This is a genomic window from Colwellia aquaemaris (assembly GCF_057548755.1).
In genome coordinates, this window is sequence record NZ_BAAJLV010000009.1 from 1 (window position 1) to 57,671 (window position 57,671).

At 38.5% G+C, this 57,671-nt stretch carries 50 protein-coding genes and 4 tRNA genes (1 of these 54 running past the window's edge); 12 read left to right on the forward strand and 42 right to left on the reverse strand.

Annotation, left to right across the window (positions count from 1 at the left end; genetic code table 11):
• Positions 1–74 precede the first annotated feature (74 nt).
• From AC27HL_RS17635 to argC, 16 genes are all read right to left on the reverse strand, one after another.
• Positions 75–150, reverse strand: a tRNA-Thr gene (locus tag AC27HL_RS17635).
• A 15-nt stretch (positions 151–165) separates the two neighbouring features.
• A tRNA-Gly gene (locus AC27HL_RS17640) sits at positions 166–239 on the reverse strand.
• Positions 240–267: 28 nt separating this feature from the next.
• Positions 268–352 (reverse strand) — tRNA-Tyr (locus AC27HL_RS17645).
• 44 nt (positions 353–396) lie between these two features.
• Positions 397–472, reverse strand: a tRNA-Thr gene (locus tag AC27HL_RS17650).
• 132 nt (positions 473–604) lie between these two features.
• Positions 605–1,339: a type III pantothenate kinase gene (locus AC27HL_RS17655; RefSeq protein ID WP_487082372.1), complete on the reverse strand. Its 735-nt coding sequence runs from the start codon at positions 1,337–1,339 to the stop codon at positions 605–607.
• The gene (gene birA, locus AC27HL_RS17660; RefSeq protein WP_487082373.1) at positions 1,336–2,310 is read right to left on the reverse strand and encodes a bifunctional biotin--[acetyl-CoA-carboxylase] ligase/biotin operon repressor BirA; all 975 of its coding nucleotides are present in this window, start codon (positions 2,308–2,310) and stop codon (positions 1,336–1,338) included. Before birA ends, AC27HL_RS17655 begins: the two co-directional genes overlap by 4 nt.
• Positions 2,310–3,341, reverse strand: a complete 1,032-nt coding sequence (gene murB / locus AC27HL_RS17665) for a UDP-N-acetylmuramate dehydrogenase (RefSeq protein ID WP_487082374.1) — start codon at positions 3,339–3,341, stop codon at positions 2,310–2,312. The genes birA and murB overlap by 1 nt, the downstream gene beginning before the upstream one ends.
• Before the next feature lie 72 nt (positions 3,342–3,413).
• Positions 3,414–5,573 carry a GumC family protein gene (locus AC27HL_RS17670; protein ID WP_487082375.1) on the reverse strand — a complete coding sequence of 720 codons (2,160 nt, stop codon included), beginning with the start codon at positions 5,571–5,573 and terminating at the stop codon, positions 3,414–3,416.
• Positions 5,570–6,079 (reverse strand): polysaccharide biosynthesis/export family protein, encoded by a 510-nt coding sequence (locus tag AC27HL_RS17675; RefSeq protein ID WP_487082376.1) that lies wholly within the window; start codon positions 6,077–6,079, stop codon positions 5,570–5,572. Before AC27HL_RS17675 ends, AC27HL_RS17670 begins: the two co-directional genes overlap by 4 nt.
• A 192-nt stretch (positions 6,080–6,271) precedes the next feature.
• The gene (locus AC27HL_RS17680) at positions 6,272–7,459 is read right to left on the reverse strand and encodes an outer membrane beta-barrel protein (RefSeq protein ID WP_487082377.1); all 1,188 of its coding nucleotides are present in this window, start codon (positions 7,457–7,459) and stop codon (positions 6,272–6,274) included.
• Positions 7,460–7,623: 164 nt separating this feature from the next.
• On the reverse strand, positions 7,624–8,931 hold the full coding sequence (gene argA, locus AC27HL_RS17685; RefSeq protein WP_487082378.1) for an amino-acid N-acetyltransferase: 1,308 nt from the start codon (positions 8,929–8,931) through the stop codon (positions 7,624–7,626).
• Positions 8,932–8,959: 28 nt separating this feature from the next.
• Complete coding sequence (gene argH / locus AC27HL_RS17690; protein ID WP_487082379.1) at positions 8,960–10,921, reverse strand: argininosuccinate lyase; 1,962 nt, start codon at positions 10,919–10,921, stop codon at positions 8,960–8,962.
• 17 nt (positions 10,922–10,938) lie between these two features.
• Positions 10,939–12,183, reverse strand: coding sequence for an argininosuccinate synthase (locus AC27HL_RS17695; protein ID WP_487082380.1), 1,245 nt, complete (start codon positions 12,181–12,183; stop codon positions 10,939–10,941).
• 106 nt (positions 12,184–12,289) lie between these two features.
• The gene (locus tag AC27HL_RS17700; RefSeq protein WP_487082381.1) at positions 12,290–13,216 is read right to left on the reverse strand and encodes an ornithine carbamoyltransferase; all 927 of its coding nucleotides are present in this window, start codon (positions 13,214–13,216) and stop codon (positions 12,290–12,292) included.
• Positions 13,217–13,264: 48 nt separating this feature from the next.
• Positions 13,265–14,056 (reverse strand): acetylglutamate kinase, encoded by a 792-nt coding sequence (argB, locus tag AC27HL_RS17705; RefSeq protein WP_487082382.1) that lies wholly within the window; start codon positions 14,054–14,056, stop codon positions 13,265–13,267.
• Positions 14,053–15,093 (reverse strand): N-acetyl-gamma-glutamyl-phosphate reductase, encoded by a 1,041-nt coding sequence (argC, locus tag AC27HL_RS17710; RefSeq protein WP_487082383.1) that lies wholly within the window; start codon positions 15,091–15,093, stop codon positions 14,053–14,055. Before argC ends, argB begins: the two co-directional genes overlap by 4 nt.
• A gap of 314 nt (positions 15,094–15,407) precedes the next feature.
• Between argC and argE the strand changes: the two genes are divergently transcribed.
• Positions 15,408–16,568: an acetylornithine deacetylase gene (gene argE, locus AC27HL_RS17715; RefSeq protein WP_487082384.1), complete on the forward strand. Its 1,161-nt coding sequence runs from the start codon at positions 15,408–15,410 to the stop codon at positions 16,566–16,568.
• 91 nt (positions 16,569–16,659) lie between these two features.
• Here argE and AC27HL_RS17720 read toward each other — a convergent pair whose 3' ends face one another.
• Positions 16,660–18,108: a hypothetical protein gene (locus AC27HL_RS17720; protein WP_487082385.1), complete on the reverse strand. Its 1,449-nt coding sequence runs from the start codon at positions 18,106–18,108 to the stop codon at positions 16,660–16,662.
• A gap of 284 nt (positions 18,109–18,392) precedes the next feature.
• Here AC27HL_RS17720 and AC27HL_RS17725 point away from each other — a divergent pair, with 284 nt between their 5' ends.
• On the forward strand, positions 18,393–18,584 hold the full coding sequence (locus AC27HL_RS17725) for a DUF2970 domain-containing protein (protein WP_487082386.1): 192 nt from the start codon (positions 18,393–18,395) through the stop codon (positions 18,582–18,584).
• Between the two features lie 2 nt (positions 18,585–18,586).
• Here the strand turns inward: AC27HL_RS17725 and AC27HL_RS17730 are convergent, their stop codons facing one another.
• The 9 genes from AC27HL_RS17730 to AC27HL_RS17770 form a co-directional block, all read right to left on the reverse strand.
• On the reverse strand, positions 18,587–19,402 hold the full coding sequence (locus tag AC27HL_RS17730) for a Dam family site-specific DNA-(adenine-N6)-methyltransferase (RefSeq protein WP_487082387.1): 816 nt from the start codon (positions 19,400–19,402) through the stop codon (positions 18,587–18,589).
• 78 nt (positions 19,403–19,480) lie between these two features.
• A complete protein-coding gene (locus AC27HL_RS17735; RefSeq protein WP_487082388.1) occupies positions 19,481–20,809 on the reverse strand; it encodes a hypothetical protein in 1,329 nt (442 codons plus the stop codon).
• Between the two features lie 19 nt (positions 20,810–20,828).
• Entirely contained in the window at positions 20,829–21,893 is a 1,065-nt protein-coding gene (aroB, locus tag AC27HL_RS17740) for a 3-dehydroquinate synthase (protein ID WP_487082389.1), read from the reverse strand.
• 11 nt (positions 21,894–21,904) lie between these two features.
• Positions 21,905–22,423 (reverse strand): shikimate kinase AroK, encoded by a 519-nt coding sequence (gene aroK, locus AC27HL_RS17745; protein ID WP_487082390.1) that lies wholly within the window; start codon positions 22,421–22,423, stop codon positions 21,905–21,907.
• A 145-nt stretch (positions 22,424–22,568) separates the two neighbouring features.
• Positions 22,569–24,626, reverse strand: a complete 2,058-nt coding sequence (locus AC27HL_RS17750; RefSeq protein ID WP_487082391.1) for a type IV pilus secretin PilQ — start codon at positions 24,624–24,626, stop codon at positions 22,569–22,571.
• The gene (locus AC27HL_RS17755; RefSeq protein WP_487082392.1) at positions 24,626–25,159 is read right to left on the reverse strand and encodes a pilus assembly protein PilP; all 534 of its coding nucleotides are present in this window, start codon (positions 25,157–25,159) and stop codon (positions 24,626–24,628) included. The genes AC27HL_RS17750 and AC27HL_RS17755 overlap by 1 nt, the downstream gene beginning before the upstream one ends.
• Entirely contained in the window at positions 25,156–25,764 is a 609-nt protein-coding gene (locus AC27HL_RS17760; protein ID WP_487082393.1) for a type IV pilus inner membrane component PilO, read from the reverse strand. The genes AC27HL_RS17755 and AC27HL_RS17760 overlap by 4 nt, the downstream gene beginning before the upstream one ends.
• On the reverse strand, positions 25,764–26,342 hold the full coding sequence (locus AC27HL_RS17765) for a PilN domain-containing protein (protein ID WP_487082394.1): 579 nt from the start codon (positions 26,340–26,342) through the stop codon (positions 25,764–25,766). Before AC27HL_RS17765 ends, AC27HL_RS17760 begins: the two co-directional genes overlap by 1 nt.
• Positions 26,330–27,409: a pilus assembly protein PilM gene (locus AC27HL_RS17770; protein ID WP_487082395.1), complete on the reverse strand. Its 1,080-nt coding sequence runs from the start codon at positions 27,407–27,409 to the stop codon at positions 26,330–26,332. The genes AC27HL_RS17765 and AC27HL_RS17770 overlap by 13 nt, the downstream gene beginning before the upstream one ends.
• 131 nt (positions 27,410–27,540) lie before the next feature.
• Between AC27HL_RS17770 and AC27HL_RS17775 the strand changes: the two genes are divergently transcribed.
• Together AC27HL_RS17775 and pckA are read left to right on the forward strand one after the other, a co-directional pair.
• Positions 27,541–30,108, forward strand: a complete 2,568-nt coding sequence (locus tag AC27HL_RS17775) for a penicillin-binding protein 1A (protein WP_487082396.1) — start codon at positions 27,541–27,543, stop codon at positions 30,106–30,108.
• Between the two features lie 390 nt (positions 30,109–30,498).
• A complete protein-coding gene (gene pckA / locus AC27HL_RS17780) occupies positions 30,499–32,109 on the forward strand; it encodes a phosphoenolpyruvate carboxykinase (ATP) (protein WP_487082397.1) in 1,611 nt (536 codons plus the stop codon).
• A gap of 86 nt (positions 32,110–32,195) precedes the next feature.
• On the opposite strand, the gene envZ is transcribed toward pckA, so the two are convergent.
• The gene (gene envZ / locus AC27HL_RS17785; RefSeq protein ID WP_487082398.1) at positions 32,196–33,494 is read right to left on the reverse strand and encodes a two-component system sensor histidine kinase EnvZ; all 1,299 of its coding nucleotides are present in this window, start codon (positions 33,492–33,494) and stop codon (positions 32,196–32,198) included.
• 45 nt (positions 33,495–33,539) lie between these two features.
• Complete coding sequence (ompR, locus tag AC27HL_RS17790; RefSeq protein ID WP_487082399.1) at positions 33,540–34,265, reverse strand: osmolarity response regulator transcription factor OmpR; 726 nt, start codon at positions 34,263–34,265, stop codon at positions 33,540–33,542.
• A gap of 304 nt (positions 34,266–34,569) precedes the next feature.
• Between ompR and AC27HL_RS17795 the strand changes: the two genes are divergently transcribed.
• Positions 34,570–34,935: a hypothetical protein gene (locus AC27HL_RS17795; RefSeq protein WP_487082400.1), complete on the forward strand. Its 366-nt coding sequence runs from the start codon at positions 34,570–34,572 to the stop codon at positions 34,933–34,935.
• A gap of 3 nt (positions 34,936–34,938) precedes the next feature.
• On the opposite strand, the gene AC27HL_RS17800 is transcribed toward AC27HL_RS17795, so the two are convergent.
• Positions 34,939–35,442: a hypothetical protein gene (locus tag AC27HL_RS17800; protein ID WP_487082401.1), complete on the reverse strand. Its 504-nt coding sequence runs from the start codon at positions 35,440–35,442 to the stop codon at positions 34,939–34,941.
• A gap of 143 nt (positions 35,443–35,585) precedes the next feature.
• Here AC27HL_RS17800 and AC27HL_RS17805 point away from each other — a divergent pair, with 143 nt between their 5' ends.
• A complete protein-coding gene (locus tag AC27HL_RS17805) occupies positions 35,586–36,107 on the forward strand; it encodes a TlpA disulfide reductase family protein (RefSeq protein ID WP_487082402.1) in 522 nt (173 codons plus the stop codon).
• On the opposite strand, the gene AC27HL_RS17810 is transcribed toward AC27HL_RS17805, so the two are convergent.
• The 9 genes from AC27HL_RS17810 to AC27HL_RS17850 form a co-directional block, all read right to left on the reverse strand.
• Positions 36,104–36,424, reverse strand: a complete 321-nt coding sequence (locus AC27HL_RS17810) for an antibiotic biosynthesis monooxygenase family protein (RefSeq protein ID WP_487082403.1) — start codon at positions 36,422–36,424, stop codon at positions 36,104–36,106. The genes AC27HL_RS17805 and AC27HL_RS17810 overlap by 4 nt on opposite strands.
• A 26-nt stretch (positions 36,425–36,450) precedes the next feature.
• A complete protein-coding gene (locus AC27HL_RS17815) occupies positions 36,451–37,281 on the reverse strand; it encodes a mechanosensitive ion channel family protein (protein WP_487082404.1) in 831 nt (276 codons plus the stop codon).
• A gap of 127 nt (positions 37,282–37,408) precedes the next feature.
• A complete protein-coding gene (locus tag AC27HL_RS17820; protein WP_487082405.1) occupies positions 37,409–39,583 on the reverse strand; it encodes a TonB-dependent receptor family protein in 2,175 nt (724 codons plus the stop codon).
• A 148-nt stretch (positions 39,584–39,731) separates the two neighbouring features.
• On the reverse strand, positions 39,732–40,841 hold the full coding sequence (locus AC27HL_RS17825) for a glycosyltransferase family 4 protein (protein WP_487082406.1): 1,110 nt from the start codon (positions 40,839–40,841) through the stop codon (positions 39,732–39,734).
• 73 nt (positions 40,842–40,914) lie between these two features.
• Positions 40,915–42,426 carry an oligosaccharide flippase family protein gene (locus AC27HL_RS17830; RefSeq protein ID WP_487082407.1) on the reverse strand — a complete coding sequence of 504 codons (1,512 nt, stop codon included), beginning with the start codon at positions 42,424–42,426 and terminating at the stop codon, positions 40,915–40,917.
• Positions 42,427–43,590: an O-antigen ligase family protein gene (locus AC27HL_RS17835; RefSeq protein WP_487082408.1), complete on the reverse strand. Its 1,164-nt coding sequence runs from the start codon at positions 43,588–43,590 to the stop codon at positions 42,427–42,429.
• A 143-nt stretch (positions 43,591–43,733) separates the two neighbouring features.
• Positions 43,734–44,843 (reverse strand): glycosyltransferase, encoded by a 1,110-nt coding sequence (locus AC27HL_RS17840; RefSeq protein ID WP_487082409.1) that lies wholly within the window; start codon positions 44,841–44,843, stop codon positions 43,734–43,736.
• Positions 44,830–45,969, reverse strand: coding sequence for a glycosyltransferase (locus AC27HL_RS17845; RefSeq protein WP_487082410.1), 1,140 nt, complete (start codon positions 45,967–45,969; stop codon positions 44,830–44,832). Before AC27HL_RS17845 ends, AC27HL_RS17840 begins: the two co-directional genes overlap by 14 nt.
• 9 nt (positions 45,970–45,978) lie before the next feature.
• Complete coding sequence (locus tag AC27HL_RS17850) at positions 45,979–46,410, reverse strand: serine O-acetyltransferase (RefSeq protein ID WP_487082411.1); 432 nt, start codon at positions 46,408–46,410, stop codon at positions 45,979–45,981.
• 137 nt (positions 46,411–46,547) lie between these two features.
• Between AC27HL_RS17850 and AC27HL_RS17855 the strand changes: the two genes are divergently transcribed.
• The 4 genes from AC27HL_RS17855 to AC27HL_RS17870 all read left to right on the forward strand — a co-directional run bounded on the left by AC27HL_RS17855 (position 46,548) and on the right by AC27HL_RS17870 (position 50,995).
• Positions 46,548–47,153: a sugar transferase gene (locus AC27HL_RS17855; RefSeq protein ID WP_487082412.1), complete on the forward strand. Its 606-nt coding sequence runs from the start codon at positions 46,548–46,550 to the stop codon at positions 47,151–47,153.
• Positions 47,146–47,784, forward strand: coding sequence for an acetyltransferase (locus tag AC27HL_RS17860; protein WP_487082413.1), 639 nt, complete (start codon positions 47,146–47,148; stop codon positions 47,782–47,784). Before AC27HL_RS17855 ends, AC27HL_RS17860 begins: the two co-directional genes overlap by 8 nt.
• A 16-nt stretch (positions 47,785–47,800) precedes the next feature.
• Positions 47,801–48,985, forward strand: coding sequence for a DegT/DnrJ/EryC1/StrS family aminotransferase (locus tag AC27HL_RS17865; RefSeq protein ID WP_487082414.1), 1,185 nt, complete (start codon positions 47,801–47,803; stop codon positions 48,983–48,985).
• A gap of 120 nt (positions 48,986–49,105) precedes the next feature.
• Positions 49,106–50,995: a polysaccharide biosynthesis protein gene (locus tag AC27HL_RS17870; RefSeq protein ID WP_487082415.1), complete on the forward strand. Its 1,890-nt coding sequence runs from the start codon at positions 49,106–49,108 to the stop codon at positions 50,993–50,995.
• A gap of 14 nt (positions 50,996–51,009) precedes the next feature.
• On the opposite strand, the gene AC27HL_RS17875 is transcribed toward AC27HL_RS17870, so the two are convergent.
• Complete coding sequence (locus AC27HL_RS17875) at positions 51,010–52,080, reverse strand: MltA domain-containing protein (protein WP_487082416.1); 1,071 nt, start codon at positions 52,078–52,080, stop codon at positions 51,010–51,012.
• Positions 52,081–52,290: 210 nt separating this feature from the next.
• Between AC27HL_RS17875 and AC27HL_RS17880 the strand changes: the two genes are divergently transcribed.
• Together AC27HL_RS17880 and AC27HL_RS17885 are read left to right on the forward strand one after the other, a co-directional pair.
• Positions 52,291–53,370 (forward strand): metalloprotease, encoded by a 1,080-nt coding sequence (locus AC27HL_RS17880; protein ID WP_487082417.1) that lies wholly within the window; start codon positions 52,291–52,293, stop codon positions 53,368–53,370.
• 23 nt (positions 53,371–53,393) lie between these two features.
• A complete protein-coding gene (locus AC27HL_RS17885) occupies positions 53,394–53,798 on the forward strand; it encodes a hypothetical protein (RefSeq protein WP_487082418.1) in 405 nt (134 codons plus the stop codon).
• A gap of 70 nt (positions 53,799–53,868) precedes the next feature.
• On the opposite strand, the gene AC27HL_RS17890 is transcribed toward AC27HL_RS17885, so the two are convergent.
• The 3 genes from AC27HL_RS17890 to AC27HL_RS17900 form a co-directional block, all read right to left on the reverse strand.
• Complete coding sequence (locus AC27HL_RS17890) at positions 53,869–54,549, reverse strand: YceH family protein (RefSeq protein ID WP_487082419.1); 681 nt, start codon at positions 54,547–54,549, stop codon at positions 53,869–53,871.
• Between the two features lie 315 nt (positions 54,550–54,864).
• A complete protein-coding gene (locus AC27HL_RS17895; protein WP_487082420.1) occupies positions 54,865–55,596 on the reverse strand; it encodes a M48 family metallopeptidase in 732 nt (243 codons plus the stop codon).
• Positions 55,596–57,671, reverse strand: partial view of a type I restriction endonuclease subunit R gene (locus tag AC27HL_RS17900; protein ID WP_487082421.1) — the 3' portion only. It continues 1,065 nt past the right edge of the window; only the last 2,076 of its 3,141 coding nucleotides appear in the window; the start codon falls outside the window, past its right edge; its stop codon occupies positions 55,596–55,598. Before AC27HL_RS17900 ends, AC27HL_RS17895 begins: the two co-directional genes overlap by 1 nt.

Genomic DNA, 57,671 nt, shown 5'->3' on the forward strand with positions numbered 1-57,671 from the left:
CTTAAAATACCTCAGGGTAGATTAACAAAAATTAAATAATAAGTTTTTTGAGATAACGAAGAATGTCTTTAGGATGGTGCTGATAGGCAGATTCGAACTGCCGACCTCACCCTTACCAAGGGTGCGCTCTACCAACTGAGCCATATCAGCATTCATTTTTAAAGATGGAGCGGACGGCGGGAATCGAACCCGCAGCTTTAGCTTGGAAGGCTAAGGTATTACCACTATACGACGTCCGCGCATTCTTTTCAAAAATCTCAATAAAAATGGTGGAGGGAGGTGGATTCGAACCACCGAAGGCGGAGCCGTCAGATTTACAGTCTGATCCCTTTGGCCACTCGGGAACCCCTCCAATTTTTTATCACTTTTAGTTGTTCTAACAACTAAAAGTATTAATGGTGCCGACTGCCGGAATCGAACTGGCGACCTACTGATTACAAGTCAGTTGCTCTACCAACTGAGCTAAGTCGGCACTACATTAAGTGGTGCGAATTCTAGAGTAATGTTTTCTTGCATGCAACAGGAAAATGCAAAAAAAACCATGTTTTTATGCGTTTGATGTTTTTTTATCCGCATTCGTAAATAGAAATTCAATTAAAATCGCTTAAGTCGCCTTAAAACAGTTCAATCCATGAAATAAAAGCTCAGGAATTAATTCAAATTGATTTGGCATGTGTTCAGCAATTTGCTCACTATTACCACCAGTTATAATCACTTTATCGAGCGATAATATGGTTTCTGCTTGTGTGATGGCATTATTTATCGCGCCCACTACCATAGCCCAACAGCCAAAATTAACACATTCTGAGCTATTAGTTCCGAATGATAACTGGGGCAAATTTTCTTTTTCAGCAAAAATTTTTTGAGTGTTACCAAGTAAGCTATCAAACATGGTTTGTAAACCAGGCATTATCCAACCACCAAGGTGAAGACCATTATCAGCAAGTAAGTCAACAGTTATCGCCGTACCTGCATCAATAATAAGAGTATTGTATTTTGGGTATAATTGCTGCGTGGCAATTAACGCTAGCCACCTATCAACCCCAAGTTTTTCCGGTTGCTGGTAACTAGAGGTAACACCATAGGCATAGGACTCGCTGTGAACTTGTAGAAAATTAATTTCACGCTTGGCGGCCCATAATTCTAATTCAATGACTAGCTCATTACATTGTACATTCGCCACAATCACTTCAGTGACCTCTACAAGCGCCCCACTCACTAGTAGCTCTGATAATAGCTGATGCTCAGCATATCTCATCTGCATCGCTTGAATTGACTGGCTATTTTCAACGACAATATATTTAATGCGCGTATTGCCAATATCAACTAATAACTTCATCCATCGCCTCGCAAACTTACTTCACCACCATAAATAGGACTAACTTTGCCATTGACTTCTAACATTAAAGCGCCTTGAGCATTAATGCCACGACAAATACCACGTGTTGATCTATCCCCTGTGATCAAATTAACCGGCTTATTGATATAAAAATCTTGGCTTTGCCACTCACTAACCATGGTATTAATACCAGTTTGGCTATGTATTTTTAAACGTTTGGTTAGCGCAATAACAATTTCTGCCGCTAAGACATTACGGTCAACTTTACCACCAACAGCATTTGCTAAATCAATCCATGGTTGGTCAACTAACTTTGCACTTTTTTCTGGCATATTAATATTTAAACCTATGCCAATAACACAATGGCAAGGCTCCATAGCTTGGCCTTCGAGATCTATTAAAATTCCCGCTAGTTTGACCCCCTGGTAATAAATATCATTTGGCCATTTTAATTCGACCTCAGTATCATGAAGGATTTTAATTGCGTCACTAACAGCTAAGGCAGCAACCACACTTAACCCCATAGCCGCCGACATCCCTTGCTCTAAATGCCAATACATAGACATATAAATATGAGAGCCAAAAGGTGACACCCATTGCCGCCCTCTTCTACCTCGCCCAGCACTTTGGTATTCCGCAATACATACTTGCCCTAAGGAGTTTTGGTGAGGTAAACGGCGCATTAAATAACTATTGGTTGAATCAATAACACTGTGTACTTCAATTTTTGTTTCTATTTGCTGCTTAGCAACGTGTGCTGAGATCTTTTCTTCACTTAACAATTCTATCGGCTCTGCTAAGCGATAGCCTTTGCCTGTAACACTAAAAATATCAAAACCCATCTCTTGCAGAGCAGCAATATGTTTAGAAATGGCTGCACGGCTAACGCCAAGTTCTTCACCTAATGCTTGGCCAGAGAGAAAGTCTCCTTTTACTAATTGCTGAATTAACTTTTCTCTAATCGCTTTCATTACTGGCACCCTATTTCTGCACTGTTAACTTCACCTTCAGCGCCAATAAAACGCACTTCGGTGTCTAAAGCAATGTTAAACTTGGCCAGAACTTTTTGCCGTACATATTGTGCAAGTATTGCAATATCTTGTCCCGAAGCGTTGTTATAATTCACCAATACTAATGCTTGGCGGCTATGCACACCAACATCGTCTACTCGGTAACCTTTTAGTCCTGACTTTTCAATTAACCAACCTGCAGCTAATTTAACACGGCCATCATCTTGTGTGTAATGCGGTATGTCAGGGTACTGTTGTTGCAATAAGGAACAACAAGACTTCGATACTATCGGGTTTTTAAAAAAGCTACCGGCATTGGCTAATATTTTAGGGTCAGGTAATTTACTTTCACGTAATTCGATAACTTTAGTCATTATGCCTTTGGCTGAAACTGACGGTTCAAGTTCATTCAAGCCTTGATAATTAAGAACCGGTTGCCAGCGTTTAGGAATTTTAAAATGCACATGCGTGATCACACCTTTTGCATTTAGTTGCCGTTTGAAGATACTTTCACGGTAACCAAACTGGCATTCAACTTGGCTATATTCAACTAGTTTGCGTGTAGAAAAGTCAAACCATGAAACACGGTTAATAAAACGCTCGACTTCTATACCGTAAGCACCAATATTTTGTACTGGCGCGGCACCAACACTACCTGGTATCAAGGCTAAGTTTTCTAAGCCATATATTTCATTGTCAACGCAATATTTAACAAAATTGTGCCAGTTTTCTGCACAGCCAACAGTTATGAGAAAGTTGTCATCATTTTCTTCAACTGCTATTCCCTTAATATTGGGGTTTACTATAACTGGGGCAACTTGCTCACAAAATAAGGTATTACTTCCTTCACCTAGAACGTAACTTTGAGCTAAATCTTGTGGGCTAATTGCTGTGAGTTCAGCAATACTGGTGGGAAAAAATATTTTAGGCGTAACAGCTTTAATGTTAAAGCTGTTCAAGGCTTGCAGCGAAAATTGATGGTAAACTATCATAACAACAAATTTGGAGTGTTTTCGCTATTGTACGCAATAATAAGTAATGCATAAACTCTAGTTAGCGTTTTATCAACCTCGTTTTCTCGCCGCTAGCTTTATAATGTTATTACGCTCGTTATAATATTTATTTTGATATTTATCGGTATCTATATTTTCACTGTGATTTATCACTACACCTTCAATTGGTGCATTGACTTGTTTTAACATGCGCAAACCTGAAGAAATCTGGTCACGCTTAGTTTTATTGCCATGAACGACATACAACACGCTTTCCACTAACTTAGAAATAATCACGGCATCACTTACCGCATTAACTGGCGGTGTTTCAATTATGATACGGTCATAAAAATTACCAAAAACTTTAATCAGCATATTGAAACGCTTCATCGATAAAAACGCCAATGGGTTAGCAGGAGAAATGCCTGAGGTTAGAATATCTAATTTGACATTTTTATCACGAATTATACATTCATTAATTTGATGGGTTTTCGCCAGCAAATTGGACAATCCAGGACGATGCTGATTTAAGTTCATATTCTTAGCAATGGTTGGATGTCGCATATCCGCCTCTATCAACAGCACCTTCTCCATTTCACTAAAGGAACGTGCCAAGTGCAATGCTACGGTAGACTTACCTTCGTTGGGAACAGAGGATGTAACCGCGATAATTTTTGGCGGTGTTTTTTCGTTGTTAAATAGTAGTGCCGTTCGCAATGTTCTAATCGCTTCCGTAAAGCGATTATCAGAAATATAAGCATCTTCTTTTTTATCGCTGGAACTAGCTTTAATTTTAGGCAAAACCGCTAATATTGGCGCTTCATTAAAATTATCAAGTTTACGGCGAGAGTTTAGGGTATCAACCAATAATTCGCGCATAATAATAACAACAGAAATAAAGGCTAATGCCAAAATAAAACTGATCATCACCGCCAAGGTTTTATTTGGCGCAAAGGGTGATTTAGGCATAATTGCTTTATCAATAAAGCGCACATAAAAATTTGCTTTATAATTGCCCATTGCATCTGCTTCTTTTAGACGCACAAGATAATTATTATAAAGCTCTTTATTAGTTTCTACTTCACGGCTAAGTTGTGAGAATTTATTTTGCAAACGACTTAACCTAATAAAATCAGCTTTCGCTTCCGCCAATCGCTCCTCTGTGGCATTTACTTTCTCAACCGCATTATAATAGTCTTTCTCGACAGAAGAAACGATAGCTAATATTTGTGATTTTATGCGTTTCTCTAGCGATTCTAACTCTGCTTGTACCGCGATTCTTTTCGGGTGTTTTGGACCATAGCGTTGCGACAGTTCATACAGCTTACGCTCAACTTTTTCTTCATCACGTTTTAAGAGTAAAAAAGCTGACTTGCTATTCACTTCTTGCATTTGTATAAGCTTGGTAAAATCAGAGCGATGCTTTTTTATTTCTTGATAAGTAACATTCAAATCATCTCTTACTTTTTTTGCTTTTAACGCTTCAGATGTTAATTCTGATAATTGCCCACCGACGAGGCCAACAATCCCTTTAATATCAACAATACCTTCATTTTCCCGATAGTCTTGTAGAGACTGCTCTGAAATTTCAAGTTTTTTACCTAGCTCTTCCAGTTGATCAACTAGCCACTGAGAGGTCGTTTCTTTTGAGGCACTATGAATTTCATCTTGATACTGCAAGTAAGTTATACCAACTTGGTTGGCCACCTTTTGTGACAGTTCAGGAGAATATGAAGAGAATGAAATTTTCACTAATTCAGTATTTGCAATTGGCGCAATATTAAGCCGCGCCTGAAATGCAGTGACAATATCTCTTACTGTTGGTGTACGTTTAGGCCGGCCAATTTCTGAAAAGAATGCGACTTTGTCATTGTATTTACCGCTATTGAACTCACTATGGGCAACTAAATTTAATTGCGAAATAACTCGTTCGGCAAATTTGCGAGAGCGCAACAGTTCATATTGGGTTTGAATTTGCTCTTTGCTGGCATTTGACTCATTAAAAGCATCATTGATTGATAAGGTATTAGCCGGTTTATTACTACCAATTTGTAAAATCGCAGTCGCTTTATAAGATGGTTTGAGTAACGACACGTAAAATGCCACCATAAACGTAACAACTAAGGTGAAAAAAATCACTTTCCACCGGCGCGCCCAAAGAGGCGTTAAAATTTCATTTAACGCTACTTCGTCGTTGACCAGTGCTATTTGTTCATTTTCTGGAGTATTCAAAAAAAGCTTTGCTCTATTTCTATAATATCATCTGGCAAAATTGAACTGGCTACATTCGCAGTAAATGTGCGCTTTACTCCATCAACAACCCGAGTAATTTTCCAGTCCGATTTCGACGCTCTTGCCGCTAAACCACCAGCAATGGCGATAGCCTTATCTAATGTTAAATCTTCCTGAAATGGATAACCGCCTGGGCGCTTAACTTGTCCGTGAATAAAAAATGGTCGGTAGCTTATAATGGAAACACTGACTTGAGGATCAATTAAATAATCTCCTCGCAAGCCATCAGCAATTTTTTTTTCTAATGCTTTATTTGATAACCCCAATACTGAAATATCAGATAAGAATGGAAATGAGATCATACCTGATTTATCTATTTTCACCTGAATAGTTAAATCAGGCTCACCATAAACCGCTATTTGGATCTGGTCTCCAGCCCCTAAACTATAATCACTTGCCAGTGTCTGACTACACACACAAAGCAAACAAAACATTAAAAATCGCATAAATTTCACCCAACCGAGTTACAAATAGTAACACTTTCCATTAGCCAAATGCTAATTAAATTATACTTGCAGAATTGTTAACTAAGCATTTATTGCCTAGGGCTAGTAAAACAACATGCTAATACACTGATTATATTTACAAAAACACATCGAGCAAAAAACAAACAGCACTCTAGTTGTACATAACAACAATTAAAGCGAAATAGTTATACCTAATGAAAGGCTGTTGTGTTGATAATCAATATCAGCGTAGTTGGCATCTAAAGATTTATATTGATACCTCAGATGAAAGTTGAAATTTTCACTACGTTGATAATGCAACGCTATGCTCGAAGATAAATAATCTTCTTTGCGATGATTTTCAGGTGTAATAAATTGATCATTATTTAACGCCAAAGCAATTGTAGCATTAAACTGCTCGGTAAAAGCGTGAGCTATATCGACTTGGTAAATCTCTGCTAATCGATAGCTATTATTTAAACGATTGCTTTCATCAAACTTTCGATGGGACAAAGCACGTACAGTAGTATAATCCGACGGGCGCCAAGTATAATCAAACCGCCATTTAAATGCATTATCATCAGCTAAACTGTTATTTTCAAATTTCAAGTTTTGATAGCCGACCAGAAAACTGAGCTCACTAATCACCGTTGTTTGCCACTTCACACCTAGTAAACCTGTTAGACTATCGCGATTACTAAGTGCCGCATTGGGAAAATCTGTCAATCGATAACCGATATCAAAAGCCAAATAGGTTTTACCTGAAAGTAAATAATCAAAACCTACTTGATAGTTTATTACTTCATTATCAAGCTGCTTTGTAGTTGAGCGGCGCGTTGTGTATTCACCTTGGTTATAATCTACTAAAAAGTTAAGCCGACCTTGTGAGTCTTCATTGCCGTATTCAAACCCGACACTTGCACCAATATCTTCTTTCTCATCACCTTGCGTTAAACTTTTAGCATCACCAAGCGATAAGCCCGTACCTCGATAGTTATAGCTATTAAGCCAATGTGCCGACAAGTAAAATCGTTGGTTTAGTGCAAACTTGTATTGATAAGTAGGTTGCAAGGTAAAATCAGTATGATCATCATCTTCAAAGTCAGCAAAAAGATATGAATTAACTGTCGCATCGAGGTTAAAAGCCGATTGTTTACTTTTTGACGATAACCCTAATGCTGAGGATAATGTGTAAAAAGCTGTACTTTGCTCTTCATGCGCTTGATACAAAAAATTATCTATATAACCAGCTTCTGCAGCAACATTTAAATCTAAATGTTGCTGCGACTCTGCAAAAACTAGTGGGCTAATGCCACAATTGACAGCAACTAATGATGTTAAAAAGACATAACTTTTTATTGGGAGCGACACGCGATTCATAACTGACTTTAGCCTATTATTATTTTACTTGTGATAATAGCTGTCAGTATGCACAAAAACAGATTTCTTGAAAATGCTTTGTTATACATTTGTTAGCAACATTGATGAAATAACATAAAAAAGCAACCAAAATGGCTGCTTTTAAAAGTACAAATAAGCTTAGACTAGATATTTTTGGTAAATGCTTTTGATTTACGCTGAATGTTATACATTTTCTGCTTACCTTCAGGTAGGTTTTCAATGGCTTGTTCTACGTAACCTTGTTCTATAAACCAATGGGCACTAACCGTTGTCAGCACAAATATTGAGGATAGTTTTTGCCTTTTTGCTGCCTGTTCTAAAGCAAGAATCAAGCGAATACCTCGGTTACCGCCGCGATAATCAGGATGAATAACTAAACAGGCTATTTCACCGGTATTGGCTTCTGCATAGGGGTATAAAGCTGCACATGCAATTATAACCTCTTCTTTTTTAATGACAGTAAAACGGTCAATTTCAACTTCCAATAATTCTCGTGAACGTTTTACTAACACCCCTTCTTCTTCAAGCGGCGCAATTAGCTCTAAAATACCACCAACATCATCAATACTTGCAGCGGATAATTGTTCGTGGTGGTCTTTGGCAATTAAGGTGCCTGCGCCATCACGAGTAAATAGCTCTTGCAATAAAGCGCTATCACTTACATAACTGACACAATGACAACGTTCTACGCCTTGCTTGCCACTTTGTACAATCGCTTGCAACAGTAACTGACCTACATAATCATCTTGCTCATTAATTAAGCTTGCAACGGTTGCTACACCACAACTGCGGATCAACTCTCCTTTTTGGTCAAGCAGCCCTTGCTGTTTTGTTAATGCAATTAATTTGTCTGCTTTTAAAGCTATGGCAGTTTTGGCAGCGACATCTTCCAGAGCTAAATTAAATACTTCACCTGTAGATGAATAACCTACTGGCGACAGCAACACAATCGAGCCAAAGTCTAATTGTGTTTTAATACCTTGCTCATCAATTCTTCGCACGGCGCCGGTATATTTAAAGTCAACACCATCACGGACACCAATCGGCTTGGCAATGACAAAATTCCCTGTACTCACTCGTATTTGCGAACCATGCATTGGCGAATTAACCAACCCCATAGTTAACAAAGCTTCGATATGTATGCGTAAAGAGCCAGTAGCATCCTTCACTGACAACAAGGTTTCAGCGTCAGTAATCCGCATATTCTGTTCAATCTGCGGTGTAAGCGCTTGTGCTTGCAGTCTTTTTTCAATTTGAGGTCGAGCGCCGTGTACTAGCACTAATTTAACCCCCAAACTACGCAATAATGCAATATCATGAATGATATTAGCAAAATTAACATGTTCAACGGCATCACCACCAAACATCAGCACGAAGGTTTTACCTCGGTGAGCATTAATATAGGGCGCGGCATTGCGGAACCATTTAACGTTATTCTCATTGCTATTCATAGAAATTACACGACTTTACTAGCTAAACTTAGGCTGTCACAGAGCAGCGCTGTACAATATATTCCATGGCTACTTCATCCGCAGGATCTTTATGTGGGCTCTGCTCACTATCTTCAATAATGTTGTCAGCTAACGTACATTTATCAATTAAGTTAAAGCCCAATTGGGTGAAATAATCTGGAATATAAGTTAATACAATAATTTTCTGCAATTCAATTTGATGTGCAAATTCAAGCAAGTACTGCACTAACGCCTGTCCTTGTCCTTGTTTATGCGCTTGCTTAGCGATAACCACTGAGCGGATTTCTGCTAAGCCCGTTTGATAAATATAAAGTGAGGCACAACCGACAACTTCACCGTCGAGTTCAGCAACAACAAAGTTTTGTATGTCGTGAATAATATTATCGCGACTACGCGGCAGAATTTCACCTTGCTCGGCCCAGTAACTTACCAAGGTTTGGATACTGTCAACATCTGACATTCTCGCTCTACGTACCGACATTGCCGCCGCACGCTGGGCATTTAGGCGTTGTTTAACTTGCTTTAAAGTTAAATTAATTTGCGCTTTACTTGGCGCCCCTAGAACTTGAGTGTTTAAGGTATCTTGCTGGTCGGTTAGACCATTTAGCGATTGTACATCGGCCAAGGCTTTTTCAACCTGTATTCGCGATGTGCCACCTATCGCGCCACGCTTATCTAGACATGACTCTATTGATAAATGTTGATAAACGTCTTGCTCAATCTTATCGCTAAATTGCTGCAACTGTGCAATTGAAAAGTCTTCTAGTGCATGTCCGGCATCAATAGCGGCTAAAACAACTTCACCAACAATGTGGTGGGCTTCTCGAAACGGAACATCTTTACTGACCAGATAATCAGCAAGCTCAGTCGAATTTGCATAGCCTTGCTGGGCAGCTGCTAACGTTCTAGCGCGGTTAACTTTCAATCCTTCTGCTACAAGTACCGCCATTTGCATGCATTCTTGCCATGTATCAAGCGCATCAAATAAACCTTCTTTGTCTTCTTGCATATCTTTGTTGTAAGCAAGTGGCAAAGCTTTCATGGTCATCATCATGCCAGTAAGAGAGCCCATTACCCGGCCAGCTTTGCCGCGCAATAATTCACATGCGTCTGGGTTTTTCTTTTGTGGCATAAGTGATGAGCCCGAGCTCACTAAATCACTCATTTCAACAAAACCGGCTTCACCCGAGTTGTAAAATATAAGATCTTCAGCAAAACGTGACAAGTGCATCATGCTAATACTTGCTGTTGATAACAGCTCAATTACGTGATCACGATCAGAAACGGCGTCTAAGCTATTTAATGTAGCACTACGAAAACCTAGATTATGCGCTAATTGTTCGCGATCTATCGGATATGCCGTACCTGCTAAGGCTCCTGAGCCTAGCGGCGAAGTATCGGCCCGATATAAAGCATCTTTTAATCGGCCGATATCACGGTTAAACATTTCAACATACGCCAAGCACCAATGACCAAAAGTTACCGGTTGTGCGCGTTGTAAATGGGTATAGCCAGGCAGTACGGTATTACGTTCACGCTCAGCAAGATCTAACATCGCCTGTTGTAAATTTACTAAAGCATAAAGTAAATCACTGCCTTTTTCTTTGCACCATAGTTTGAGATCTGTTGCCACTTGGTCATTACGACTGCGACCTGTGTGCAGTTTTTTACCTAAATCGCCGGTTTTTTCGATTAAGTTGATTTCCACCCAGCTGTGAATATCTTCTGCGTCAGAAGTTAAAATTTGTTGTGGATTTTCTTCCACTGAAGTTTTCAACTCGAGCAAAGCGCTTTTAAGCGCTAAGAACTCGGCTTGTGTTAATACATCAACCGTTGTTAACGCTTCCGCCCACGCTATTGAGCCAACAATGTCTTGTACAGCCATACGGTAATCAACCGGTAAAGAGTCATTAAATTTTTTAAACTGCACACTGGCTTGTTCTTTAAAACGCCCGCCCCATAATGCCATAACTACGCCCTCTACCTTTATTTGTCTTTGTTAATAGCTGAATCTGCTTGGTGCATGGCAGTAATTCTACTTGATAAGCTAAACAAGCGAATAAAACCTTCGGCATGTTTTTGGTCGTAAACATCGTCCGCGCCAAACGTTGCAAACTCTTCAGAGTATAGGCTGTTTGGTGAACGACGCTGCGTAACTTGTGCCATTCCTTTGTATAGTTTCACCACAACATCACCCGTTACTTTTTCTGCAAATGATGCCGCAGCCGCCAATTGAGCTTTTGCCAGCGGTGTAAACCAACGACCATCATAAATAACATGCGAGAACTCATGGCCTACAGATTCACGATATTTTAGTGACTCCTTGTCCAAAATTAATGATTCTAGGCCTTTATAAGCCGCCATTAAAACCGTACCACCCGGTGTTTCATAGCAACCACGTGACTTCATACCCACTAAGCGATTTTCAACAATATCAATACGTCCAACACCATGTGCCGCTGCTTTTTCATTTAAATACATCAATGACTGATAAGCTGACATAGGCTGACCATCAACAGCTGTCAATTCACCTGCTACAAAGCTGAGCATCACTTTACCCGCTTCATCTGGCGCATCTTGTGGATCGACTGTCATGGTCCAAACTTCTTTCGATGGCTCACACCATGGGTCTTCTAATTCGCCACCTTCATGAGAAATATGCCAAGCATTCGCGTCACGGCTATAAATTTTCGTTAACGACGCTGCACACGGAATATTTCGCTCTGCCAAGTAAGCAAGTAGGTCTTCACGCGACACCATATCCCACTCACGCCACGGCGCGATGACGGTTAATTGTGGTGCAAGAGCAGCAAAACAAGACTCGAAACGTACTTGATCATTACCTTTCCCTGTACAGCCATGACAAACAGCGTCAGCACCAACTTTTAATGCAACTTCAATATGCGCCTTAGCAATAACTGGCCGTGCCATAGACGTACCCAATAAGTACTGCCCTTCGTAAACTGCACCGGTTTTAATAATGGGGTAAATATAATCTTTGACGTACTCTTCTTTTAAATCAACAACATGACATTCAGAAGCTCCTGATGCGATGGCTTTCTCTTTGATACCGGCAAGTTCTTCGTCCCCTTGACCAACATCGGCACAAAACGCAACCACTTCACAGCCATCATAATTCTCTTTTAACCAAGGTATAATGGCAGAAGTATCTAATCCGCCTGAATATGCTAATACAACTTTCTTTATTTGTTTCTTTGCAGCTAGTGCCATGACTTTGTTCCTTAACAAAATTTTGTTTGTACTTAGCGATACAGCGCAACCACTAAGTGCTATTTAATTGATAATATTTAGCTAATAAGCTTAAGTAATTGATTCTTTAATCAGCCAATAAGCGAACCAATACCGCATTTTGAGCCCACATGCGGTTTTCGGCCGATTGAAATACCACTGACATATCGCTATCGAACAATTCAGTGGTAATTTCTTCTTCAAGGTGTGCAGGCTGGCAATGCATAACAATGCTGGCACCTGTTTTTGCCATCAGCTGGTGATTAACTTGATAAGGCTTAAACGTTGCCAAGATATCGTTAATATCGGTGTTATCGCCCATGGAAATCCAAGTATCGGTATAAATGGCATCTTGCTGACCAATATCGTCTAAGTTACTGGTTAAGTTTAGCTTCGCCCCAGAGGTCTGGCTCAAGGTAATGGCCTTGTTGTACATCTGCGCTTCTGGGCCGTGGCCTTTAGGACATACCAGGGTAAAATCTACCCCAATTGTCGCCGCCATCAGCATTAACGAATTCGAGACATTATTAGCATCGCCAACGTATGCCAGTTTAACTTGTGTAAGATCAGTAAAATGCTCAGCTAAAGTGACAAAATCAGCAAGTGCTTGGCAAGGATGGTAAAGGTCGCAAAGTGCATTAATCACAGGCACACTGGCGTGCTGGCCTAATTGCTCGATTGAACTATTACTAAAGACCCGAGCAACAATAGCATCAGCATAACAAGAAAGGTTTTTAGCATAATCACTAACTCGTTCTCGTTCGCCTAACTTGCCATTCTGCTGACCTAGATAAAGAGCGTGACCGCCAAGCTTATTAATTCCCATGTCAAAACTTACATGCGTTCTTAAGGAAGGCTTTTCGAAAATCATCGCTACTGACTTGCCTTTTAATGCCTGACTATAACTCTCAGGTTGTTTTTTTATGTCGATTGCTAGCGCAATTAAGTCAAGTATTTGGGTTTTAGATAGCTGATCATCAGCCAAAAAATGTTGTAAATTCGTTAATGTGTTCATGAGTTTTCCTGTGCAAAATTTTAATAACCACGAAATAATGAGATAAAACTAACTAATGTTAGGTTCTATACGTGTGCCGATACTGACACCATTGAGCAAATCAAAAATTTGCTCTGGCGATTGCCAACTGGCAACCGCGATACTTCGTCGTAATCTATTTGCGGCATGAAAAGCTGCATTAACTTTTGCTGTCATCCCACCAGCAATAACCCCGTTATCAATTAACTCTTGAGCAAGTTGTTGGTCAAGCGAGCCAAGGTATTCTCCGGAAGCATCCTTTACACCATTAACATCTGTTAACAGCAGTAGCTCCGCATTAAGTAGCTGGCATATTGCTACCGCAGCATCATCAGCATTGACATTGACTAACTCGCCATTTTCGAGTGCACCTATAGAGGATACTATAGGCAAAAAATTAGCTTTTAATAGCGTGTCTAACAAAGCACTATTATAAGGCTGAGGAATACCCACTTGCCCCAATTTTTGAGGGCTTAGCTGGCACTGCACCATTTCACCATCTGTTAATGACAAGCCAACGGCAGGTAACTTTAAACTGGCAGCACTGGCGACAATCGCTTTGTTGACATTGCCAGCCAAAGCACCACTAATAATCGGCATTTGCGCTTTTGGTGTAATACGTAACCCTTGTTTTTTTTCGGTAACAAAACCTGCTTGCGCAAGCATTTCGTCAACAACACAGCCTCCACCATGAACCAAAACGACCGGCTGATTTTTTAAGCTTGCAATAACCGATAACAAAGCATTTAACGCGGCAACTTTACCTTGGCTGTACCCATCAAGAATCGCCCCACCAATTTTTATAACTATAGGTTTTTTCATAACGAAACCTGCTGCGCTAACAAGCTATAACTACTTGGTAAACCTAGGCTAATATTGGCACATTGAATTGCTTGTGACGCCGCTCCTTTTAACAAGTTATCAATAGCACAGCTAACCACAACCACTTGCTTGTCTTCGTCCACTTGCCAATGGATGTCAGCAAATGGTGTATGTGCAACATTATCGATTTTTGGCCAAGCTGAAACGAGTCTAACTAACGGCTCATTTTCATACGCCGTAATAAAAGCTTCAGCAACTTGTTGTGCCGTTACCCCTGGATTTAACTGCAAAGTCACCGTAGCCAATAGGCCGCGTTTATATGGCGCTAAGTGCGGGTTGAAGATAACCTCGGTATCAGCTTCTTGGCTTATTTCTGGCTGATGGCGATGCTGTAAAATATTATAAGGTGTTAAACTGACTTCATAAAAGCTAGTCGCTAGTGACGCTTTACGACCTGCACCGCTTACACCACTGATACCATTAACAACAATTAATGATTTTTCCAGTTGCAGATGATTATTTGTTATTGGCTTTAATGCCAGTAAACTAGCGGTTGGGTAACATCCTGGCACGGCAATTAAATCACTGTCAGCGATATCATTCGCTTGCCATTCAGCTAAACCATATTGAGCTTGTTGCAGAGTTTCGACACTATGATGTTCAAAGCCATAATGAATAGGATATTGCTCAGCACTTTTCAAACGAAAGCCACCCGATAAATCAAAGACCTTAATGCCTGCTTGTAAAAAAGCATGTGCCCATTGTGCGCTAAATTCATGTGGTGTCGCAAAAAAAACGGCATCAATTGCATGGTTTTCAATATTGATGTGCTGCTCAAACCATTGCTGAGAAAAAGAATGCAGGGGTACTTCGCATATCCCCTGCCAGCGAGCATGTAATTCCGCAAATGTTTTACCACTAGAATCACTATTTTCCGACACCAACAAGTGCTGAATCGACAACTTATCATGTTGCAGCATTAAGCTAATAAGCTCAGCTCCAACATAACCACTTGCTCCAATTACTATAACCTTCATTTCACTACCGCTTAACACTTTATGAGAATTGACAATTACCCAGATATCTAAACGTTAAATTTGCAATTCTATTCAACTATTCATTTGTCGATTTAAAAAATCCCTAGCAACCAATTTGGTTTTATTTTAAAAATCAACACCTATACAACCTAATATCAATACTATCGTCGTCGGCTAGTTGAATACGTTACAAACTTTTTCATAGTGTGCTTTAATTAGGCTATTTACATTGTGCTGCTAAAGTATCATCATATAACTAGTTATGCAACTAATTGGCATAAATACCCATTAAATATTTTTAGGTCATAGAATTAATGCAAAATACCAGTACTAGCTTGCCCAACTTAAAACAGGCGATGAGTGAATTAATCGCGCTGCCGAGCATAAGTTCATCCCAAGCAAGTTGGGACCAAAGTAATCAAAAGGTTATTAATCTACTGGCAAGCTGGTTCGAGAGTCTTGGCTTTGGCATTACTATACAAGCCGTACCAAGTGTAGAAGGGAAATTCAACTTGTTAGCAAAACTAGGCACGGGTGATGGCGGCCTATTGCTAGCGGGCCATAGTGATACGGTGCCATTTGATGAAAATCGTTGGCAGTCAGACCCGCTAAGAATTTCCGACCGAGACAATAGGCTTTATGGCCTAGGTAGTTGTGACATGAAAGGCTTCTTTGCCTTTATTTTACAAGCTTGTAAGCAACTCGAACGGGAAAAAATAAAAAAGCCACTTTATGTATTAGCAACAGCCGACGAAGAAACGACTATGGCCGGTGCACGTTTTTTTGCAAAAAGCGAACACATAAAGCCTGATGTTGCCATTATCGGAGAACCTACCAATTTAGTGCCTGTGGTTATGCATAAAGGTCATATGTCACACAAGATTACAATTAAGGGGCAAGCGGGCCACTCAAGCCAGCCAGACAATGGAGTGAATGCGATTGAAATAATGTATCAAGTGATTGGCCAACTATATCAACTGAAAGAGAAGCTGGTAAAAAACTATCGTAATGAAGCCTTTAATGTACAAACGCCAACTCTTAACTTAGGTGCAATACACGGCGGCGATAATGCCAACAGAATATGTGGCCACTGTGAACTTGATATTGATATGCGTTCATTGCCAGGTATGAAAGATACTGAATTAGTCGCTTGGTTAGCAGACGTACTTTCGCCAATTGCTATACAATATCCTGGCAGGTTAACCATTACCGAGTTAGATCCGAGTTCACCTAGCTTTAAAGAAAATTCTGATAGCGAATTGGTACTCACTTCTGAAAAACTCTCGGGACATAAATGTTGTGCGGTAAATTACGCAACAGAAGCACCTTTTATTCAACAACTTGGCTGTCAAACTATTGTCATGGGACCTGGTTCTATTGACCAAGCCCACCAGCCAAATGAATTTTTAGCACACAGTGAAATAGTCAAAACTGAACAACTACTTGCTAAGCTGATCCAGCATTATTGCTATTAGCTAAGAAAATAAATTGAATTAAACTGTGTTGCGCTGACTTACCAGTAAAGTAAATGAAAAAGGTAATTACCTAGCGCTAGGCAAATATTAGTTAGCGAGATCGATTCCACAGCTTTTGATGATTTTTGGTCGAAAAATATTCTGTGGGCTGCCAACACCTAGGCAATAAGTCTAAACTTTGTCTTTCTTGGTAATTTGACGACAGTAACTCAAGTATTTCATTGAGTCTTTCCTTGCTGATCCGTGAAAACTTCTTTGCCGTTTCAACATAATACAAATTACAGCTTTTTTTAACCACCAAATCATGACCGTGACCTATAAAAGTAAGGTTTCGTGTTGCAGCACGGCATATGGGTTGCTCAGGGTTTTCTGGATATAACTGCGTCACAACACCATATTCATAACGATCATTACCATCTATATCGTTAGGTATATAAGTAATGCCGTATCCTTGTGGGAAAACACCAGTAATTTTATAGAGCAAATCAACAACGTCTTTACGACAAATACCACGCTCAGCATTTTGATAAAGCGCCTGATACACCTTAGGTAATAATTTATAGTTATAACTATCTTTTGTCGAAAGTACGATTGAAGTATAAATTTGTGGCACTTTTAGCAAATTACCTAAGCCCTGCTTAGGTTGAACACTCGCTTTTAGTAACTGCTTAATAAAAAGCAGCTTGCTATTTTCAAGCTTGTTGAACTTATCTCGCTCTGCTTTTGAGTTTCCTAGATAAATACCAGCACCAATACCGTCAACTAGGTATTTCACCGTTTCTCGATAATTAATTTGTAATAACGCCTTTCGCTCATCCACTTTTAGTGTGCGAAAATTATTGCCTTTTCCGTCATCACCGCAAATAATTTTCTGCGCATCAGGATGATAGTTTCCAATATCCTGTAAAATAGCCGCCATTAATACGGGTACTTTAACCGTATTAACAAAGTCTTGATAAAGTTCTGTATTATCGCTAACAATATCACTATAACTTGCGTTTTCATGTTGCTGAATAACTCGGTCAATATAACTATTGGCGACTAGTTTTTTCAAACAAAGTTCGTCAAGTAAGCGTAAAGTTAAAATACTTTTATACAATGGTTTGTTGGTTTCATTGACATTAGCTACTTTTGCCCCTTCTGTAGGAGATAGCAATTGAATTGTGCCGAGAAGTTTTGCCGACTTGCGATGTGTTTCTTCAAAACTATTAGCTTCAGATAGCTCAATTATTTCAAGACACAAGCTATGAAGGTGTTGAAAACGCTCATGGCGCTCAAAAGCGAGCTCACGATGATACTCTTTTTGCTCACGCTCTAACTTCTCTATTCGTGCTAAAGACTTTTTCTCATTTTTGCTTTTCAACTCAGCAATATTACGTGCCAAGTCATCCAGTTTCAGCTGGGTAAAACCACGCAATTCGAAGTAGGCAATTGCACGCTCTAATACTGAATCTTTCGCAGGGCTACGGCCATATATTTTGTTTAACAAGGTCTTCACTTGTTCAGTAAAGTTCGTATCACCTTTAGAGTATTTCGACATGAGTTCCGTTTTTATATCTAATCAATAATGACTATGCGACTTAAGCTAATTTTATCTGAATATTCATCATCTTGAAAATTATTTACTGTACCTGTAAAGCTTATATTATCATGATAAAAGGCGTTATTTTATCAGACCTGACTATAACGATTAAATTCCCACGAGCCAATTAAATATTTATCCTGACATCAAGTAAGCTTGATTGACACCTGACATTAGCACATACTGAATAAACAGCAATTTTCATTTACAACCTTAAAACGAATGTGCAACTAAGGATAGATATGAGCTCACAAAACTTTAAAGAAACATTTAAAAGTGTCGGAGCTGCATTTTTCGGCGTTCAAAGCGATAAAAATAGAGAAAGAGACTTCACGCAAGGTAAGTTTAGCTATTTTATTATTGCTGGATTAATCGCTGTGGTGCTTTTTGTAGCTTCACTAATTGCAATTGTTTCGTTGGTTATACCTAGCTAATATCAATAAAGCGCTAGTAATTCAGAAACCTTATTGCGTTTATTTGCCTTTTGACTAATGGTTCTCGACACCTCTATAGAACGCTGCCTCTTAGCATGTTCATAAATTTTACGTGTCCAAATTGTATCGTGGTTGCTGATCAGCACTGAAATATTGCGGTTTTTAGTCACTTCTTCAGCGGCATTTGCTAAATCAGCCTGCTCATCTAAACCAAAGCCGTTACCTGCGTAACTGGTAAAACTTGCAGTTTTACTCAGAGGTACATAAGGGGGATCGCAATATATCACATCACCCGATTTAGCATGCGCAAAAGTTTGGCGATAACCATCACAAATAAATACCGCTTTACTGGCCTTTTCGGCAAAAAAATTTAATTCTGCTTCTGGAAAATACGGACGCTTATATTTTCCAAAAGGAACATTATAGCCTCCAGACTTATTATAACGACATAAACCATTATAGCCATGACGATTCATATACAGAAAAATAAGCGAACGAAAATAAGGCTCTGTACTGGCATTAAATTCTTTACGCAATTGATAGTAGCTATCCGCTTGGTTATTTTCTACTGAAAATAATCGTCGAGCATCATCAATAAACTTATCGGGACTGCGCTGTAAAATACGATATAGATTAATTAAGTCTTGATTAATATCGCTTAGCAGGTACTCGTCGTAATCACTATTTAAGAATACAGAGCCAGCACCAACAAAAGGTTCAACAAGACGTCTTCCCTTCGGTAACATGGTATTAATGACATCGCTTAGAGCGTATTTTCCGCCTGCCCACTTTAAAAAAGCTCGATGTTTTTTCTTCATGATACCTACAAATTTATAATGCCATATCAGATAACGGGTACCTGAAAAATAAGCGGGAATTGTATCCTGAATTAACCTTTATTGGGAGCCTTGAAATGCATTGATTTCGCTATTAATGACTTTGAGCGACTTAATCCATGGTTGACGCGCAACAATTGCCGCGGGTAATAACGCTAATTGTTGTTGTGCCGTGCTTTTGTCTTGATAAATTGGGCTAGTGATCACAAACACAGGCTCGTTGTTTAATAAGCGCTGGTAAATATGAAAGTTGATATTTTCGATACTTGCCATAAATTCACTGGGGAGATTTAACTCTTTAAAGGCCGCAATTTGAATAACAAAACCATCACTAATTCCTAAGTAATAATCATTGTCTACAGATAAGCCAACACGGTTAGGCGCTGCTGTTGATTCTAGAGACAAACTCTCATCTTGGTTTTGCAGCAGATTATTTTCGCTTATCATTGAGGGTTCGGCATTTTCTGCTGTCGATAGTGACGTCATAGCTAACATAATATCACTAGGTGTCGCGGGTAATATTTGCTCTTCTTTAACGATTTCTGCAGTTTCTATTGCCAATAAGGATAAATAAACGTCGTTAGGCTTAGCTTGTTGGTCAGCTTGCATTGCATTTTCACTGCTTAGCACCGTCGGTTGTGGCTCAGTTAGTACAGTCGACAACTCAACTTCTGGGTTTTTCGTATGCTTTAATGGCTTAGTAAAGTTAAAACTATCTTGCTGCAACAACACAATGGTTATAGCCATTAAACCACATAACGTTGCAATAACTGACAGCAACCATTTATTAATTTTGATTTCATACCATAATCGCTTTGGTCTTTTAAAAATCGCAGAGTTCACCGAGAGCAGTTGTCCTGATTGAGCAGACAGCAGAGTTAATTTGTTATGAAATAGGCTTTTATTTTCTTGTATTTTAATTCCTGACTCTGGTGTACCAAACATGACCACATTAATGACGAGGTTTGCTTTCTTGGCAATAGCCGCAAGTTGTGCAAGTTCATGCAATATTTGTAAAGAAAGATACTGAGTATTATCAAGAATAATAGTGAGTGCTTGCTGAGATTTTCGCGCTAAGTTAATCACACTAACCGCTAAAGATATTTCAGGGTCAAATAGCGCACCCGCCGATAATTGTTCAATAATTCGGCAACGAATTTGAATATCATTAAATTGAGTTGATAGTGAAACATAAGCAGCATTATGCTGCTCGGGTATTGCAGCAATAAACTGATTAGTAATTTGACCATTTTTTTGCGGGCTTTCATCGACCACCAAAATGGCCTGTTTTGAAAACCTAAGAATATAATCGATACGCGCTATTGCACTAATTTTAGTGACACTGGTTTTATCATCGGATAAGCCAATATTATTAATTAACGCGGACATGCTTCACCTATTCTATAAATTACAGAATTTGCTGAAGTAATTCCTCACTAACGTCATCGTTAATTTCAGATTGACCAATGGCGGTCGGAAGAATAAAGCGCAGTTTTCCAGCTAAATTCTTTTTGTCACGACGCATATGACAAATAAATTCATCAAAAGCCATGTTCTTAGGAGCAACTATGGGTAAGTCAAACGCCAAAAGCAGTGCTTCAATGCGACGAAGATCTGACACTTCAAGCAAATTCATTGCGACTGAAACTTTTGCAGCAAGTACCATGCCAGTGGCAACGGCCTCGCCATGTAACCACTTGCCATAACCTTGGTCTGCTTCAATTGCGTGCCCAAAGGTATGCCCTAAATTAAGTAAGGCACGAAGACCTGACTCCGTTTCATCGGCTGCAACAATATCCGCTTTACATTGGCAACAACGTTCAATCATATACGCTAGCGTATTATTATCACCCGCTTTAATGGCGTTGGTATTTTCTTCTAACCAGGTAAAAAACTCTCCATCACCTAGAATACCGTATTTAATAACTTCTGCTATACCAGCATTAAACTCTCTTGCAGGTAAACTAGCTAAAGTCGTTAAATCGATCACAACGGCTTTCGGCTGATAGAAAGCACCGATCATATTCTTACCTAACGGATGATTAACGGCAGTTTTACCACCAACTGAAGAGTCTACTTGTGACAGAACTGTGGTAGGCACTTGAATAAAATCAATACCACGTTGATAACATGCCGCCGCAAAACCGGTAATATCGCCGATAACACCACCACCAAGCGCAATTAATGTGGTATCTCGTCCGTGATTACTCGCCAATAAATGCGACATAATCAGATCAAAATTTGCTAAGCTTTTTTCAGCTTCACCGTCTGGTAGAATTAACTCATCGATATCATAGTCGACTAAGGTAGCTTTTAATGACTGGATATACAGAGGTGCAACGATATCATTTGAGATAATACAAATGCGTTTACTACGGATGTGTTTAGACAGCAGTTTACTATTAGATAATAGTCCGCTGTCTATATAGATAGGGTAACTACGTGTACCAAGCTCAACCTGAAGTGTGCTCATAGTAGATTCGTTTAAAAGTCTAAACGCTCTACTATTTTACTAGCCACAACCTTCGCACTTTGGTCATCCGTTTGCACAATAACATCGGCAATTTCTTCATATAACGGATTGCGCTCAACCGCTAGGTTTTCCAACACTTTTCTTGGTTCTTCGTCGGTTTGTAGAAGCGGTCTACGTCTATCTCTTTGCGTACGAGCAACTTGTTTATCAATTGTTGTTTCTAAATAAACCACAATGCCACGCGCTGATAAGCGATTACGAACTTGATTGCTGATCACAGAACCACCACCAGTCGCTAAAACAATACCTTGCTTTTCACTTAAGTCTTCAATAACTGATTCTTCTCTTTTACGAAAGCCTTCTTCACCTTCAAGATCAAAAACCCACGCGATATCGGCACCAGTACGACGCTCTATTTCTTGATCGGAATCAAAAAACTCTAGATGTAGCTTATCTGCTAATTCTCTACCAATGGTGCTTTTGCCTGCGCCCATAGGGCCTACAAGGAAAATATTACGTTTTTCTGCCATTAGATTAATTAATACTCGTTTTATTTATTACGTGAACAGGTAAGAGGGAACCTCCCTCGAAAATTTTAAGGGCGCAATTATCGCAATTGTTGGGTACAAATTGCAAGCATGTAAGATGAAAACACCAACTTACATGCAAATTAACTTAAAATCTTTCGGTAACTATGCGTGGTGTAACGAAAATTAATAGCTCTTTTTTCTCATTAAAATTACTACTATTTCTAAACATCCAACCAAAATACGGAATATCACCTAACACAGGAACTTTAGACACAGAGCTAATAATTTGCTGTTGATAAATACCACCGAGCACAATAGTTTCACCATTATTAACTAATACTTGCGTGCCAATTCTCTGAGTATCAATTGCCGGTGCTGTACCATTAGTAACATCTGACACCGTATCTTGGGTAACCACTAAGTCTAATATAATGCGATCATCCGGGGTAATATGCGGCGTTACAGTTAAGCTCAACACAGCTTTTTTAAATTGCGTTGACGTCGCACCACTCGAAGCCGCTTCTTGATATGGAATTTCAACACCTTGCTCTATATAGGCTTCTTTTTGATTTGCAGTGGTAATGCGAGGACTCGCGATGATTTCACCTTTATTTTCTTTCTCCATCGCACTTAGCTCTAAATCAAGAATAGTGCCGTCTGCTAGGCGTGCGACTTGAAAGGCGATACTACCTGCAGGGTTTGCCACAGGCAAGTTGACATTAAGGCGATCTTCAAGATTTGGAGCGGTCCCGCTATTTGCACTACCAGTCCCTCCTAGTGAACCAGAGGTGGCAGAGTCACTACCTGTATCCGTTACCCCCCAACGAATACCTAACTCTTCATTGATATTATCTTTAACAGTAACCATACGTGATTCAATAATAACCTGACGAACAGGAATATCGAGTACCGACACCATACGTTTAATATCTTCTATGCTATTGGCGGTATCTCGAATTAATAGCGTATTTGTACGTTCATCAACACTAACACTGCCGCGATCAGATAAAATGCTGTTTTCTTCATTTTTAATTAGTGCCGCAAATTCGGCAGCTTTAGCATAATTAACCTGAACATATTCAGAATACAAAGGAGCTAACTCTTCAACTTGTTGCTGGGCTTGTAGATCTCTTGCCTCACGTGCGGCTAACTCATCACTTGGCGCCACCATCAAGATATTACCTTCCATTCGCTTATCTAAGCCTTTAACTTTAAGAATAATATCAAGTGCCTGATCCCAAGGAACACCGTCAAGCCTTAGGGTAATATTACCGGCAACTGTATCACTGGTGACTAAGTTAAAGCCATTATAGTCAGCAATGATTTGCAGCACAGTACGAACCGATATATCTTGGAAATTCAATGAAATGGCTCGACCATTGAAATCTTCTTCTTCACCTAAATAGCCAACTTCTTTTTCTTTTGCTGAAACGGTCAAAGAAAAAACATCATTGAGTTGTTGATGACTAAATTCAAATGCGCCATTGATATCAACCACTAACCGGGCATTTCGGCCTTCTTTAAAGGTTTCAATACCACTTACTATGGTGCCAAAATCCGTAACATCTAACTTATAAATATAGTCTTCTAAAATTTCTGTATTGTGAAATTCAATATATAACTTGCCTAACTTGTCGCTAACATCAACCGCAACCTTACTATCAATTAACTTCACCAACAATTGTGCTTCATTTTGTTGACCACGTTTAAAATCAATATTATCAATTTGGTTGATAAAGCCATGACCTAACGGAATTAATTGAGTTACCGCCTTAGACATTTTTCCGGTATTTAATGTTAAAGCAAATTGGTTATCGCTTTGTTTGACATCAAAAATCGATAAATGGGTTAAATTTACTGTCGCCACAACCTTGCCAGCTAGCTTCTGAACTTCGATATTTTTAACCCCCGCATGATCGACAATCGTAGACGCTATGTTTGGGTTGTATGTGTCAGCACTAAATGCAATTTTAACTTGTGCAGGCGTCACAGATGTAGACACTTCAGGTTGCACAGCTATATTATCCGCCAACTTAAAAACGAGCTCTATTTCGCTATTTTGGATCGTATTGTAACTAATGCCCGTTAACTCATTTGCTGTGAGCGAGCTAGAGACAAAGTACAACAAAGTAATGGTGATATATTTCATTTTACTGAAGTGCGTCATAATATTTTTAATTTTCATTTGTTTTAATAGCAACATTAATTCCTTTGCCCCTCTGCACTTGTTTCCGTCATGGTCACGACTGTTTCACGCTCCACCCAGCACCCAGCGCCATCTGGGATTAATTCTAATACTTTTACGTTATCTTGGCTTACCGCGGTAATTCTGCCATGAAATAGCCCAACATAGCTTCCTACCGCAACTCTATGTAAGGTTTTGTCTGATGCTTCAACAAGTGCCCAAATTACCCCTAGTTCACCTAAGGTACCACGCATAGTTAAATCGCTAAGTGCAAACTTTTCTAAAGGCTGTTTTCTACGTCGAGGATCTGGGCTTAAACACCCTGACATTTGTTGAATTTTTTCTTGAATAGCTTCTGGTTTTGGTGCATCAAACGGACTTCTTAATGTTTGTGCCGAATAATCAAAATGATCAAAAACCGCTACAGCCGGCATTGGTGCAATAGTACTACTTGCACTGGCTTGCACATTAGCAATATGCACTTTCAAATCACTAGTGTCATCAAAACACCCTGTCAATAAGACAGCAGCCACTAACGCTAACTTTTTCATGGTGCGGTTGCCTCTCTATAACGGTATGTTTTAGCTTGTAACTTTAATTTCAATTCACCTGAACCAGCATTTTTAAGGTTAATATCAAAATTATGCAAAGTTACAATTCTCGGTAGCCCCGCGATCCGGCTAACAAACTCGCCAAACTCATGGTAAGTGCCGTACACCTCAATATCAATTGGCAGTTCGATATATATTTCTTGTTCTATTTCTGGTTGCCAATTTAACTTCACAAAATCAAGCCCAGTTGTTGTACCGACAAACGTTATATCATCGAGTAGGCCCGGTGTTTCATGACTTTCCGGCAAGCTTTTCAATTGATTAGCAAACATAGATTCTGCTTCAATCATTTGTTGCTCGAACAACTCTAAGTTAGCAGCAATATGGTACTTGGCTTGGTATTGTTGCTTTAATGTTTCTTCTTCTTCCGTTACGCGCTCTAATGTTGCGATTCTGTCGCTGATCATTAAGGCATAACCTAAGCCTAATACCAATACGACAATAAACACTGATAATAAAATTTTGGCAGCTTTTGGCCATTGAGCAATGTTGTCGAGCTCTAAGCCACTAAATTGCTCCATAAATTCTGATAAATCAAAATTCATTACGATGCTCCTTGTGGATTAGTGCTATTTAGATTTATTAATCCTTTAATGCGGACCCGCATTTTAAAGTCGCTCAATAATTTACTTTTTGCATCATTAGATGTGATCGATTCTAGAACGGCGTCTTCAAATAGATCTGAACGCTCAATTTCACGAATCATATTAGCCAAATGGTTATTTGACTCGCTTTTGCCCGTAATATTTAAACTATTATCTTGTTTTTCTAGGCGCGTTAAATATACACCGTTAGGAACAATTTTAGCAATCTCATCAAGTACCTGAGTACCGACATTGCGACTACGTTGCAGTTGCTCTACCACGCTGGTACGTTTTTTAAGTTCTTTTTTCTTTTCGTTTAGCGACTTTATTTTAGCTATACGTATATCTAAAACCTGAATTTCATTTTTTAAAAATTGATTGCGAGCATTTTGGCCATCAACTCGCATTTGATAAAACTGATTCACCAAAAAAACAATAGCAAAAGCACTTAATGCAACCGCGGTTAACACACTAAAAAATGCACGTTGTTTAGCTTTTTCTGCCTCTTCACGCCATGGTAATAGGTTTATATATGCCATGGTACAAAACTCCTTAACGCTAAACCGGCAGCAACCATTAAACTAGGTGCTGTTTTTGCTAGTTCATCTTTATTTATATTGCTAGAAATTTCCATACCTTCAAATGGGTTGGCGATGACAGTATGAATACCCAATTCTTCTGTTAGTAATTGCTCTATACCTTCAACCAATGCGCTACCACCTGATATCACTAAGTAATCGATTTTCTCTTTGCCGCTTGTAGTTAAAAACATTTGAATTGCACGGCGAATTTGTTGCACTAAAATGGTGTGAAACGGCGCTAACACTTCAAAGGTATAATTAGGTGGTAAATCATCAGTTAATTTCGCAACTTCAGCTTCTTCAAATGACTTATTGTAATAAGATACAATTGAGCGTGTATATTGCTCGCCACCAAATAATTGATCGCGACTATAAATATGATTTCCAGCATCACTGACTGAAAATAAAGTCATGGTTGCGCCAATATCGACAGTTGCAACCACTTTATCACTTGCATCATCAGGTAGCTGCGCTAACGTTAAGTCATATCCGCGACTAACAGCGTATGATTCCACATCAATCACTTTAGTGTCGAAGCCACCAGCTTCTAGTGCCGCTACGCGGGCTTCTACAGATTCAGTTCGGGCAGCACTTAACAAGACATTAATTTTACTTGGATCTGATTCATTAATTTCGAGTGACTCGAAATCTAAACTCACTTCATCTAACGGGTAAGGAATTAAACTATCGGCTTCAATTTCAATTTGGCTCGCCAACTCATGTTCATTGAGTGCAGCATCCATATAGATAATTTTGGTGATCACTGTTTGGCCAGAAACAGCGGAAGCGGCTTGACCAACTGACGAAGTGATTTTTTTACGGATTTTAGCAACTACTTTACCAACAGCATCAATGTCTTGAATTTCTCTATCAACAATTGCGCCTCTAGGCATAGGTTCAACTGCAATGGTTTCAAGAACGTAGCCATTGTCATTCTGATTTAATAATACAGCTTTAATAGAATGCGAACCAATATCAATCCCGACCATTAAGGAGGTTTTCTTTTTCCATAAACTACTTAACATAGAACCCTACTAGAACATTTTATTATAATAATATTAGGCATAAAATTCGTATAAATACATTTATTACATGCTTTTACACGATATACTAGTACTATTACACCATTTTTATAAACTTTATTGAGCATTTTTTTGTGTTTTCTATAAAAAACCTGTTAAAAGCAGCTTCCATATTAATATTTATTGGAGTATTGGCGCTGGTTGGTCTTTACCTATCTATGCGCTCGAGTTTACCCAGTGTTGAATCACTTCGTGATTTGCAGTGGCAAACACCGATGCAAATATTCAGTGCTGACGGCAAACTAATTTCTCAATTTGGAGAGAAAAAGCGTATTCCATTAACCTTAGAGGAAATGCCAGAGCAACTAATCAATGCCGTTCTTGCAACCGAAGATGACCGCTTCTATCTCCACTTTGGCGTTGACCCTATTGGTATGGGTCGTGCTGTTATTGGCCAATTAATGGGACAAAATAAAGGCGGTGCGAGTACCATAACCATGCAGGTGGCTCGTAATTTTTTCTTAACACGTGAACAAACTTATGTTCGCAAAATTCGTGAAATTTTCATTTCATTCCATATTGAAAGCTTATTAACAAAAGATGAAATTCTCGCGCTTTACATGAACAAAATAGCTTTAGGGCATCGTTCATTCGGTTTTGGCGCAGCTGCTCAAGTCTATTATGGCAAAGAGGTAAATGAGTTGACCTTAGCACAAATTGCCGTGCTGGCTGGATTGCCGAAGGCTCCGTCTACTATGAATCCAATCAGTCGGCCTTTACGTGCTAAAAACCGACGCAGTGTTGTTCTACAACGTATGTTTGTCGCAGGATATATCGACTCTAACCAATTATCTATTGCAAATGCAGCACCGATTACGGCTAAAAAACACGGTGCAGAAATTGAATTAGATGCGCCATATATTGCCGAAATGGCACATCAAGAAATGATTGAACGTTATGGTAAAGAAGCTGCATATACTGGCGGCTATAAAGTTTACACAACTGTGCCATCAACATTACAGTATGCGGCTCAACAAGCGGTCATTAAGAACATTTTTGCTTACGACCAGCGCCATGGTTATCGCGGTCCTATTACTTCGTTAAGGCCAGACAACGCAACGAATTCATCAGAACAGCTAACCGAGATAACAAGAATTCCGCTTAGCGAAGAGGAGATTCAGCAAGCTCTGTCAACGATAAAAAGCTATCAAGCTCTTGCGCCTGCCGTTGTTATTGATGTGCTAGAACAAGCCATTATAGTGCAACTTGAAGACGGAACTAATATCGAAATTGACTGGCAAGGTTTATCGTGGGCAAGAGAGTTCTTAAATGATGACAAACAAGCAGCACCACCTAAATTAGCAAAAGAAATATTGGCTTACGGTGATGTTGTTATGGTTGCTCCTGATGAAGACCTAAACTATCGATTAAGTCAATTACCAGATGTAAGCGCTGCACTTGTCTCTCTTGATACTGACAATGGTGCTATTAAAGCAGCCGTCGGCGGCTTTAGTTTTGCCCAAAGCCAATTTAATCGGGTCACACAAGCTAAACGACAAGTTGGCTCGAACATTAAGCCTTTTATTTATTCTGCAGCGCTTGATTCCGGCTACACATTAGCATCTATTGTTAATGACACACCTATCAACCAATGGGATAGAAGTTCAGGTGTAGTTTGGCGCCCTAAAAATTCGCCTCCTGTCTATAATGGTGAAATACGCTTGCGCCTTGCTTTAGCACAATCAAAAAATGTTATTGCCGTGCGATTGCTACGAGATGTTGGCTTAAATAAAATTATTCCTTACCTGGCTTCATTCGGCTTTGATCCAGACGACTTGCCCCGAAATGAATCTCTGGCGCTTGGTTCAGCATCTTTAACGCCATTAGAGGTAGCAACCGGCTTTGCAACTTTCGCAAATGGTGGTTTTTTAGTTGAACCTTATTTAATTGAGCGCATTGAAGACTCTTTCGGTAATGTCGTATTTCAAGCAAATCCTGCTATAGCGTGTGATGTTTGCACTATACAAGAAAATAATTTGTCGTCAGAGCAACAAAGCACTGTAGATAACTTAATAAATAACTCTGACGATGAATTGCTTGAGCCAAACGTTATCAACAAGGCCGAGCGAGTAATTAGTGCACAAAATGCATTTTTAATTACCGAAGCACTTAATTCAGCGATTTGGGGCGCAGATTGGAACATAAAACCATTTTGGCAAGGCACAGGTTTCCGTGCTCGTTCACTGAAACGTCGTGACATTGCTGGGAAAACTGGCACCACAAACCAAGCAAAAGATGCTTGGTTTTCGGGCTTTAGTCGCCGAATTGTCACCACCTCATGGATAGGCTTTGACAATCCAAGCCGAAACTTAGGCAAAACATCATACAATAGTAATTTAGGTGAAAATCAGATCACTGGTAAAGAATTTGGAGCTAAGTCCGCACAGCCCGCGTGGATTACTTTTATGAAAACAGCCTTAACTGACCTTCCTGTTGAGCCGTTTGAGCAACCTGAAGCACTTATTTCAGTGAGAATAGACAAAGCTTCCGGTATGTTGAGCACAAAAACAGATAAATCAAGCCAGTTTGAATATTTCGAGCTAGGTACTGCACCAACAGAGTACATAAGCCAAGATCATAGTAGTGAAATTTTAGATGGCAATAACGTCGATAACGAAATAACAGAAGATATTTTTGACTAACACGCCTAAAAAGTTTCGTTAGAAAAGCCGGCGAATAATAATTTCTATATTATTCGCGACTTTTTTATCGAGTTGCCAATTTTTTTTCCTTCATTACAAATTAATAACACCTGCAATTTCTTGACCAAACAGTCAACCAGAACAATTACCTAACCTCCTAATTTAAAATGCTTTATTGCAATAAATGCATCATGATAGTTTCATTAATATGATAAGCATCTCACTCACGACGCCTGCTTTTTTTTAGAAAACATGAAAGTTACCCTGAAAACTTTCACAACGAAAGAAAAAAAACTTTCGTTTTACCTCATGATCGCCTAAAATTGCGCCCTCAATCGGGATACCGAAACTTATTACTTAAAATCGTCATACTTTAGGAGCGAATTCGCTATGGCAGCTTTAGAAAACTCAATCGATTTATCATCATACGGCATCACCAATGTTGCTGAGGTTGTTTACAATCCGTCTTATGAGTTACTTTTTGCTGAGGAAACAAAATCTGAACTCACAGGTTTTGACAAAGGTGTAGTTACAGAGCTTGGTGCTGTTTCAGTTGATACAGGTATTTTTACTGGTCGTTCTCCTAAAGATAAATATATTGTGCGTGACGACACAACACGCGACACCGTTTGGTGGTCAGATCAAGGTAAAAATGACAACAAGCCAATGACGCAAGAAACTTGGGAAAGCTTAAAAGGCTTAGTAACTGAACAGTTATCTGGCCAACGCTTATTTGTCGTTGATACTTTTTGTGGTGCTGACGATGCAACTCGCTTAAAAGTGCGCTTTATTACTGAAGTAGCATGGCAAGCTCACTTTGTTAAAAACATGTTTATTCGTCCAACGGATGCAGAGTTAGAAAATTACGAACCTGATTTCATCGTAATGAATGGTGCCAAAACCACAAACCCAAATTGGCAAGAACAGGGCTTAAACTCTGAAAACTTTGTTGCCTTTAACTTAACGGAAAAAATGCAGCTTATCGGCGGTACTTGGTACGGCGGTGAAATGAAAAAAGGTATGTTCTCTATGATGAACTACCTTTTACCATTAAAAGGTATCGCGTCAATGCACTGTAGTGCTAACGTTGGTAAAGACGGTGATACAGCAGTATTTTTTGGACTTTCTGGTACAGGTAAAACAACATTATCAACTGACCCTAAGCGTCAACTTATTGGTGATGATGAACACGGTTGGGATGATAACGGTGTATTTAACTTTGAGGGTGGTTGTTATGCTAAAACAATTAACCTTAGCAAAGAAAACGAACCTGATATTTACAACGCAATTCGTCGTGATGCACTACTAGAAAACGTAACTGTTGATGAAAATGGTAAAATTGATTTTGATGATAATTCAAAAACTGAAAACACACGTGTTTCATACCCAATTCATCATATTGATAATATCGTTAAGCCAGTATCTCGCGCGGGCCACGCAAAAAAAGTTATCTTTTTAACGGCTGATGCTTTTGGTGTTTTACCACCTGTAGCTAAATTAACGCCTGAGCAAACTGAATACTACTTCTTATCAGGTTTCACTGCTAAATTAGCTGGTACTGAACGCGGTATTACCGAACCAACACCAACATTTTCAAGTTGTTTTGGTGCTGCCTTCTTAAGTTTACACCCAACACAATATGCAGAAGTTTTACGTAAACGCATGCAAGCTGCTGGCGCTGAAGCTTATTTAGTTAACACAGGTTGGAACGGCACAGGTAAACGTATTTCAATAAAAGATACTCGCGCGATTATTGACGCAATTTTAGATGGTTCAATTGATAATGCTGAAACGCAAGTTTTACCATTATTTAATTTAGATATCCCAACTAGCATTGCGGGTGTTGACAACGGTATACTAGATCCGCGCGATACATACAGTGACCAAGCTGAGTGGCACGGAAAAGCGGTTGACCTAGCAAATCGCTTTGTTAACAACTTTGATAAATTTACCGATACAGATAATGGTAAGTTACTAGTTGCTGCTGGACCTAAAGTTTAAATACTGCTTTGCAACTATTACGAAAAAGCCATCATAATATGATGGCTTTTTTTATGGTTTTAAACATCGACTTATCAGGTCAAATATCAATCATGTTTGGTGGGTAAACATACTTTGGCCATTAAGCCGCCTTCTGGCTTATTAGTAAGTGCAACGCTGCCGCCATGAGTATCAACAATTCGCTTAATAATGGCTAAACCTAAACCACTACCTTCTGTACCTCTCGCTTTATCTCCTTGCGTAAAGGGCTGAAACAATCGCTCAATATCAATATCTGGAATACCAGGCCCTTCATCACATACACAAAAACAAACTTCACCTTTTGGTACATTATGACTTGTAGAAACAATAATTTTGCCGTCACTATAACGTAAGGCATTTTGAATCAGGTTAGCCAAGGCCCTTTTTATTGCGACATAGCGTAAGGGCAACTTAGGTAATGGTTCAGCATTAAATTCAATTTCACGTTCAAGAATACTTTCCGATTGTACAACTTCTTCAATCAGAACATTTAGGTCGGCTAGTTCCGCTTTATCTTTACTATCATGCCTAATATAATCGATAAATTGATCGATTATCGTATTCATATCATCAATATCACCTTCAATCCCTTCTTTTAAAAATTCATCTTGTTGGGATATCATTTCGGTTGCAAGACGAATACGTGTTAACGGAGTGCGTAAATCATGTGATATGCCAGCCATTAATAAGTTTCTGTCATCTTCCAGTTGCTTTATGCCTTTAGACATATGATTAAAGGCTCGCGTTACCGCAACAATTTCAGTCGTACCACGTTCACTTAAAGGCTCAGGAAAATCTCCTCGGCCTACGTCGTGAGCAGCATGTTGCAGCGCACCAAGTGGCCTGTTTAGCTGGCGCACAAATAACCAGCCCCCCATGACACTTAAAATACCTAAAATCATCAAAACGAGAACAAGCGGCGAAAAGTTTTCTTCTTCCAAACCGTTAATAGGAATTTTCACCCAATAATCAGGCGCTTGGGGTGGCCGGATCCAAAACAGGTACTCATCCCCTTGAGAAATGCGCACTTCAGCGGGGCCACCTAACAACTCAGACATTTCAGTGGAGCGAAAAGCATAATATACCGCGTCTTGTAAGCCCAGTTTCATTGCCGCTGCTTCACGATAAACACCAATTCCAGTTTCTCGCGTGAAGGCATCGCCCATAGCTGGGCTAAGCTCTTCATCAGCAATATCAATAAAAACAACGCGAACTTGTTTTGCCAATAGTTGATTCACTTGTTGCGCATTCGGTTGAATGATATATATCGACATGGATATAAATGAAACAACTTGGTTAATTAGCAACAAAACACCGATTAATAGTACTGTTTGCCCAAAAGCACTACGCGGCAATATTTTCATAAACTTCTACTAGATAGGATTCATTTCAATCATATTCTACAACATTTAAGCAACAGACTTTCCTTCAGGAACAAAAACATAGCCTAAACCCCAAACGGTTTGAATATATCGAGGTTTTGCAGGATCTTCTTCAAGCATTCTACGTAACCGAGACACTTGCACGTCAATACTACGCTCCAATGCGGAATAGTCTCTACCTCGTGCTAAGTTCATTAGTTTATCACGTGATAACGGCTCTCGAGGGTGTGTTATCAAAGCCTTTAACACTGCAAACTCACCACTAGTTAGCGGCATATTAACGTCACCTTTTAGCATTTCACGCGTAGCCAGGTTCAGTTGATAATCTCCAAAGGAAATGACATTTTCTTCTTGTGCTGGTGCTCCCGGAGCTTCTTGTACGCGTCGGCGAAGTACAGCCTTAATGCGAGCAAGTAATTCTCTTGGATTAAAAGGTTTTGGCATGTAATCATCTGCACCTAACTCTAGGCCAATGATGCGGTCAACCTCATCACCTTTTGCAGTCAACATTACAATAGGGATATCGTTAGAAGCTTGTCTTAATCTTCGGCATATAGAAAGGCCGTCTTCACCTGGTAGCATTAAATCAAGCACTAGTAAATGAAAGTTCTCTCTTTCTAATAACCTATCCATTTGTTCTGAATTTGCCGCACTTCGCACCACAAACCCTTGCTCTACTAAATACCGTTCTAGTAATGCCCGCAAACGCATATCATCGTCTACTACCAAAACTTTCGGTGTTTCATGTCCCATAATGCCTTTTCCATCGTCTTATTTTTATAACTTGTCTTAACTATAAGTCATATTGTTACAAATATAAAAACCTGTTCTGTGTCAGTTTCCTAGCATTTGTTACAAATTATGTTAAGGCAAGTCAATACTAAGGCATAGGATTATATAAGCTTTTTAAAATATCGATACTTTTAGCTGCAATTTAACAACATTTTTGCCTGTAAATAAAATATTAAGTTAAGCGCTACTTCGTAATAACTCACTTGTTATAACTTAGACTAAGTGGACTACTTACATTGACCATTTTATGTGGGAGAATAGTGTAATGAAAGTTTGGGTATATTTTCACAAAGCACCAATTCGCGTTTTGCTCATTAGCAAAAGGCGTAATTTTGTGCGCTTAAAACGTAGTATGCTCAAAGTCAAAGTAGCCTTAGCACAAGAAAAAATAGAGACAAAAGAAATGCTAAGCATATATAAACGTTACACTAAACGTCAGGCAAGTAGTGAAGAAATGCGTATCGCAAATCAGCAATTTGTTGATATTTTAAAAGGCTTAGGCATTGGCGTGTTTGCCGTGTTGCCCTTCTCTCCAATTACCATTCCAATAATGATAAAAATTGGTCGCTTGGTTGGTGTTGAAATTCTGCCAAGCTCATTTATTGACCCCAAAAAAAACCATAAATCTTAACAATTATTGCAAATAATTGATTGCTTGATCAGTCACACATTGGGTAAAGCTTTTTTGTCGCTCTTCACGAGACAAGGAGGCAATGGCTTGTTGAACAAGTTTCATTTTTTGTTGTCTATCACTGGCCGGTAAATCAGCTAGTTGCTCGTGAAAACAGCCCAACAATCCATAATTTAACGCTATATCGGACTTAGGTGAGGCCCCCTCTAAACAGGCAAGTAACTGTTGGGCGAGCTCAGTCTTGTCAACTTCAGTGATCAAAGCCTTAACTGTTACTTGGCTATTAGCTGTTTTTTCTAGCTGGCAACTAAAGTACATATCAGCAACAGCAACAATTGGAATAAGCTTTTCGTGTTGAACACCAAAACGCTCTTTTAACCATTTATCTTTGTCCCACTGTTGAGACTGCTCAGCATATACAGGCCCCGTTAACACCGTCAACAAAAAGCTTGCTATTACGGCAGAGTAATAAAACCAATGCTTGTTTAAATAACTACGTATTGTCATTACTAATTAACCTATTTCATTTCTACTTAATAATATATAAAGAACACTGTCTTGTCTGTAAGCAGATGTATCTTAAGCTTTCACTTATCTTATAATTATCAAATACAAAGCTTTTCGAAAACAATATTGCATGTTTAAATAGAGTGACAAAAATAAGTATATTTAATGATAAGGGCAGATATTTGATAGCTAAATTTATATGGTTTTTAATCATTACTTTCACACTGCTAAATCCTATTATTACGGTTAATTCTGCTGAAACAGATACCTTATTACTTTTAGAGCAGCGCCTTAAAGAAGAAAAAGGTAAAGTAATTTATTTAGATTTTTGGTCATCATGGTGTAAACCGTGTCGAAAATCTTTTCCATGGATGAATAATCTGCAGCAAAAATATCAAGGGGAAGGATTAATTGTGCTAAGCGTGAACCTAGATCACAACCGTAATTTAGCCAATCAATTTCTAGCTCAAGTTCCCGCTGACTTTCCTATTATTTTTGATCCTAAAGGTCTTATCGCTAGAAAATTTAAACTTAAAGGCATGCCGAGCAGTTTTTTAATAGACCGCTCAGGAACTCTGGTTAGCGCCCATGTAGGCTTTAACCAAGAAAAAATCTTAGCCTATGAACAAGAAATTATTCGCCTTTTAAACAGCGCTAAAAATTAAAAGCCGTAACTTCTTTCAACTTTACTTATACGCACGGTAAAATTTTTATACCATCTATCACGCCCTAACTTCTGGGCGATACTATGTTGACTATTTTCTTTCCAATGTTTGATATCTTCAAGCGTGCGCCAGTAAGATACCGTAATACCAATATTTTCTCTGGCTGATTCTACTCCTAAAAAGCCTGCTTGTTGTTCCGCCAGTGCCAACATTTCATCCGCCATTTCATAATAGCCTTTCGGCGAGTCATTCATTGTCGAACTAAATATAACCGCGTAATACGGAGGCTCAGGTGTTGCTACAAGCAAGCTGTCCATTTGTTTTCCTTTTGTTCCTAAATCAATTATTTAGGTTGTATCATATGCACATCGCGTTGCGGGAACGGAATAGTAATACCTTCACGATCAAAGGCAAGTTTCACTTCTTCTATAACGCCAAAATACACTGGCCAATAATTTTCTGAATTGGTCCACGGGCGAACAAGCAAATTCACCGAACTATCAGCATGAGCGGAAACAAAAATATCTGGTACTGGAGATTTTAAGATGCGCTCATCCGCTTCTAATACACTTTGCAATACCGCTTTCGCTTTTTTGATATCATCGCCGTAGCTTATACCAAAGGTAAGGTCCACTCGACGCGTTGGCTCAACAAAAATATTTTTTACACAACCATTAGATAGCAATCCGTTTGGAATAATAACTCTTTGATTGTCTAAGGTTAATAGTACGGTATTGAATATTTGAATTTCCTGTACGACACCAACATAACCTTGTGCGTCAATAACATCGCCTGCTTTGAATGGTTTAAAAAACAGGATTAGAATACCGCCAGCAAAATTAGATAAACTGCCTTGCAGTGCCAAGCCTACCGCTAATCCCGCAGCACCAAGAACAGCAATTAACGACGTTGTTTCCACTCCAACCATAGAAGCGAAAATAATAATTAATATTGCTTTGAACATAATGCCAACAATGCTGAGTAAAAACTGGTGCAAGGTGACTTCTACATTTTTCTTTTGCATTGCTAAATCAAATAATTTTAATATTCGTTTAACAATCCAAAGACCAATGATAAAAACAATAATAGCGACGAGCAATTTAGTACCAAACTGTACCGCTAAATCCCCTAACATAGTCGCGTATCTTTCTAAGGTACTAACATTAATTTCCATAATATATTCCTGTTTATTGTTATGATGTTGTGCTGATTTTATCCGTTTCAGTATAGCTGCCCTTTGCTAAATTTTGCACATAAAAAAAGCGAGCTTAATGCTCGCTTTTTATTAATATCACAATATTTTAGAAGCTATATTTATAACCTAACGTCACACTGCGTGGCTTACCTACCATAATAGAACCATGTGTACGAGTCGCCATATACTCTTTATCAAGTAAATTATCTACGTTGAAAGTAATTTCTTGGTTTTCAGCAATGCTATAATGTGCAGCCATATCTACAACAGTGCGACTATCAATGGTTTCATCGGCAATCATAGCGCCTTGGCCTGCAGTAGTTCGCATTTTGTCCATGTAACGTACTAAAATATCGCCACGCCATTTTTCACCAACAACACCAACAGTTAACTGAAGTTGATTTTCTGGTACATAGGGTAATTCATCACCCGCAGTAACATCACCCCAAGTATCTAATCCAGATTCAAACGAGTTTTGAAATTCAGTTTCAGTAAAGGTATAGGTCAAATCAACAGGAATTGATACAGCCCCAGCAGCGAACTCATAACCTGCTTTTGCTTCTAAACCGGATACTTTCACTTCACCAGCATTATACTGGTCACCAATATTATCATCGTCACAACCTTGGCTAGCAGTACAATTACCATGCATGTTGCTGTAGTCAGAGTAGAAAAACAATGCTTCAGCGCTTAATGAATCTTGGTTAAAGCGTAAGCCTAATTCATAATTCACACTTTCTTCATTTTCTGCTTTGTCATTGCCAGGAGCTGGCGGCGCAAAACCTTTTTGTACACCACCAATAATCACTAATTCATTATTTACACGATAGGTTACAGCGAGTGAAGGTAATAATACATCAACGTCATTGCTGACATCTTTAGTTGTTGGTTCATCACGATCAATAATACCTTTCCATTCTTTACGAGAAATAGTCATATCTTCATAACGTAGGCCAGCATTAATAATAAAATCACCAACGGTATATTCATCATGAACAAACAATGCAAGAGCTTCAGCTGAATCAATACGGTTTGAGTCTGCACCATGAACTCCAGCTTCGGTAAGAGTCATTTCATAAGAGGAATTAGTTAAGCTATATTTATCCACCCATTGGAAGCGATCCATTTCATCTTCGTGATAACGGGCACCAAACTTCACCTGGTGATCGCCAAAATCTGCATCTAATACCGTTTGAATACCTTGTGAAAGATAGTCACGACTATTGGCTTTTACATCAACGTTAATTTCATTACCAGAGAAAGTGCCATTATCAAATGCCGCTGCATCTTCAATCCCACCTTTACTTAAACTCTTTCCATTTACTTTACTAGTTTTATACCAGTTACGGCTAAACTCGTTATAGTAGGCTGTTGTACCTAAAGTAAAACGGTCTGATAATTGAATATGGTGATTAATTTGCAACTGCTTATGGCTAGTATCCATGTTATCAAGCTGAGATGCTGAATAACGAGAATAAGGATTAGCATCAAAGTCTGCTTGTGTTAAGCCCATATAGGTTTCATCTGAATCTTCATCTGAATACTTAAGTTTAAATTCAAGCTCTTGGTAATACTTAGCGTCAGTGTCACTGTTGATCATCACCTTTGCTAAAATGTCGTTTTTAACAAAACCTGTATCGTCACCGGTATGGTTAACATCTTTAAAACCATCAGCTTGATAACGGAATACTTCAAACACTGAGGAAACGTTTTTACCAGCACCACCAACATAAGCATGTGCTTTACCAAAACCATCTTCACCGGCGCTTAAATTAACTTGCCCAGCTAATGCTTCTTCCGGGATAACACGTGATAACATGTTTACCACACCACCCGTAGTACGAGGACCATACATGGCACTCGACGTACCTTTTAATACTTCGATTTGCTGCATACGGCCAGACGTTGGGAAGTAATAAGCTGATGGTGCCGCATAAGGAGCTGGAGCAGCAAGTACACCATCTTCCATAATAGTCACTTTTTCACTACGGTTTTGACCTGTTCCACGCATACCAATATTTGGACGTAAACCGTAACCATCTTCTTCTAACACGTAAACACCCGGAACCGATGTTAATGTACGCATAATGTCGGTAAAGTCGAATTTCTCTAAATCTTCTTGAGAAAGCATATGAGCACTACCGGGAACATCATTGACTGATTGTGCATTGCCAAAAATAGTAAGGTGCTCCATATCATCATCTGCAATAACAGGATTTGAAATAGCACTAACCACAGATAAACTAATTAACGCTGGTTTAAAAAGAGAAGAAATTCGCATGATAACGCCTATAAAAGAAACAATTATTTTATTTGCGCGCATTAGACCACGAGATCAAACAAGAATCAATATCATTTGCATTATTTATAATTAAAGATTGATATAAGTCAAATTAGAATCAACTCGTTTCTTTTATAGGCGATATAGACTAAATCTGCATGATTTTGCTGATAGCTTGATTAACTTGATTAACATTAAACTTACTTTCAACTAGTGTGCGACTATTATTTGCCATTTGTTGCCACTGCTCTTTGTGCTCAATAAACCAAATCATACGACTAGCTAATTCTTCGGTATTACGAGTAGCTACTAGCCAGCCATTGTAGCCATCATCAACGGTATCGCGACAACCGGAGGTATTGGTCGTTAATATTGGCCGCCCTGTGCTCATTGCTTCAAGCACAGTTCGGGGTAACCCTTCATGATACGATGGCAAACAATAAATATGGCAAGCTTCTATATAGGGTTTCACATCATCTGTTTCACCTAAATAATCAACTTGTCTTTCTGTTTGCCATTTCATAACTTCTGCTTGGCTAATCTTGTCCGGTGAACTGTCATAGGGCCCAAGAAGTTGGAATTTCGTATTTGGATATTTCTGTTTAACCAGCTTCGCTGCTGCTGCAAACTCCCTAATACCTTTATCACCTAATAATCTTGCAATTAGCAGGAAAGTCGGAACACTCGCAGGCAATGGTTTCTGTTGATAATCCTCAATATCAACACCTGAACCAAAAACACGATGACACTTTGTTGCATCAACTATGTGCGAATTCACAAAAAGCTTGCGATTATCCTGATTTTGAAAAATGACATTTTTAGCGCTTTTTAAGGAATATTTATACAAATGTTTAACAATAAAATTTATTACATTACGTACAAATGCTCCTTTCTCAAATGCATAGCCTAAACCTGTAATCATGGCATGAAATCGCTTAAAACCAACTAAGCGGGCAGCAATTCCCCCCCAAATTATTGGCTTAATAGTATAAGCAAGCACATGGTCTGGTGATATTTCTTTCAGTGCCGATCTTATTGCTAATAAAGTTTTCAGATCTGCAAGTGGATTTAGGCCATTTCGCTCAACACTGTATGAGCGAAATGACGCGCCAAGTGCCTCAACATCTTTCACAATCTCTGGTGTTGCAGGCGCAGTCATGACAATGACTTCATGTCCCGCCTTGACAAAATGGCTAATTAGCTTACCTCTGAAACTAACAATAGAATTTGGGTATGCGCCAATAATAAGAATTTTCAATTGTAACCTCATACGTTAAACTGGATAACTATTGTTACAGTTCACAACTAGCGATTTTATTTCCACAATTGAGTTACCTTTCAAGAACTAAGCGCTTAATTCTTTTACGTTCGTTCGGTACTAACCCCAGAAAATACGTAGATATGATATAAATAAAGCCAATAATCAAACAACCTAAAGATAATCCAAGCCATGTTGGTGGCAAATAGTCTAATACAGAGTAAGCTGTTATACTCGTAATTAGCATTACCGGCAATGAGTAACGAATCAATGTAAGGTAAAACTCGAGCATGTTTAATTTTATCTCGTAATATAAATAAATATTAACCAATAAAAGTTCACCAACAAAAAGTGCAATTGCTGTTCCCCAAGCCGCACCAAGCATCCCCATATGCTTCACTAAAAAAATCGAAATTAATATATTAAAAATTGCAGTAAGCAATAATACTAAACTACGCATTTTATGTTTATTAAGTGCTTGTAAAACGGCATTGGTTGATGTTTGTGCTAATACAAACATAAATGGCACCATAGGAATAAAAGCAACCCAAAATGCAGCTAAAAACTCAGCCCCTACAAACAGTGTAATAAACAACTCACCAAAGTAACAAAAGGCGACAAAAACATAGCCCAATACAAACATTTGATACTTACCAATAATACTAAGTTGCGTCATTAATAATTCAGAAGATACTCCTTGTTTCACCATCTGAACTATTTTCGGCGTAAATATATTTGATATCGCACTGGCAAACGCAATAAAACTAAGCACTAGCTGACTACCAATATTAAATATACCTAAAGTTTTACTATCAGTTAACGTACCAACAATAAGGTTATCCACACGCCAATTAATTTGATTGACAATTACATTCAAAGCTATAAAAAAAGAATATACAAAGATCTCATACAAAGTGTATTTATTTGGTAGCCTGATTTTAAAAATAATATCTAGATATTTTCGAATATATCCGTAGCGTATTGCAGCATGAATTAAGTTTGTAACAGTATCAATAATAACAATTGCCAATATGCCAAAGCCTAATTTCAACCATATAACTATTGCGATACACCGTCCTAAGAAGACTATAATTTCTGTTGATTTTTGAAATTTAAATCGCTGGTAAGTACTGATAATTCCGGTAAGTGAATTACTCATTAAAGTAATGACTACATTTAGCAAGAGTACAATAAAAGCCGACTCTAAAACGTTAATTTCAACGGCTGTTAAAGACTGTTGGAATATACTCGGTAGCTTAAACCAAATGATCATGCCGGCACAAAAAACAAGAAATGTTAATGCTCCGTATATTAAAATTATGGCACCAAGAAACTCAGCTTCCTTTGCTTTATCATTACTCGCTTTATAGATAGATAAAAAACGAATTGTGGTATTAGCTAAACCAAATTCCAATACAATTAAATATCCAGCTAGCGCAGATACTAAACTATACACACCATAATCACTCACTCCGAGGTGGTTAATTATAAATGGAATTAATAACAGCGCCGCAACATTGCGAATAACTATTGCGCAATAACTAAGTATTACCCCTACTCGTCTTTCACGACTATCACTTGTCATTTATGACTCTTTTCTGTACGTGTTATAAATAATCAACATCAATATAAAGTAGCTTCCATATTTACCTAAGTTTTGTAGGCTAAAACAATATAAAAGGAAGACAATAAGCGGCAGCCAGGCTAAACGAAATATTTGGGTATTACCAGTGCGCTTCTTTTCAGCCTGAAAACCTAGATAGAGATAAGTAGCAAACAGTAAAAATCCAAGCATACCAAAACTAATCAATATCTCGAGTAAAGTATTATGTGGCCCAACCACATCTGAGAATATTCCGGCTTGCAAAAAATAAAAGTTATAATATCCTAAATAACCATTTATACCTGCCCCAAATAAGACAAAGTGACTAGCTAACTGAGAAAATAAACGAATGTATTCTTGTAAAATGTCACTTCTTGAGCCAGTGAGGTCAGATAAGTTATCACCACTGAACCTTGAAAAGATGTCTAATTCGCCGAGGAAGGAAGCGTCAGTTATCCAGTACACACTACATAAAATTAACAAACCATTGAGAAGCATTAAGAAGCGAACAAGAATATCCCCAAGAGCTGAACGGTAATAAAAGATAAAGTAACTTACCAAGCTGAGAGTTGCTACGATAAAAAAACTGCGGGAAACCGTCAACGCACCAAATGATAGCATCATCGAAATAATAACGTAGGATGTTTTTGAAATTTTTTCTTTTGGAATGGTAGGTAAATAGAAATAAATCAGTAATAAACAGTACAAGCCAAAGTTATTGGGATCGCCAGCCCCCCCTGCAAAACGTACAATAATTTTAGCCGAATATACGCTAACAGGAGCAAAATATTGATGTAATAAGCCATAAAAAGTAGATATCACTAACCCGCATAATAACGAAAAACGTAGCTGTTCAAACGTGCAATACTTATTTCTGTCGAACATTAATAGCGAGGTAAATATGAAAAAAATTATCCATCGCACCGTTTGAGTAGAAGCCATAACAGGGTTATAAATAATATGCATCAACTCATACAATAAAACTAATAATGTAACAACCAAGCCAGGCTTATAGTATTGAGTTTCTAGCATCTGTGTTAATAAATAGCGTGCGAAAATTGCCAAGAAAATAAAAGTCAATAATGAAATAGAGATATAAGGAGACTGAGTAAACACCTCAGAACATGGCAATAAAAAAATTGCCAATTGAATATTCCTACCAAACGGTAATACCAACGCACAAATTATTCCAACAAATACCACCAACAATAACAACGGCGAACTCGAAGTTATTGCATATAACACAATAAAAATAGCAATAAAAAAAACTTCAATGTTAAGTAACTGAATTACTTTATTTGCGAACATTTTGACTCGCAGGTCTGATAAAATTCAGTCAGTTGAACTAAGGCGCTTTCTGTTGAAAAGCCCTTACTAAAAAATGCTTTAGAAACCTCTTCACTTGCGATATGCGGGCGCACTATATTATTTAGTTCTTGTACCCACGTTGAGTAGTTATTCAAAGAATGAAATGTAACTAAATCCAGTCCCATATCAGACTCTCTAGCTATGGTATCTGAAATAAAACAAGGTAAAGTAGCGGCTTGAGCTTCTAATAAAGCAACTGACACCCCTTCAAATAGCGATGGCATAATAAAAGCGTCTGAACACGTCAAAAGTGCTGGTATTTCAGGTGTTACCGGTAAGATCGTAAACCTATCTACTAATTTTTCATTTTTGATTTCTTGTTGGAAACTTTCTTTTAATGGACCCTCTCCTACACATACAAAATGTATAGAAGGACATAAACTTTTCTCTTTTGCGAGCTGTAGAAGAAAGTAATGATTCTTAACTACTGAAAAGCGCCCAACATGCAGTACGATAATTTTTTCATGAGGCAAAGCAAACTTAGCTTTCAACTGCTGATTATCTATCGTATTTCGTAAGTATTGCTGAACTGATATAGCATTATTAATAACAGTAAATGACTTATTACCATAAAGAAACTTACCGGCTTCCTTTCCGCATGCAAGATCAACATTACTTGCAGAAGTTACAATAAATTTAAGTAACTTTATAACGGGTAATAAAACCTTATTTTCTACGCCACTCGTATGTGAATGACATACACGAACCTTTACCCCTTTTAATTTTGCAATCCATAATAATAAACCATTTTTAAAACTGTTATGAACATGTACAACATCGTAAATTGGTTTATTTGATAGAAGTTTGTTAACTGCTTTTAAATACACTAGAGGCTGTTGTTTAAGTGTCGGAATAATATAAATATTACCACCACGTGCGGTAATTTCTTCACGAAGTGGGCCATCATTAAAACTGATAAAATCAAATTCATACTTACTCGTATCTATATGGCGATACCAATTCATCACTACCGAGGATATCCCGCCTAATGTTAAGGCCGGAATAACTTGCAGAACTCTAATTTTTTTCATAGTTTAAATACGCATCCAAATACCGCTGTCTCGTCGATGACAAACTATAGCCTCGCTGCTCAAACTGTTGATCTATAATTTCTTTATTAACTAAAGGTAATTTAGATTGCTTTTGTATTGCTTCGATCCAATCATCTTTACATGCATCCAAGTTAAGGTATTGACAAAGACCACAACCAATATCTGCTTCTTTTGGAATTCCCTCTGATAGTAAGCAAGGTAATCCAGCAGCTTGCGCTTCCAATGCAGCAACTCCTAACCCTTCATTTAACGATGGCATCACCATAACATCAAACAGCGCTAACAATTGTGGAACATCAGCCCTTTTACCCCAAAACTTAACATACTTATCCAATTGCCATTCGCTGACTTTGCCCTGAAGCGACTCTTTTAGCTCGCCATCACCTATAAAGTGTAAACAAACATTATTTTTTTTATTTACGAATAATTGCATTAAACGTAGTAAAAAAATATGGTTTTTGACCGTATAAAATCGTCCCACACACACTATATTCAACATGGAGGAATCAATTAAGAAGTCTACTTTTTCTTGTTCACACACCTCACTTCTATGCCGGACATTCCTAAAGTCAAAGGCATTAGGTATGACCTCATAACGGGGGCGACTTGATTTATTACCATATAAAAACTTACCCGCTTCCGATGAAATTGCAAAACAACGCGTTGCGAACAACTTGGTTAATATTCGTCCAACAATAAACATAATCCGTGTAGCCAAATTATTGGCTCCGGTGCTAGTATTACGTGCATGTGTTATTCGGGCTGGAATTCCAGCTAAAAAAGCAACAAAAACACACATACCTGAAAAATAAGATGTATGTGCATGAATTGCCGAGTATTTGGGAGCTTTTCGTAACAATTTATACAGTTGCCATAGGTTTTTAACTAAGCCATTGCGCGGACTATCAATGATGTGAATTTTTCCACCACGCCCAAGTACTTCGTCAGTAAAATAGCAATGCTCATTTGTCATGATAACAAAATCATTAACTAATATATCGGCTTCTTGAGTGCGAAATAAATCCATAATACGGCTTTCGGCACCACCAAGGTTTAAATTCATAAACACATGTAAAACTCGCTTTGGAGCTATTACTTTTGCCATTATTTTACATTAGCCTTTATTAACAGGTTTAGCAGGAGAACCAACAACTGTGGAATTTTCTAAAACATCACTTAATACTACTGAATTAGCACCTATGCGGGCATTATCTCCTATTTTTACAGGCCCCAAAATCACGGCACCAGCACCAATAAAGACATTCTTTCCTATTATAGGGACACCATTATCAGATTCTGCCTTTCCATTTCCTCCAATAGTGACGTTTTGATACAAGCAAGTACCATCCCCAATTATTGCATTTTTGTGGATGACAACCCCCAAACCATTATGAAAAAAACCAACATTTTTACCAATATCCGCAGTGTATTTAACATCGCAAGCAAAAACGATGCGAATATAGTAGTAAACAAGTTTAGGTAAAATAGGAATATTTTTTAAATAGAGCCAGCGTGACAAGTAATATAAACGAACAACAGCATGCATAGTGAGGCTTAGATATTAAAATCAATTTGTTATTATTGTACTGTTCAATTTACTCCTGTTATATTGGAAAATAAAGTTAAATAGCAAAAATGGAAAATTGCAGCATTATTCGGTTTCCTAAATGCTAGCTCCTCACTATGTATAAAATCTTAAAACGCACTATTGATATTTTAATTTCTGCACTCGCATTGCTACTCTTGTCTCCTATCTATTTTTTAGTGTCTTATAAGGTTGCCAAAAACTTGGGAACGCCAATAATATTTTCTCAACAACGGCCTGGATTGCATGGCAAAATATTTGCGATGAAAAAATTCCGTTCAATGCTAGATACTCATAATAAACAAGGAGAGCTTCTACCAGATAAAGAGCGCCTTACAAGCTTTGGCATCAAACTAAGAAATACCAGTTTAGATGAACTTCCGGGATTGTGGTCTGTGCTAAAAGGCGATATGAGCTTAGTGGGGCCTCGACCATTATTAGTGGAATATCTTCCTTTATATTCTCAAGAGCAAGCTCGAAGACATAAAGTAAAGCCTGGAATAACAGGCTGGGCACAGGTCAATGGCCGCAATGCCATTAGTTGGCAAGAAAAATTTGAATTAGATGTTTGGTATGTAGATAACCAATCTTTTTGGCTAGATATTAAAATACTCTTTCTTACAATTAAAAAAGTTTTCTCGCAGGCAGATATTAACGCCGATGGAGAAGCCACAATGAGCAAATTCACAGGTAATAATGAATAAGCATACAAGTTTAGCCATCATAGGTGCTGGTGGTCATGGTCGAGTTGTTGCAGATTGTGCTGAGCAAACTGGTCAATATAACAATATTTTCTTTCTTGATGACAGTTTCACTGATCGTAAAAATAATGCTCTATGGGAAATTAAAGGACCGGTAAGTGAATGGAATAAGTTTAGCCAAGAAGCTGACTTTATCGTTGCACTAGGTAACAACACGTTACGCGCTGATATTCTAAAGCACTTGCAAGATTTCAAGGTGAGCATAGCAACACTCGTGCACCCAACAGCTTCAATCAGTCCTCACAGCGAACTGGGGCAAGGAGTGGTTGTTTTTGCTAATGCCGTAATAAATATCGGCTCTAAAATAGCAGATGGCTGCATTATTAATACGAACGCAACTGTAGATCATGACTGTTCAATAGAAAGCTTTTGCCATATATCTCCAGGTGCCAATCTCGCTGGAGGCGTAAAGGTCGGCACTAATTCTTGGTTGGGTATAGGTTGTTCAATTATAGAATGTATTAATATTGGCGAAAACTGCCAAATAGGCGCCGGAGCTGTTGTAACTCAAAACACTGAAAGTAATTTTCTGTATTTAGGTGTACCTGCCAAAGCTATACGTCCATTAAAATAAAACAATAGGAATCAACGTGCTCAATACTCAATTTTCACCATGGCCAAGTTTTACCGAAGAAGAAACATCAGCGGTTACTGCCGTTTTACAATCAAATAAAGTTAATTATTGGACAGGCCAAGAAGGAAGAGAGTTTGAAAAAGAATTTGCTGACTTTGCAAACTGCCATTATGCTGTTGCCGTCGCTAATGGCACGCTAGCGTTAGATTTAGCATTACAAGCTTTAGATATCCAGAGCGGCGATGAAGTCATAGTGACATCTCGAACTTTTATTGCTTCAATCAGCAGCATTATTAACGCCGGCGCTACACCTGTTTTCGCCGATGTTGAATTAGAGTGTCAAAATATCAGTGCAGCCACTATCAATGCAGTATTAACTGAAAAAACCAAAGCGATAATATGTGTACATTTAGCTGGCTGGCCTTGTGAAATGGACGACATCATGGCGATCGCCGAACAAAATGATCTGTATGTAATAGAAGATTGTGCGCAAGCACATGGAGCAAAATACAAAGGCCGTTCTGTCGGTAGCATCGGCCACATAGGCGCGTGGTCATTTTGCCAAGACAAAATAATGACCACAGGTGGCGAAGGAGGCATGTTAACAACCAATAACGAAAAGCTTTGGCGTAAAGCGTGGGCTTTTAAAGATCATGGTAAATCTTACGCTGCCGTTTATGAAAAGCAACACCCACCTGGTTACCGTTGGTTGCACGAAAGTTTTGGTACCAATTGGCGTTTAACCGAAATGCAGTCAGCTATCGGACGCATTCAACTTAAACGCATGACTAACTGGACAGCAAAACGTAATAAAAACGCACAACAAATTTTTGATATTTGTCGGCAATACCCTTGGTTAATTGTCCCTGAAACACCAAAACATATCGTTCATGCTTATTATAAGTGTTACGTCATGCTGGACGAAAATATCGCACCTAATGGTATATCTCGCGACAATATTATCAATATTATCAACGAATTTAATGTTCCTTGCTTTTCAGGAAGTTGTTCTGAGGTATATAAAGAAAAAGCATTCGAAAATACAGACCTACGACCTAAGGCTGATTTAATAAATGCTAAACAGCTAGGAGAAATAAGCCTAATGTTTCTTGTGCACCCTACACTTACAGATGATGAAATGATCACAATATGTAAATTACTAAAGCAAGCATTAGATAAAATTGACAGCATAAAGTCATAAAACGACTTATTCACATCAAATTAGCAATTAGCTAATGACAATGTAACAATACATTGCAAGAATAAAAGAAAAGACCGTGAATACTTATGTGTTAAGACGGCGTATTGTAAGGTTAGTTTCATGGTAAGACGAATTGATTTAATACCAAGCTCAGTAAAGTTAATGTTAGCCATCGCCTTCGATTTGATGGCTCTAAGTATTGCCTTTTACCTTGCTTATATAATCAGGCTAGGTGTTGATAGCGTTCAAATTTCATGGCATGAAAATGTAGGTTTCATCACCGTAGTTACCTCTACGCTAGCCTTATTTTATTTTTTTGATGTTTACCATTCAGTTGTTCGTTTTTTTAATGCTAAAGCTTTTTTAAAAGTCCAACTATTACTCATTATTGCCAGTACAATTTTCTACCTTACCAGCTTTATTTTCGAAGCATTTGTGCCACGATCAGTCCCTATTGTATTTCTCGTACTTGCCAGTATTCAAATAGCAGGAGCCCGAGCCTTATTTAGCATAGTGACAAAAAGGCACTGGTTTGACGAACGTGAAGGCGTTGTTATTTATGGCGCCAGTAGTGCAGGTAGGCAACTATTTCACGCCTTGTCACAAGGAAATAAATACCAACCATTAGCATTTTTGGATGAAAAAAAACGCTATGTCGGCAGAACTGTTTTAGGTCTAAAAATTCACTCTCATCGAAATGTGGACAAACTAATAAAAAAATATGGCCAATTTAAAGTTCTCATTGCTATACCAAAAGTAGACCCTATTCGATTAAAACAAATTGTTGATAGGCTTGAACCCTATGCTTTAGAACTGCTTACGATCCCTAGTTTATCTGACATCGTTTCGGGTAAACGAAGTATTGATGAACTCAGAGAAGTTTCAGTAGACGAGTTATTAGGGCGTAAGCCCGTTAAGCCAATTCCTGAGCTACTGAGTGCCAATATTACCGATAAAATTGTTATGGTTTCTGGTGCTGGTGGCTCTATTGGTAAAGAGCTGTGCCGACAAATAGTATTAAATAAGCCAAAAGAGCTGGTTTTATTAGATGTAAGTGAAGCATTACTTTATGAAATTCATCAAGAACTCAGTGAAATATTACAAGAAACAAATAACGACCTTCATATTGAACCGCTAATTGGTAATGTTCAAAACGGCATGCTAATGACCCATATTTTCCATAAACACAAGGTGCAAACTATTTACCATGCTGCTGCCTATAAGCATGTACCTATGGTGGAAAACAATGTTATTGCCGGCGTCACCAATAATGTACTAGGTACACATGAAATTGCCCAAGCAGCAATTTATTGTGAGGTTGAAACCTTTGTACTTGTTTCAACCGATAAAGCCGTTAGGCCTACGAATGTGATGGGAGCTACTAAACGCTTAGCTGAGCTAGTATTGCAGGGGTTTGCAAAAAAAGATCACAGTACACGCTTTGTTATGGTTAGGTTCGGCAATGTTTTAGGCTCTTCTGGTTCTGTTGTGCCATTATTTAGGAAACAAATAAAGCGTGGCGGCCCAATAACCATTACTCATCCAGATATTATTCGCTACTTTATGACCATTCCAGAGGCTGCGCAATTAGTCATTCAAGCTGGGGCTATGGGCACAGGCGGTGACGTGTTTGTCTTGGATATGGGTAACCCAGTAAAAATCGTCGACTTAGCCCATAAAATGACCCACCTAATGGGCTTAACTATAAAAGATGAAAGTAATCCAGAAGGTGATATTGCTATACACTATAGTGGTTTACGTCCGGGTGAAAAGCTTTATGAAGAGTTATTGATTGATAACAACGCCAAGAAAACCACTCATCAACGTATTTTAACCGCAAACGAGCGTTCATTACATTGGAGTGACGTAGCCAAAATTATTAACCAATTAAAAGATGCCATGCGTGACGAAGATGAACAAAAAATTCGAGAATTACTAATTGCTGCACCGCTTGACTATCAGCCCTCTTCGTCCGATAAACCAAAGAAGACTGATTGCGACGTAGCATAATGAATTAGCGGATGTTATTTCACTAACATCAGCCAAGCAGAGGCATAGTCAGGTAGCTGTTTGTTCGCTTGATGATAATCTTGCCAGCCGTAATAGCTGTCGACTAATAAATCGAGCTGGAATAAATTGTTATCAAAAGCGCCACCTTGGTCCGCTAAAACACCTAAACGAGATGTTTGCTCGCCAGCAATTTCATAGCTCACCATAAACAACTTACCTAACCCTAACTCTGCAACATTGCCTGCAAATGAAACTTGCGGCTGAATAGCAATTTTACTATCAAGCGTTTCACCATACCCCATAATGCTTGGTACTTCAGAAAAGTACCAATAGCGGGCTTGCTCACGTTTTCCTATCGTATAATCATAGGCAATACCATTATTGCGATGCACATTAAAGTATCGTCGAATACCGTTAACTTCAACGACACCAGTCCCTTGCAGTAAAACATCATGTAAGGCTTCTTCGGTTAACCATATTAAGGGCTTTGCTAACTTTTTCTGCTCTAATATGCCAGCAATAATTTGTTGACGAGTATATTGGTGACGCGTTAATGATAAATTGCTATCAGCTTCTACCAAGGTTAAGCCAACTTCATCAAAAGGCACAGCGTAAAGTGCTTGATTATAATGAGGAGTTTTTACCGCACTTGCTGTTAATAATTTAGTGTAATACTTGGTTAAGAAAATTTTATCGGTAGGTATTGCATTTAGCATTCTAGCTTTGGTGTCATTAGTGCTTTTTTTGGCGATGGCACGGGCGGTTTTAAGATCTGGACGCCAGCGATAAAACGCAAAATTTTCACGCAAAAACTTATCATCATGTAGTCGACTATTGCGCTGGGCACGCACATCATCTCTATAAGTTTGACATAGAAATGCTAGCGTTTGCTCCACCCTTTTTAAAGTGATACTTTCATCAAAAACCTTGCCCGCATGTACCGCAAACTTGTCATCTACAGACCGCGTTAAATAACGCTGTGTTTCATCGGCAACATCACACAAAGCACTTGCTTTAAAGTCAGCCATTTTCCCTAGTTGCGGAGCGTCATCTAAGATAAAAAAGTTATCAGGCGAATTTGCCAAGCTATTAAATGCAACTGTAATAAAAATGAAAGAGAGAAAACAAAAACGCATAAGGTAAAATCATAAAATTGAATGTAGTGTCATGGTATGACAATCGCCAAACCTAGGCTACCTCCATCATTAAAATATACCGATAAACCTTGCCGCTGAGCTAAATATAGTGATAATCATGCGTGGTTTTATTGTGTATTTACAAGTAATGGGATTGAAGTGCGATTATTAGAGATAGAATGTTTAGGTAAAACACTGCGTTTAGAGGGTTCAATGGCAGGATGGCAAGAGCTATTTTGGGATAATCAATGTGTTTCACAGATTAACGCTAGTACTGACAATGAAACCTTTTTGCACCAATTTTCCTTACAAAGCGAACAAGGTGAAATACATATTGAACTCAGCGGCGCATTGCAATGGCAACCTTTTACGTTGCAATTTAAACTTTTAATTAATAACGAACTTGTACTCAACAATACGCTTGATGAAAAAGATATCGAGCAACGTAAAATTAGCCAAACGAGCAAGCAGCCAATTAAATTTAGCATTGTTGGTATGGCTGGCCTTGGCTTAAAACTACTGAAAAGCGCTAAAGTCATTAAAGTACTCTTTGCCGCCGGAAGCTTGGCAGCTTATAGCTGGTTGTTTTCTATCGAGTTTGCCATTGCTCTTGTTCTTTGTTTAGTTTTTCACGAGTATGGCCACATCAAAGCGATGAAGTACTTTGGTCTAAAAACCAAAGGCATTTACCTTATCCCATTTGTGGGTGGATTAGCCCTGAGTGATGACAAAATTAATACTCGCTGGCAAGACATTGTGATTTCCATTATGGGTCCCTTCTTTGGCCTGATACTATCTATCGCTGCACTAATAGGCTATTGGCTAACTGATATCGAAATACTTGCTGGCATAGCAGTATTTAATGCGCTGCTTAATCTATTTAATTTATTACCAATTTTACCGTTAGACGGTGGTCACGTACTTAAAAGTATTGCTTTTTCCATCAACTCAAAGTTAGGTTTAGTTGCCTGTATTTTGGGAGCAGTGTTGGGGATCTATATTAGTTATCACTTTGGCTTAGCACTGTTAGGCTTTTTACTGGCCATAGGAAGTATTGAGATATTTTTTGAATATAAGCGCCGTCATTTAAGTGAATTATTACCGCTTAATCGTTATGCCCAAATTGTTTCGGCTATATGGTATGTAATAACGGTTGCTGGTTTAGGCGGCATTATTTGGCTGGTTGGCCAATCAGGTAACGATGCCTTGTCACTACCACTTAAAATACTTGGCAGTTAAGCCAAAATAAAAGTGAATCAAGTATGATTTCAAAAAAAGTTAGAGAGTTGTTCGTGTCACTCATGGAAGCAACTGATAACTCCCCAGTTAGTTATGATATTGAATCAGTGCAATATTCAGGTTATTTCAATAGTGCCGTAGTCAATAAATATATTGAATTAGGCGCATTAGAATTAGTTGAAAATAGTAATGACTATACAACCATATTACTCAATAACCGTGATGACTTTCTTAGCTCATTCGCCGCAGGCGTTAGAGAAGCAAAAAACGGCGCCGATCAAGCTTACGCCGACTACAACGCCAACCCTTTTGCGTTTTCTGTTGGCTATGAACACTTCCATCATATATCGAAAAAGAAACGTCAATTAATCACTTATATATGCCATGGTTTTGAAAATAACGAAACTGGTTTAGTACACCATCAATAATCAGCAAAAAGCGACAACGGCCTAACTCTATAAAGCACGCTAAAAATTAAATTGTAAGCACGTAAAATCATCACTTATCTTTAAGTAATCCAGCTACACTGGTTACTTGCTCGGTTAATGATGCAACTTGGCGTTCTAGCTCTGCCACTCTTTGGCTTAATTGCTCATAACTCGTGGAAGTACTGTTGTCTGAGACGATACTATCTGTTTGAGTACCATTTGATTCAATTACATTACTTATATCGCTACCTGAAAACAAATGCACGTAGCGCGACTCTCGCTTACCAGGTTCTCGTTCAAGTTTTTTAACTAACCTTTGATTGTTTAAATCTTGCAGTTCATTTAAGGCTGTTTCAACTTCAGCAACATCAGCAAAGTCTGCTAAACGATTTGTACGGGTTCTAAGCTCACCTGGAGTTTGTGGTCCTCTTAACAGCAGTACACAAACAATAGCACGTTGTTGAGGTGTAAATTGCAAATTACCAAACTCAGTATTACAAAAACGGTGGAAATATTTATTCACTCGCCCAGAGGCTTTGTGGTCAATCATTAACTGGTTTAGTTTCACCAATTCATCAACACAATTTTGAACGTCAGTTTCAGACATTGACATAACAGGTTCTCGATTACTTTTTTGATTACAACCTGTAGTAATAGCATTGATAGAAAGTGGATATTGCTCTGGCGTGGTGGTTTCTTTCTCGAGCATAACGCCAATAATGCGGCATTGTTCAGCGGATAATGTGTTCATATTGAAGGCATCCTTTTTTTAAAGAACCTAGTTATACCAAGCAATATGCGATTTTACTATGTGAAAACGTGTAATTCTCATAAAAAACCACAAGCTAACAATAAGTTAAGTTGTGGTTTCTATGAATAGAATAGTTAAATAAAAAATTATTCTATATTCTGGATCTGAATATCGTCAGGATTTTAATAACCTTAAATTACAATAATATAAAGCGAAAATATCAACATAAGCAAACCATTAGTAACCACTTTAGTAACCAAATCTTCTTCTTCAAGAACAGATAGTTTTAGAGAAACCCGTTCTCATTCCAAAATACTAATAACTCCAATCCTCATAAGCCAGAGGCAGGCTATTAAGTAAGTCTCTGCGTTCTCTCCAATTGGGCATGTGTTTATCCATTAATGATCGAAAACGTTGGTTATGATGGCGTTCTAGTAGGTGAACTAACTCGTGAACGAGAATGTACTCCATACATTCAAAGGGCTTCTTAGCAAGCTCAAGGTTAAGCCAAATGCGCTTTGCTTGTATGTTGCAACTACCCCATTTAGTTCTCATTTTTTTAGTGTTGATTGAATTAGCATCAACACCTAATTTCTTTTGCCATGTAGGTAATAGTTTTTCTAGTGAACGCTGCATTTCATCGCGGTAAAATCGATTGAGCAATTTGAGCTTATTATCTATTGAAGTACTTTCAGCTACAGATAGTTCTAATTTACCATTTCCTTTTGCTTGAACAGAATACTTACCTTGAGCATTAATGACCTTTAAACGGTATTTACGACCCCATAGATAGTGGCATTCACCATTAACCATTTCGCGCACAGACTGACGTTCTTGCCCAGCAAAATCCGCTTGCTGTTTTTTGATCCAAGCAAGCTTGTTAACAACGGCAAGTCGTATGGCTTGCTCACTTGTTTTATTAGGCACAGATAACCTAACTCTGCCATTTGGTGGGAGTACGCTAAGGTGAATATTTTTAATATCTCTTCGGTTGATCTCCACATCAACCTCACCAATTCGAGCGATCTCGTTATCAGTTTTAGGCACTAATGATATTCCTTTTGCGCTTTAACCAAATCCATCACCTCAACAATATCAACTTCATAACTAGCTGTTTCTTCTCTTATGGCATTGGCTATTTCACGTTCTTTAAATCTATCACCAAGCCATTCTGCTTTTTTTGTATACCGGACAGCAGAGTCAATTTTAGTGGTCAGTACTTCATCGTTACCAAAGTTATCGTAAATAGCTTGTTTCGCAAATGTATCAACAGTGTCAGGGTAGTTATGTTCCTTATTACCCGTAGGATTAACAACTTTTGTGGCTAAGGCTTTAATCTGTTCTAGGTATTCTTGGTAACTTATCGCTTGCTCTCTGCGCTGCTTAATAATTTCATCAAGCAAAGTTGCCATACTGTCGAAGTATTTAGGGTTTACTGGGTTTTCATCAACAATCGTTTTCCTAACATTGTTTTCAATGGCTTCAGCCATTGCATCTTCATCTTCCCTTAGGCTTTCAGGTAATGATTCAAGTCCTTTACCATTGTTATTTACAACTAAATCAATTAAACCAAGCTCCTCGAAATCCATTAGCAATTCACTATCGTCAGCGCGAATATACATATCCAGTAAATGACGCATTGCAGGTTCAAAGCGCTTCATTTCTAACAAGTCACCGCTGGCAAGTTTTACCTCATCTCTTACTTTTTCATAATAAGACACTTCTTTTTTAATTTTTTCTGACTCAGCTAGCGTATAACCTGCTTGTTCCATCTCATTTGCAACGTTGGTGTATGCGCGAATAAGTTTGGCAACTGTTTGGTAAAGGGTTAAACGTAATGCTTCTTTTTCATTTCGTTCATTTTCATCTTCAGGCTCTACACCTGACTCACCACAAAAGTAATGGATGAAATCTTTAGTATCTCTAGGTGCTTTTACTGGCTCACATAAAGCCCTAACAGCTTCCAAAGCATTGTCCAAATCAGCTTTGGATTCTTTTAGTCGGTCTTTTAATAAACCAGCAACATCTTCTTCGTCATAACCATCAAAAGCTTCTGCTGTGAAATCTTTGATAGCTTTATCTAACGAACGGAATAAATCTTTGTAATCTACGATGTAGCCATAATCTTTATCTTCACCATCAAGCCTGTTAACACGGCAGATTGCTTGGAAAAGGTTATGGTCTGCCATCTTTTTATCAATATATAGGTAGGTGGCAGAAGGAGCATCAAAGCCTGTGAGTAGCTTATCAACCACAATTAACAGTCGCATTTGCCCTGGTTCATCGATGAACCGTTTTTTAACTGTTTTCTCAAATTCTTCAACACGTTTAGCGGCTTCGTCTTCAGTTTGTTCAAAGTAGTCGGCCAACATTTTTCGATAAGTTGCATACTTGAAAAGTTTTTCTGTTTTTCCTTCTCCAGTCTCTTCTCCCTTGATTGTGCTTGCTGCGGGTTGATAGCTAGTAACAATCGCACACTTATTAGCAAGGTCAGTTTTGCTAAATAAGTCATACACCACACATGCTTGGTGAACACTTGAGCAAACTAGCATGGCGTTACCTCTGCCAGACATAAGGGCAGGTTTGATCTCCATATCCATTAAAATGTCACTAACAATTTGCTCTAAACGAGATTTGCTAGACAGGACTTTCTGCATCGTGCCCCATTTTTGCTTGAGCTGCATTTTGGCAAGGTTTGAAAGCCCTTTAGTCTTAGCCTCAAACCATTGATCTACTTTTTTTTCTGATGTTAAATGCTGGTCGATGTCTCTTGCTTCATAACGTAAATCAAGTACTACACCATCATTTACCGCTTCATCAAATTTGTAGGTATGGATATATGGGCCAAATACTTCTAAGGACTTTTTCTTGTCCTTTTTCATTAATGGTGTACCAGTAAAACCAACAAACATAGCTTCAGGTAAAATAGCCTTCATAGCCTCGTGCAACATACCTGATTGCGTTCTGTGACACTCATCAACAAAAACAAATAAGTTACCTTTAGCAGCAAAGTCATTTGGTAAATTTTTGGTGAGCGCCTCAAGGTAATCTTTAGTGGCTTCCTCATCATCTTCATCGCTAGGTGCTTCACCATTTCGGCCAAACTTATGCACTAAAGAACA

Bases quoted from the DNA above. Each gene is read 5' to 3' on its own strand.
- AC27HL_RS17680 (WP_487082377.1), bottom strand. From the start codon at position 7,459: ATGAATCGCGTGTCGCTCCCAATAAAAAGTTATGTCTTTTTAACATCA.
- AC27HL_RS17855 (WP_487082412.1), top strand. From the start codon at position 46,548: ATGTATAAAATCTTAAAACGCACTATTGATATTTTAATTTCTGCACTC.
- AC27HL_RS17765 (WP_487082394.1), bottom strand. From the start codon at position 26,342: ATGGCATATATAAACCTATTACCATGGCGTGAAGAGGCAGAAAAAGCT.
- AC27HL_RS17760 (WP_487082393.1), bottom strand. From the start codon at position 25,764: ATGAATTTTGATTTATCAGAATTTATGGAGCAATTTAGTGGCTTAGAG.
- AC27HL_RS17850 (WP_487082411.1), bottom strand. From the start codon at position 46,410: ATGCATGCTGTTGTTCGTTTATATTACTTGTCACGCTGGCTCTATTTA.
- AC27HL_RS17735 (WP_487082388.1), bottom strand. From the start codon at position 20,809: ATGTCCGCGTTAATTAATAATATTGGCTTATCCGATGATAAAACCAGT.
- AC27HL_RS17725 (WP_487082386.1), top strand. From the start codon at position 18,393: ATGAGCTCACAAAACTTTAAAGAAACATTTAAAAGTGTCGGAGCTGCA.
- AC27HL_RS17815 (WP_487082404.1), bottom strand. From the start codon at position 37,281: ATGGAAATTAATGTTAGTACCTTAGAAAGATACGCGACTATGTTAGGG.
- AC27HL_RS17800 (WP_487082401.1), bottom strand. From the start codon at position 35,442: ATGACAATACGTAGTTATTTAAACAAGCATTGGTTTTATTACTCTGCC.
- aroB (WP_487082389.1), bottom strand. From the start codon at position 21,893: ATGAGCACACTTCAGGTTGAGCTTGGTACACGTAGTTACCCTATCTAT.
- ompR (WP_487082399.1), bottom strand. From the start codon at position 34,265: ATGGGACATGAAACACCGAAAGTTTTGGTAGTAGACGATGATATGCGT.
- AC27HL_RS17795 (WP_487082400.1), top strand. From the start codon at position 34,570: ATGAAAGTTTGGGTATATTTTCACAAAGCACCAATTCGCGTTTTGCTC.
- AC27HL_RS17695 (WP_487082380.1), bottom strand. From the start codon at position 12,183: ATGGCACTAGCTGCAAAGAAACAAATAAAGAAAGTTGTATTAGCATAT.
- argH (WP_487082379.1), bottom strand. From the start codon at position 10,921: ATGGCATTATGGGGCGGGCGTTTTAAAGAACAAGCCAGTGTGCAGTTT.
- AC27HL_RS17755 (WP_487082392.1), bottom strand. From the start codon at position 25,159: ATGAAAAAGTTAGCGTTAGTGGCTGCTGTCTTATTGACAGGGTGTTTT.
- pckA (WP_487082397.1), top strand. From the start codon at position 30,499: ATGGCAGCTTTAGAAAACTCAATCGATTTATCATCATACGGCATCACC.
- birA (WP_487082373.1), bottom strand. From the start codon at position 2,310: ATGAAAGCGATTAGAGAAAAGTTAATTCAGCAATTAGTAAAAGGAGAC.
- envZ (WP_487082398.1), bottom strand. From the start codon at position 33,494: ATGAAAATATTGCCGCGTAGTGCTTTTGGGCAAACAGTACTATTAATC.
- AC27HL_RS17720 (WP_487082385.1), bottom strand. From the start codon at position 18,108: ATGTCGAAATACTCTAAAGGTGATACGAACTTTACTGAACAAGTGAAG.
- AC27HL_RS17860 (WP_487082413.1), top strand. From the start codon at position 47,146: ATGAATAAGCATACAAGTTTAGCCATCATAGGTGCTGGTGGTCATGGT.
- AC27HL_RS17700 (WP_487082381.1), bottom strand. From the start codon at position 13,216: ATGAACACATTAACGAATTTACAACATTTTTTGGCTGATGATCAGCTA.
- aroK (WP_487082390.1), bottom strand. From the start codon at position 22,423: ATGGCAGAAAAACGTAATATTTTCCTTGTAGGCCCTATGGGCGCAGGC.
- AC27HL_RS17675 (WP_487082376.1), bottom strand. From the start codon at position 6,079: ATGCGATTTTTAATGTTTTGTTTGCTTTGTGTGTGTAGTCAGACACTG.
- AC27HL_RS17885 (WP_487082418.1), top strand. From the start codon at position 53,394: ATGATTTCAAAAAAAGTTAGAGAGTTGTTCGTGTCACTCATGGAAGCA.
- argE (WP_487082384.1), top strand. From the start codon at position 15,408: ATGCAAAATACCAGTACTAGCTTGCCCAACTTAAAACAGGCGATGAGT.
- AC27HL_RS17770 (WP_487082395.1), bottom strand. From the start codon at position 27,409: ATGTTAAGTAGTTTATGGAAAAAGAAAACCTCCTTAATGGTCGGGATT.
- AC27HL_RS17870 (WP_487082415.1), top strand. From the start codon at position 49,106: ATGGTAAGACGAATTGATTTAATACCAAGCTCAGTAAAGTTAATGTTA.
- AC27HL_RS17845 (WP_487082410.1), bottom strand. From the start codon at position 45,969: ATGGCAAAAGTAATAGCTCCAAAGCGAGTTTTACATGTGTTTATGAAT.
- AC27HL_RS17830 (WP_487082407.1), bottom strand. From the start codon at position 42,426: ATGACAAGTGATAGTCGTGAAAGACGAGTAGGGGTAATACTTAGTTAT.
- AC27HL_RS17730 (WP_487082387.1), bottom strand. From the start codon at position 19,402: ATGAAGAAAAAACATCGAGCTTTTTTAAAGTGGGCAGGCGGAAAATAC.
- murB (WP_487082374.1), bottom strand. From the start codon at position 3,341: ATGATAGTTTACCATCAATTTTCGCTGCAAGCCTTGAACAGCTTTAAC.
- argC (WP_487082383.1), bottom strand. From the start codon at position 15,093: ATGAAGGTTATAGTAATTGGAGCAAGTGGTTATGTTGGAGCTGAGCTT.
- AC27HL_RS17820 (WP_487082405.1), bottom strand. From the start codon at position 39,583: ATGCGAATTTCTTCTCTTTTTAAACCAGCGTTAATTAGTTTATCTGTG.
- AC27HL_RS17840 (WP_487082409.1), bottom strand. From the start codon at position 44,843: ATGAAAAAAATTAGAGTTCTGCAAGTTATTCCGGCCTTAACATTAGGC.
- argB (WP_487082382.1), bottom strand. From the start codon at position 14,056: ATGAAAAAACCTATAGTTATAAAAATTGGTGGGGCGATTCTTGATGGG.
- argA (WP_487082378.1), bottom strand. From the start codon at position 8,931: ATGAATAGCAATGAGAATAACGTTAAATGGTTCCGCAATGCCGCGCCC.
- AC27HL_RS17655 (WP_487082372.1), bottom strand. From the start codon at position 1,339: ATGAAGTTATTAGTTGATATTGGCAATACGCGCATTAAATATATTGTC.
- AC27HL_RS17810 (WP_487082403.1), bottom strand. From the start codon at position 36,424: ATGGACAGCTTGCTTGTAGCAACACCTGAGCCTCCGTATTACGCGGTT.
- AC27HL_RS17890 (WP_487082419.1), bottom strand. From the start codon at position 54,549: ATGAACACATTATCCGCTGAACAATGCCGCATTATTGGCGTTATGCTC.
- AC27HL_RS17750 (WP_487082391.1), bottom strand. From the start codon at position 24,626: ATGTTGCTATTAAAACAAATGAAAATTAAAAATATTATGACGCACTTC.